Genomic DNA, 57671 nt, shown 5'->3' with positions numbered 1-57671 from the left:
ATGGCCCATACCCGCCATTGGTTCATCAAGTAAAAGTACTTGGGGGGCGGTCGCCAATACCATGGCAATTTCTAGCTGACGCTGCTCACCATAACTAATGGCGCTGGCTTTGATATTGGCTTGCTTCAATAGCCCTACCTGTTCAAGGGCATCTTGGGCAATCGCAGTTACATGCTTACTTGAATGCTTCGACTTAAACATATTAAAGCTGCTACCCACTCGTTGCTGGGCGGCAATGCAACAGTTTTCCAAGCATGTGGCATCTTTGAAAATATTGGTTTTCTGAAAACTTCGCCCTATTCCTTTGCGGCAGAACTGATAACTTTTCAGGCCCGTAATATTTTCACCTCGATACAAAATCACACCCTTAGTTGCCGGATACGTACCGCACAATATATTCAGCAGGGTGCTTTTTCCCGCGCCATTAGGACCCACAATACTATGCAGCGATTTGTCGTAAAACTTAATATTAAATTCGTTGAGCGCTTTTAATCCGCCCCAGTGCTTTGAAAGGTTTTCAGCTTGTAAGATACATTCACTCATTTGCGTTTCCCTCCGACTAACTGCTCAATTAGCCCGGCAATACCACTTTTTAGTAGCAGTACCATTAAGATGATGAGCGAGCCCATCCAAAACATCCAATACTGGGTCATGTGTTCAATGCCGTAGTGCAAGCTCTCATAAACGAATACACCTAGAATTGCCCCAAAAATAGTGCCTAGACCACCTAAAATAGCCATTACTAATGCAGAAGCAGAGACTTCCCAACCCATCATGGTTGGATTAACAAAACCGTATTGAAGCGAGAACAAGTAGCCTGCGTAAGCGGCAAGTGATGAAGACAATACATACGACACTAAACGGAAGTGAAAGATGTTGTAGCCAAGTGCAGTGGCACGCTCAGGGTTTTCTTTTATTGCGTCAATCACACGCCCAAACCGAGAATGCAAACTAACTTTACAAAACACGTAGCAGTTAAATAGCGATAGCAAGCACAGGTAATAGAAGTGGTTCTCGTTATCTAAATCTAAGAAATTTAAACCAAAAATGCTGGTTTCGGGTTTTAGATAAATAAATAACCCGTCTAAGCCGCCGTATTCCGTTGAGTCGGCAAAGAAATAGAATGTCATTTGCGCCAATGCCAGCGTTATCATGATCATATAAATACCGCTAGTTCTTAGCACAATTAAGCCAACAATAAGTGCAATAGCACCACTAGCGGCCATGACATAAAAGGTATACAACCAAAAGTTAACCACTTCGTATTCGGGGAGCATAATGGCAAATAAGTATCCGCCTAATCCGTAGAACATGGCGTGACCAAGGGTGATAAGGCCAGTTCTTCCTACCAAGTAGTCCAAAGACATAACAAAAATAGACAAAATCAGCATGGTGGAGATTTTGTTTACGTAAAACGTGTTCTCATTGAAAAATAAGGGAATACCCAAGGCAATAAAGAAAAACGCAAAAATAAATACTTTTTCAGCTTTGCTAGAAAATACAGACATCGTACAACCTTAACTTTTGAAAAGCCCTTGTGGTTTAAAAATAAGGATAAGTGCCATTAGCAAGTAAATTGTCATACTCGACATGCCGGGCAACAGCACAGATGCGAACGTATCAACAATGCCTACTAGCAAGGCCGCCACAAAAGCCCCTTTTATTGAGCCCATTCCCCCAATCACCACCACAACAAAGCATGAAATGAGTACGCGTTCGCCCATACCAGGTACTAAACTCACCACAGGCGCAGAAACAATACCGGCCAAGGCAGATAAGGTAACGCCAACGGCGAAAACGACGGTAAATAATGTGCCGATATTCACGCCCAAGTTCTCAACCATTTCTCGGTTAGACTCACCGGCGCGGATCATCATGCCAAGCTTAGTATTGTTGATGACGTAATACATGCCTATGGCAATACCCACACACAATACCGACAGGAACAAGCGATAAACCGGATATTCAACGATATCGGTAATTTGAATAGACGATGACAGCAGCTCAGGTACATCAACCCCCAGAGGGTCGTTACCCCAAATGAAGCTTTGTGCCGCGTTAAAAATAAAGATTAAACCAACCGTTAGCAGTACCTGATCAAGGTGGTCGCGCTTGTATAAATGCACTATTAGAAAGCGCTCAATAATTACGCCTATGACCATAGCAATACTGCAAGCAATGACCACAGCTAACCAAAAGCTGTCTGTCATGGCGGCAAAGTAATACACCAAATAAGCGCCAATCATATACATAGAGCCATGAGCAAGGTTCAAGATACCCATAACGCCAAAAACTAATGTGAGACCTGATGCAACCAAAAACAGTAACAGCCCATACTGAATACCGTTTAGTAATTGCACGAGGAAAAGCGACATTTCCATTTTTATACCTCTATGGGGAAGCCCGTGGGCTTCCCTACTTGCAATAACTTATAAACGACAACCACGTGCTGGGTCATTCAGGTTCGCTGCAGCGGTTTTCACCACCACGTTTTCTCCGTTCTCAACCTTTCTTAAATAGATGTTTTGAATTGGATTGTGCGCCTTAGAGAAATGGAAGCTGCCGCGCGGGCTATCAATTTCAATACCTTCCATTGCCTTTATCAGAGCTTTTTTGTCAGCGGTATTACCCTTGGTTGCTTCCACGGCTTGAATAATCAATTGACCGGCGTCATACCCTTGAACGGCGTATAAGTCAGCAGGCTTGTTGTACAATGACAAATACTCGGCTCTGAACGCTTTGTTCTTAGGGTTATCCAAGGTGTCGGCATAGTGTAGTGTGGTGAATAGGCCGTCAGCGGCTTCACCTTGCGCTTCAATGGTGCCTTCGGTTAGGAAACCAGAACCAATAAGTGGAATTTTGCCTTTAAGCCCCATGGCATCGTAGTCTTTAACAAACTTAACCGAGCCACCACCGGCAAAGAACACAAATACAGCATCAGGCTTTATTGAGGCAATTTCAGTTAGGTAAGACTGAAACTCTGTTTTTGGAAACGGTACGAAAATTTCCTTAACCACTTCGCCACCAGCTGCTTCAAATGATTCTGAAAACGCGGCAAGCGACTCTTTACCAAACCCGTAGTTCCAGCTTAGTGTCACCACCTTTTTATAGCCCATTTCAATGGCTTGGTTACCCATTGGATAAGCAGTTTGCCAAGACGAAAACGACGTGCGGAACACATTCGGCTGACAGAATGCTCCTGTTGCAGCGTTAGCACCTGCATTGGGAATGATCATGATAGAGTCTTTGTTTCTAACCGATTTGATCATGCCCATTGCTACCCCTGAGTGAACTGGGCCAATAATGAAATCGGCATCGTCTTTATCGGTCATTGCAGAGGTTAACTCTGGAGCGCGTGCTGGCTTTGCTTCAGTGTCGCTAATGATGAATTCAACAGGGCGACCGGCAATAGTATTGCCCTTTTCTTTTAGGGCTTGTTTCAGGCCGTTAGTAGCAGCCTCACCCAACCCAGCATAAACACCACTGTATGGCAGCATTACGCCAATTTTTATGGGCGATTCGTCGGCATGTGCAGACATACCTGACAACACACTTGTCGCCATCACACTACTGGCCAAGACGACTTTTCTGAGCGTTTTATTTTTAAATATCATGGTAAGTTACTCGTATTGTGGTAGGTGAATGTTAAAAAGCGTATTTCGCCATTGCTTGAACGCGGCTCATATCGCCGTCGAAACCGTCAACAGTTTCACGCTTTGCGTAGGTATATTCCAAGCCAACCGATAGCGGCTTAGTAATGTTGTAGATGTAGTTAATGCGCGTGCTGTAAACGTCATGTGTGCGCGAGCCCACCATGCCTTCGACGGTGTCTACATCTAATGAAGAGAAGATAAGATTGGTACGAGCGCTTTCGCTCCACAAGTGGCGATAAGCTACAGTAACCGCGGTTGCATCAATGGCATCAAAGTTACCTTCATCGTCTAGGAAGGCACCATTGGCAGCATTTACGCCAACATAACGACCTAAGCCCGAACCACTAGCTACTTGAATGCGAATATCATCGCCATTGCTCAAGTTAATGCGCGATGAAAGCGATAGTGCAATACCCGTGTCTGAGTAATCTTCGCCTTGTGTTTCATAAGCAAGCTGACGCAAGATACCGCCCACTTTCACATGACCCCAGCTGGCTTTCATCGTATAAGTACCAATGAGATCAGGTACAGAATTGTCATCTGTCGAAATTTGCGCGGTAGTGGTAGTGCCAACGGTTGTCTCAGGGTTTTCCAGCGCCACTTCAAAACCGTTATTTGAATAACGAATTTGTGGTTGACGAGTAAAAGCCACACCGTCTGTTGTACCAATAAAATCTACTGATTCAACCAAAGCGCCTAGGTCCATGATAGTTGACCAAGTTTGACCAATTAGCCAGTTGTTGTATTTCAAGTAAGCATGTCGCATACGTGGCGTATAGGAGTTGCTCACTCGCTCATCACCACCAGATGTCAATAGAAAGTCAAATTCAAACACACCGGTAATGACGTCTTCACCGTCTACTGGCGTATTGGTAGTAAATCTGAAACGAGACTGTTTCGCGTGCGCATCAAATCGGCCACCTAGCCCATCGTCTGTGGCGCCCGTTTGTACCAAAGACGGTACGTAAATATCACGTCCAGGGCCAACACCTTCACCGTTTGAGTAGTCGCTATACATTGCGTCAACTTTGATATAACCAGAGAATTTCACCTCGGTGTCAGCTAGGTTCGCTGCCTCTGCGCCAGTAGCAAGCGCTAAACCAACCGATAGTGACGAGGCAAGTAGGGGCTTGATGAGTGTTTTTTGTTTTAAAGTATTCATTCAGTTCTCCGTTGTAAATGTGCCAAGCATGTGTGTGATAAACAGAAACAACTGACGTTAAGGCACTTCATCTTTGTGAATTTTGTGCTATGCAATTGTTTCTAAACAGGGAACTTACTGTGAAGATAAATCACAAACCAATACCAAATGAGTGGCTCGCAATACTTAACGGGTATGGCTTTGCGGTATATAGGTTGAACAACAATGCATTGAAAAACATATAAACCATTGTTATTAATTGATAATTACAAGCAGATTTGGAAGAGCATTGATAGCTCTTATAGACAAAAATTACACGCCACAACTTGTTCATTATTTATAAATTAATTCACCAATAATTAAAAATGAGCAAACATAAAGGAAAAAAAATAAATAAAAAACCCGCCATTAGGCGGGTCCAAATTGCTTGGGAGCGGTGTTACTTTTGTTGCTGGTGTTACTTTTTAAGATAGCGCTGAACAACAATGATAGTGCCGCCAATGACTAGCCCCCAAAACGCGGAGGAAAGCCCTAATAACGACAAATCCGATGCGGTAATAAGAAAGGTACACAACGCCGCTTCTCGATCTGCAGGTTGGTTTAATGCTGTAGAAAGTGACCCTTCCAGCGCCCCCAAAAGTGCAATACCGGCCACCATTGCGATAAACGCAGCAGGAAACGCTTGAATCACACTCACTAGCGCGGCACTAAATAGCCCAAACATAATGTACCACAGCATGGCGACAGCAGGGCCAAAATAGCGTTTTTTAGGGTCGGGGTTGGCATCTGGGCCGGTGCAAATGGCAGCGGTTATTGCAGATAAATTCACCCCATGACATGCCGTTGGCGCAAACAAGATACTCATAAGCCCACTACCTGCAACAATCTGATTTGACGGTGGTGAATACTTGTCTTGCTTTAGTATGGCGATACCAGTAATAAATTGGCCGCTCACAGCAACTAGCATAAGCGGTATTGAAATACTAAATAATGCAGTGAGTGAGAAGCTAGGCATGTACCAATTGGGTGTTGATATTTGCCAGTCAACTTGTTGAAATGACAAATCATAGTTTAAGGCCAGTACCCCTACCCCAATAGCAACGGTAAGCATGATGGCGTAACGCGGCAGCAAGTGACGCAATAAAATATAGCCTGCGAACATCACTAGCCCCAGTAAAGGCGCTTGTGTCATTTTAGAGAAGAGATCCAGAGAGAAGTTAACCAGTATTCCTGCCAACAATGCCGCAGCTAAGGCCAAAGGCAATCGGTTCACTAGTCGCTCAAATGCACCTGTTACTCCCAATAACAACAAAATGCCACCAGACATAATGTACGCGCCTATCACATCGCTCCACGGCATACCCGGCACTAAGGTGACGAGCAAGGCAGAACCCGGTGCATTCCATGCAAAAAGCAAGGGCATGCGATAGCGCAAGCTAAACCAACCACATAGTAAACCGCTAGCAATAGACATCCCCCAAATCCAAGAAGTCAGTACCTCACTGCTCAAATTCGCCGATTCGGCAACTTGAAACAAGATAACCAGTGGACCTGCATAGCCCATTGTCGAAGCAAGGATCCCCGCTACTGCGGCAGACAACGACCAGTCTTTTAACGGTGGAAAAGAAATGAAAGTAGGCTGATTTTGCATAAGTCACTCCATTGGTTGCCGTGCTACCCGCAAGAATTTGCCTGCGAATAGCACAGCTTGGGAACGCGGTTTACTTAAACTACATATTTCCGTTTGAGATGCGTGTAGTAGGTATAACAGAACGAGTAAACAGTGATGTTACACGCTCTGTAAATTAAGCGTTTTCAACAACGTTAGGTTGTACATCGCTTATATGTTTTGCGCTACTGGCGCGATGTTGGTGAAAATAAAATATCCCCATGGCAAGCGCACAAATAATGCCTGGAATAGCAAACACCATGAAATTAAGGTGTAGTTCAAGCTGTTCTGACAATAAATAGCCACCCAGTAAGGGTCCTACGATAGCGCCGTTTCTGCCAATCCCCGATGCCCAACCAAGGCCGGTAGAACGAATGTGTAGAGGATAGTACTGCGCTGCACAGGCATATAAGAGTATTTGACTACCTATTGTTGCAGCACCCGCCACAGCAATAGCCAAATAGCGCACAAAGCCTGGTATATCTAAGCCCATAAGGGTGATTGATACCGCAGCAGCAATAAAGAAGAAGGTGAGTACTTTAGGCAAATTAGAACGATCGCCAAGCCACCCGCCATAAATAGCACCAGCAATAGCACCAACGTTAAGCACTAGTAAGAATTGTAAACTAGACCCCAACGAGAACCCTGCATTATTCATCAGTTTAGGTAACCAAGACGTTAATGCGTATACCATCAGTAAGCAGCAAAAGAACGCACACCACAACAAAATAGAAGGCAACGCATTTTGACCGTTAAAGAGTTGCTTAACGCCAAAATGGCTTGGTGCTACTACACTATCGTCTTCCTCGCCCTTAAGAGGCACATCTGTATTTGAAGGTGCAATTCGCGAGATTATTTTCTTGGCGGTGTCTCTTTTTCCCTGACGAATGAGAAACGCCAGTGATTCAGGTAAAAAGGCAAGAATTAAAGGAAGTAACACGAGGGGTAAAATAGCCACATAGAAAACCGATTGCCACCCCCACTGTGGAATCATTTGCATGCCTAACCAAGCCGCCATCATACCACCGACAGAATAGCCACTAAACATAATGGCCACCAGAGTTCCGCGCATTTTTTTAGGCGAATACTCGTTCATAAGCGCAACTACATTAGGCATAACTCCACCAATGCCTAGCCCGGCAATAAAGCGGCATATACCAAACTCGGTAACATTGGACGCAAAACCATTGATGAAGGTAAAACCACTAAACAGTGCAATACAGATAGCAATAGACAAGCGACGCCCGATGCGATCTGCCAATTGTCCAAAAACAATTGCCCCAATCATCATTCCAAATAACGCATAGCTACCCAACGCGCCTGCCTGTACAGGTGTTAATGACCACTGTTCCATTAATACAGGTAGCACTACGCCGTACACAACTAAGTCGTAGCCGTCGAATATAATAATCAGTGCGCACAGCAGTAACGTGCGCAAATGAAAGCGGTTAAATTTTGCATTGTTTATTAATGCGGTTAATGCATTACTCATAACTCTTTTCTCATAAAGAAAGCCGCTTAAAAGCGGCTTTTTATTCTTGTTTTTTACCCACAATCTCCACCAGCAACAGGCAAAATAGTTCCTGTAATATAGCTGGCTTCATCTGAAGCTAAATACAAAATGGCAGATGCTTGTTCATCTAGGGTGCCGTAACGAGACATAAAACTGGTATCAATGGTCTGATCGACAATTTGCTGATACCAAATTTTTTCCTGCTCACTTTGTGTAGACTCGTTGCGCGGAATAATGCGCTGAGGCGCGTCGGTTCCACCTGGTGCCGTGGCATTCACACGAATATTGTGCTGCGCGTACTCAAAGGCAAGTGACACTGTCAGTGCATTCACGCCCCCTTTTGCCGCGGCATAAGGCGCGCGGTTTACACCACGAGTAGCAACCGAAGACACGTTCACTATGGCGCCTTTTCCGTTGTCTAACATGGCCGGTAATACTGCGCGACAACACCACAACGTGGGGAACAACGAGCGACGAACTTCTTTTTCAATTTCGTCAGCATGATAATGCTCGTAGGGTTTGGCCCAAATGGTCCCCCCCACATTATTGATAAGCTTATCGATTCGCCCAAAATGCGCCGATGCCGTATTCATAGCATTAAGCGCACCTTCATAGGTTTCTAAATCAGCCTCTACAGCAATAACATCCGCACCGTTTTCATTGAGTGACTGGGCAATCTGTTGAACATGCGCTGAGCGGTCAACCAATACCAACTTAGCTCCCTCAATAGAGGCTCGTTGTGCAACGCGAAGGCCAATGCCTTGCGCTGCGCCAGTAACTACGATGACCTGCTCATCGAAGCGCAAACTCATGCGGCTTCCTCTTTAGGCTGGCTGGGGTTAAATTTTTCGTAGTGGAACGAATATGGATTTGTGCCCGCATCTTTAAAGTATTGACGCACGGCATCAACCATCGGCGGAGGTCCACATAAATATGCATCGGCATCAGCAAGTGCAAATGGAACACTTTCCATATGATCAGTAACAAAACCCAACTTCTCATGTGCGCTATCTGGGTTAACGACGACAGTGGCGTAGCTAAAGTTGTCTAATGCCTCGGCATATTCTTGTAAGGCTTCAAGCTTCACCAAGTCATCCACATTAGTCACACCGTAGAGTAAATACACAGGTTGACTGGTCGGGTTCTGCGCAAGCGACGCCAGCATAGAAAGAATAGGTGCAAGCCCTGTTCCGCCTGCTAGCATAAGTACTGGGCGCTCTACTGCGCGCAAGTAAAAACTACCGAGTGGACCTGTTACCGGAAGCACGTCGCCAGCATTGGCGTTTTTGCTTAAGTAAGTACTCATCAGGCCATTAGGCACATTGCGAATAAGGAAGCTTGCATCTTTGCTTCCCGGACAAGAGCTAAATGAATACGCACGGGTCTCATCAGAGTTTGGCAGCCCCAAATTAATGTACTGACCAGGCAAGAAATTAAGTGGCTCAGACAAAGCGACATTTAATTCAATAGTGGTGTCCGACAACGCATTTACACTGGTAATAGTGCTTGTAATACTTTGCGGGCCTGATGCGCATAGCGAAGAGGCTGCAGGAATAGAAACCACCACGTCTGATTGAGGCAGCATCTGACAGGTAAGAATCACCCCATCAGCAGCTTCATCATCGGTTAACGCTTCATCGATATATTCATCACCTAAGTCGTAAGTACCTTGCTTGCAGCTACCTTTACAGGTTCCACAAACACCATCAGAGCAGTCCATTGGCAGTTTCACTTGATGGCGATAGGCAGCGTCGAGCACTGTTTCACCATCATTACATTCGATAACGCGCGTTACGCCGTCTTCGAAATTAAGAGCTACTTTGAAAGACATAATAATTCTCCGTCTTTACAGGTGATATACATCAATCACCTGATTGATGTAATCATTATTCAAAATCACTTTTTTACGCGTAATAACTGGCGTTTCGCCACTGATATCCAACGAACAAAACACAGTTCCAAAAAAGTTTGTTGTCTCGCGATAGCGATGGCTAAGCGTATTGAAGTTGTAGCGGATTTCCGCTGTTGTCTCGTCTTGGTTCAGTACTTCTAAATTACTACACTGATGCGTGGTTCTCGGCTCTGGCATACTCGCGCCAGAACGCTCAGTCTTGATGCGGTATACTCTGTCTTCCAAACCATTGCGATTGGGGTAATAAATGAGTGAAATTTCTTTATGAGGATCGTTGGTTAATTGATCATCATCATCCCATGCTGGCATCCAATATTCGCATTTTGGGTGATAACACATTAGCCAGTCATCCCATTGACGGTCGTCAAGTAACCGCGCCTCGCGAAATACAAACGCCTGAATTTCCTGATAAATCATCACGGCCACCTCTTAATCTTTTTGCACAACAGGAATATGACTGGCTCTTTCTAGCTCAATCGCATTTAGCATTTCTTCAACCCAATGCTTGTGGTGATGAACGTATAGGCCTTCATCTTCTGGTTTGATACCTGACGCAACTGTGTCCATACCAACACCTTTGGCATAATCGTCTGGGCCTTCCATCCAGTGCGCTGCACCTCGGCTCATATCGTTCCAACGCATATCACGCGCTTCGTAGCCTTGCTGACAACCTCTGAATTCTTCTAGGTCGTCCGGTGTTCCCATGCCAGATACGTTAAAGAAATCTTCGTACTGACGAAGGCGCTTTTGACGATTTTCAGCAGACTCGCTCTTAGGTGCAAAGCAGTAAATAGACACTTCCGTCTTATTCACAGAAATAGGGCGAAGTACGCGAATTTGCGTTGAGAATTGGTCCATCACGTAAACGTTAGGGTACAAACACAAGTTACGCGTTTGATTTACAATGGTGTCGGCTCGCGCTTCACCTACTTCCTGCTGAAGACGTTCTAGTTGACTATAAATAGGGCGTGCAGCTGGGTTTGTTAAACGCGTCCACAACATCATGTGACCGTTTTCAAATGAATAGAAACCACCCTCGCCCGACCAGCTTTTCGCATCAACCGCTTCTGTACCGCCTTCTTCGTAGTTGCGGTGACTCATCGTTGATAAGTAGTTCCAGTGAACAGTTCCAACGTGATAGCCATCAGCACCGTTTTCAGCAGTTAGCTTCCAGTTACCTTCGTAGGTGTAGGTTGAAGTACCACGAATAACTTCGATACCTTCTGGATCTTGATCCACAATATTGTCGATAACCTTGGTGGTTTCACCTAAATATTGCTCTAGCGGTAATACATCGGCATTCAAACTACCGAACAAAAAGCCGCGATACGATTCGAAACGTGCAATGTGCTTAAGATCATGAGAGCCATCAGTGTTGAACGACTCAGGGTAACCACCTTTCTTCTGATCACGCGCTTTTAAAAGTTTGCCCGAGTTGTTAAATGTCCAACCGTGGAAGGGGCAAGTAAAAGACGTTTTGTTTCCGCGCTTACGACGACATAATGTTGCACCGCGGTGCGAGCACGTATTTAAAATGGCATTTAGGTCGCCATCTTTGTTACGCGTAATAACAACCGGCTGGCGTCCAATTGTAATAGTGTAATAGTCACCGATTTCGGGAATTTGGCTTTCATGTGCCAAAAATACCCAGTTACCTTCAAAAATGTGTTTAATTTCTAGATCAAACAAGTCTTTGTCGGTAAAGATCCCACGGTCACAGCGATAATGCCCCGTCTCTTCGTCGGCCTCAACGGCACCACGGATCTTTTGTTCTAGTTGATTCAATGTTGCTGACATAATTTATCTCCCGAAGGTAGCAGGCTTACGCCTGCTCCACAGTTGCACGGGCACGAGCATGCTTGTCTTGCTTCTCGTCGTTCTTCGTTGCCATTAATGTGATGTTGAATTCCACATCAAGGTAGTTGTCTTTGAAGCCCATGGCTTCAATTTGCTCTGGCTCAGATACACTTTTTGCTTCAACAACCAATTCGTCACGCGTTGCGAAAGCAAAATCGTCATAGGTGTATTCATCACCGGCTAAGTTAATTTGCGTAGTAAGGTGCTTAAAGCCGTCTTTGGCTACAAAGTAGTGAATATGTGCTGGGCGATTACCATGACGGCCAAGGCTTTCTAGCACTTTCATCGTTGAACCACCTGGAGGGCAACCGTAGCCGCTAGGTACAATACTGCGTGCGCGATAGCAGCCTTGCTCATCAGCAATGATGCGGCGACGTAAATTAAACGGAGTTTGAGAAGGGTCAAAATGCGAGTAAGCACCTTTCACGTCTGCATGCCAGATATCAACAACTGCGCCTGCAATTGGGTTGCCTTCTTCATCAACAACCTGACCGTGTAGCCACATTTCTTGGCCAGGTGACTGACCATCATCCATTCTTGCTTCGCCTTCACTTGTCGGCGCGCCTTCAACATACAACGGACCTTCAATAGTACGTGGTGTACCGCCTAGCTCACCAATGGCAGCGTCTTTGGCGTCTTCACGAACATCAAGAAAATGATCAAAACCTAAACCTGGAGCAAGCAGCACGGCTTCGCCATTAGCACCTAATTCATTTAGGTAGTTAACGCCTTGCCAAAACTCTTCTTGTGTAATGTCGAGGTCTTCAATCATCTTGAACACGTCAGTTAGCAAGCGGTGCATAATTTCTTTAGTGCGAGGATTGCCTTTGTCGTTGTCTAGGCCAGCGGCACGCTTAAGTAACGTTTGAACATGTTCAGTTTGTAAAGTATTGATAGTAGTCATAGTCTTAGTCTCCGCGCTGCAATGCAGCGAGTTTTTGCCTGTTAGTTTTTTATTTGATTGATGAAGGGTGCTGACACAAAGGCGTCACACTCATCGTCATAAAGGGGTACAGCGGTAAGCCCATTAGTACGTCGTGTAAATGCTGGTTATCCTTCACCTCAAATATGCTCACATTGGCGTATTGACCAGCCACTCGCCAAAGGTGTACCCAAATGCCTTCTTCCTGCAGTCCTTCGGCATAGTTTTTTTCTTTCAACTTAATTGCATTAAATTCTTCTTCGCTCAGATGTGCTGGCGGTATCACAGTCATTTCAACTTTGAATAACATATTTGCTCCTTACTTCGCCTTGCGGGTGTATTGACGTAGTTTGTCCTCATCGATTTCGAGCCCTAGCCCGGCTGTCGTAGGAACTTCAACGCCAAAGTTGTGATAATTTAGAGGGGATTTAACGATGTCATCGCACTGCAGAAGTGGGCCAAACATCTCTGTGCCAAATTCAATAACAGGTAGAGTCGACCATGCATGTAACGCGGCAGTGGTACCCACAGTGCCTTCGAGCAGCGTACCGCCATATAGCCCAATACCTGCCGCGTTACACACAGCAGCCACATCAAGTGAACCAAACAGTCCGCCTGCTTTGCCTATCTTAAGGGCCACTGAGCCTGTGAAGCCTTGCTGAGCCAACAAAAGGGTATCTGTGCTATCAGCAATAGATTCATCAGCCAAAATGCCGATGTTAAATTTCTTAGACAGACGCACAAGGCTGGCAAAATCTTTTGCAGGAGTCGGTTGCTCTACTAAATCAATACCGGCTTCTTGTAGTGCAGCCATACCATAAGTAGCTTGAGACTCGCTCCACGCTTGATTAACATCAACGCGAATACTTACGTCATCGCCTAACGCTGCTTTGATCTTGCCCACATGCGCTACATCGTCACGTACCGAACGAGAGCCAATTTTCAGTTTGAAAATGTTATGGCGCTTTTCGGCTACCAGGCCTTTCGCTTCTTCAATGTCTTTTTCGGTATTGCCTGAGGCCAATACCCAAAGACAAGACAAATGATTATTGCAAGAACCACCGAGTAAGGTTGAAACTGGCACTCCAAGTTGTTTACCAAGTAAATCAAGCAGGGCCGTTTGCACCGCAGACTTGGCAATAGGGTTGCCTCTAAAAGCAAGTTGTAACTTGTTAATTAATGCTTTAGGGCTGGCAACTGACTGTCCAATTAAATAAGGTGCTAAATAAGCATCAATGTTGGTTTTGATACTTTCTGGGCTCTCAGCGCCGTACGCAAGACCACCTATTGTTGTACCTTCGCCAATACCTTCAAGGCCGTTGTCGTCGGTAATTCTTACGATAACCATCGACTGAACCGCCATAGATGTCATGGACAATTTGTGTGGTCGTATCGTAGGAATATCGACAATGTAAGTTTTAATTTGTGATATCATGTATATGTTAATTTTGTGTTGCTAATAAATGTCTGCGTGTAACCTACAAATATTTTTTGTTAACAACCAATATTGATTTAGTTAGTATCGATACCTAGGAGGTATGGTGGAGTTAAGGCATTTACGCTACTTTTGTGCGGTAGCGGAAGAAAAGAACATGACCAGAGCGGCCGAAAAGATATTCATGGCACAGCCACCTTTAACAAGACAAATCAAACAGTTAGAGGAAGAAGTTGGCGTTCAACTCATTCAGCGAGAAGCCCGTGGCATTACCCTAACCCCCGCTGGCGAATACTTCTGGAAACAGGCTCAACTCATACTTGAAAAGTTAGCTTCATGTGTTGAAGAAAGTCGGCGAATTGATGCAGGAAAAAAGCGAATTTTCAGAATTGGCTTTGTTCCATCCATTTTTTACGGGCAACTTCCTCAGCTTGTTAGGCGCTTAAGACAGCAGCACAAAGTGGATGTTGAACTGCACGAAATGAAAACTGGTGAACAAATAGAAGCCCTCAAGTCAGGTAAAATTGATATGGGTTTTGGTCGGGTTGTGATGCCATCACTAGAAGCCGATGTGACTCAGAAGTTGTTGTTCAGCGAGCCTATCCTTGCCGCTCTACCTATCCATCATCCACTTGCTAATGACGATGTTGATATGGCAGAGCTCGCAACACTGCCATTAATTACTTACCCAGGTGGTAAGCCTCCAACGTTCGCTAACATCTGTTTGGATCTGTTTGCCAGTCGCGGGTTGAGAGTCAGAGTTGCCCAACAAGTTAATGATATAGGTACTGCACTGGGTCTTGTTGCCTCAGATATGGGCTTCACCCTTGTGCCTGAACAAGTGATGCGCACGAATAGAGATGGTGTAGCGTTTGTTCGGCTTAAAGACGACGGCATAAACAGCCCGGTGTTTCTCAGTAAACGTGAGGAAGCCGAAGATGGCATTATGGCTGCGGCCATGTTGATATTAGATGAGTTGGTGCAAAACCGAATAGAAGGTCGCTACCCCTAAAAGGGGTTAGCGCAGATCTTGTTTTATTTGTTCAGCAGCATGCTTAAGTACTGGAATACAATGCTCGGTGATGATCTCTAAGCTCACCCTTAATGCATTGGTACTTAAGTTCATCGCCCCCAGCAATTCACCTTTGCCATTAAATACAGGTACAGCAACCGAGCGCAACCCCGCTTCAAGCTCTTGATCAACAATACTAAAACCTTGTTGCTTAACCTTAATCAGTTCCTGTTCTAACGCCTGTGCAGTGGTAATACTCTTCTCAGTGTGTGGGTGTAACTGTGCTTCATTCGCCCATGCTGTTAATTCTGAAGCGTCAAGATGTGCTGCAAGTACTCTTCCCATTGACGTATACGGTGCAGGCAGTCGAGTGCCCGTTGTTATGTTAATCGACATAAGACGATGTGATGCCGGAGAACGCGCCACGTACACCACTGACTGTCCATCTAACTTCCCAAGAGACGCCGACTCCCCTAATTCTGCGGTAATCGATTTAAGATAATGCTCAACCACTGCTATATAACCATTGCTGCTGGTATAAGCTTGCCCTAACGACAGCACTTTAGGTGCCAAGGCGAAGAGTCGCCCCTCGCGACGGATATAGCCAAGAGAATGCAATGTAAGTAAAAACCGACGGGCTTTAGCCCTATCAATTCCCATTTTTTCAGCTACTTGCGATAAGGTCATCTCTTTATTTTGACCATCAAACGCCCCTAACACCTCTAGTCCGGTAGCAAGCGCGCTTATGTAATCGCGATGGGTTGACGGTATTTTTTCTTCACTCATGCACTTTGTCTCTTGTTGGTTCTTGCGAATTATTTCTTATTGTTTAACGAAGTGCCAGTTCTCTTATGAATTCAGCAACATAAATTGGTTTGACTGATCGTCCTAGCAATTTTTTAACATTTATTACTTGACCTAAACAATCAAAATTATTAATTTGTTCGCATTATGAATCAACATTCGTATTGCGAACTTTTATTATGACACTATTTACAACACTTTCAAAAGCTATTGAAGATGGCGTTAAGGACGGCGACATCGTTGCATTAGAGGGATTTACTCACCTTATTCCTTTCGCCGCAGGGCATGAAATTATTCGCCAAGGACGCCGCAATCTCACATTGGTAAGAATGACCCCTGATCTTATCTACGATCAGCTAGTCGGTGCTGGGTGTGTGAGCAAACTTGTGTTTTCATGGGGAGGAAACCCAGGTGTAGGTTCCTTACACCGCGTACGTGACGCCATTGAGCACGGCTATCCGGCTCCGCTTGAAATTGAAGAGCACAGTCACGCAGCAATGGCGAATGCTTATGAAGCGGGCGCATCGGGCTTACCCATGGCGGTATTAAGAGGTTATGTAGGTAGTGATCTGCAGCACGTGAACCCCAACATCAAAACCGTTACTTGCCCATTTACTGGCGAAGCACTTGCAGCGGTGCCATCTATTAAACCCGATGTGGGCATAGTCCATGCGCAAAAAGCAGACCGCGCAGGAAACGTACTCATTGAAGGTATTTTGGGGGTTCAAAAGGAAGTTGTGCTCTCTTCTCGCTACAGCATCGTCACCGTCGAAGAAATTGTGGACGACTTGGAAGCAGGTCCAAATAGCTGTGTACTTCCCGCTTGGACTATCAACGCCATTGCCACCGTACCGTTTGGCGCTAAACCGTCTTATACACATGGTTACTACCCGCGCGACAACAGTTACTACAAGAGGTGGGACAGCATAAGCCGAGAACGCGAGCCATTTTTAAAGTGGCTAGATGAAGAAGTATTTCAAGCAGGAGAATAATCATGACCGAACAATATACTTCAGACGAAATGATGACGATTACCGCTGCCCGAGCCCTGAATAACAATTCGACTTGTTTTGTGGGCATTGGCTTACCAAGTGCTGCAGCGAACCTAGCACGCCTTACTCATGCCCCTGACATAACACTTATTTACGAGTCAGGTACCATAGAAACCAAACCGCATGTTCTGCCCTTATCTATTGGTGATGGCGAACTTTGCGAGTCGGCACTTACCACCGTTTCGGTTCCCGAAATGTTCCGTTATTGGCTGCAAGGTGGTCATATTGATGTGGGCTTCCTTGGCACCGCACAAGTAGACCGATACGGCAACATTAACACCACAGTTATCGCTGCATCGCACAAAGACAGTGGCCCTGATGGCGCCCATAGTTATGCCAACCCTAAAGTTCGCCTTCCTGGCGGTGGCGGTGCACCAGAAATTTCAACCAATGCCAAAGAAGTGATCATCACCGTAAGGCATTCAAAGCGCACTTTTGTTAAAGATGTCGACTTCATTACCACATTGGGTTTTGGTCGAGACGGTCAAGGCCGCAAAGACAAATCTACGCTGGGTAAAGGCCCAACTTTGGTGATTTCTGACCTTTGTATATTAAAGCCAGAAGATGAAACCAACGAACTTATTGTAGTGAGTTTGCACCCAGGCGTTACAAAGCAACAGGTAATTGATGCCACTGGCTGGGACATTCGCTTTGCTGACACGCTTCAAACCACTGACGAACCCACCAGCAGCGAAATCGAAGTATTAAGAGAACTAAAGCGCGTTACTGAAGCGGCGCACAGCCAAACGGAGACTGCGTAATGAACGTTTATTTATGTAACCCCAACCGCTCTGCCATTGGACGTTATGCTGGTGGGCTAGCCAACATTCGCCCTGATGATTTGCTTGCACAAGTTATTCGTACAGTACTGGCGCAGTGCCCTCAACTACCAGCAGAAAGCATTGACGATGCGTTTTTCGGCTGTGCCAACCAAGCCGGTGAAGACAACCGAAACGTTGCTAGAATGGCCACGTTACTTGCAGGCGTGCCATTTTCGGTACCAGCCACCACAATTAATCGTTTATGTGGCTCTGGTATGGATGCCATTGGCCTTGCTTACCGTTCAATTGCAGCAGGTGAAGCAGACCTTATTCTTGCTGGCGGCGTTGAGTCTATGTCGCGGGCTCCATTTGTGATGGGCAAAGCCCAAAGCGGATTTGACCGCTCACAAATACTTGAAGATACCACCATGGGTTGGCGCTTCATTAACCCTGCGTTAAAGCAGCAGTACGGCACTGAAACCATGCCTGAGACTGCAGAAAATGTAGCAGCGAAATTCTCGATTAGCCGAGAAGCACAAGACAACTTTGCGTATCAATCTCAGCAAAAAGCGGCTGCAGCCCAAGCGTCTGGCCGTTTTGCTAAAGAAATAACTCCTGTGACCTTTCAGCCTAGAAGAGGCGATGCCATCGTCATCGACAAAGATGAACACATACGCCCTCAAACTACATTAGTGGCATTGGCAAAACTAAAAGCTCCGTTTCGTGAAAATGGCTCGGTTACCGCAGGTAATGCATCGGGCATTAACGATGGCGCATCTGCCATGCTTGTAGCAAGTGAAGCAGCCGTTGAACGCTATAACTTAACGCCTGTTGCTCAAATTAAAGGGATGGCTACCGCTGGCGTTGAACCCACTATCATGGGTATAGGCCCAGTACCTGCAATTAATAAATTGCTTGCAAAACAAAAGTTGACCCTAGACGATATTGGCACAATTGAACTTAATGAAGCATTTGCAGCGCAAGCATTAGCCTGTATGCAGGAACTTGGACTTAGTGTAGATGATCCAAGAGTGAACCCCAATGGCGGCGCCATTGCACTTGGCCATCCACTCGGTATGTCGGGGGCACGCCTGCTGCATACCGCCGCATTACAATTTGAACAAACCTCGGCCGATTATGCACTATGCAGTATGTGTATTGGTGTTGGCCAAGGTATAGCGACACTGCTAAAACGCATTTAGGAACTCAACATGGCGACAATATCAGAGCAAGGTATTCACTACCAGTTCATTGAGACTAAGCACAAACCTGTTGTAGTGCTCGCTCACCCGTTGGGTATGAATATGCGTGTTTGGGACTACTTGGTACCAGACTTAATGGTGAACTTCAGCATTTTGCGTTATGACCTACCTGGACACGGTGACAGTGTAGCGTTCCCCGCATACACGAAAAACCTTGGTGAATCACAGTTAGTTGACGACTTATTAACCCTGTGTAACTCGTTAGGTATCGATAAGTTTCATTTCGTGGGTACATCAATTGGCGGAATGTTGGGGCAACAGCTATTAATTTCCCATCCAGAACGCTTGTTAAGCACCGTGTTAACTAATACTGGTATGAAAATAGGTTCCTCTGAAGCATGGCTGGAGCGCCAGAAAAATGTGACTCAGCAAGGGCTTGAAACCCTCGCAGCCAGCTTAGTCCCAAGATGGTTTAGCCCGGTTAGTACTAAACGTTTCCCCACGTTACTGTCTCAATGGGAAGGATTACTCGCGAACGTTGACGATCACTCTTATGGTTTATTGTGTGCGTGGTTAGGCGAAAGAGACACACATACACAGCTTAAACCTAATAGTGCACCTATTTTGCTTATTGCAGGTGAAGATGATGTCGCTACACCCACTTCATCATTACAAGCATTGGGAGAAACCCTTAGTGCACCTGTGACTGAATTAAAACAAACTGGACATGTACCTTCTGTTGAAGCTTGTCGCGAGTTTACTTCTTTGATAAAGGAGCACTTAGGAACGAATTAATAACATATTATTTACACCGAAAGTCACCCTAGTAATAGTCAACATAAGAGCGTGTCTTCTAAAAAAGATAAGTGAAGGTTCAAGTTGAAAACATGTTACTTGGCTAAGGAAGATGCATCCTCGCAAGAACAAAACTGCCATTAACATCGAATACTTAAAAGCCTGCATCCGGGCGAAAGTGGAGCATCCGTTTCCGATCATCAAATGTCAGTTTGGCTTTATCAAAGCACGCTATAAAGGACTGATGAAAAATGACTTACAGTTAGCCATGTTATTCACCTTGGCAAACCTGTTTAAAGTAGACCAGATGCTAAGGCGACAGCCAAGATCTATCTGAGATCTGGAAATAACCCGGAATAAGGCCGAGATCAGGCCTAAAAAGGTAGTATATTGGCCTGAATTGAGAATTTAGCGTTCAAAAATTAGACGGCGAATGCAAAGGCTGGTTCAAGAACTAAATTGCAGGACTTATTCGCAGTTTCCCTAGCTAGCGGTGGGTTTACTTTTAATTGCCTTTCCACAGGCGCATAGTGCAATCTTACAAACTTTATATCTGCCCGCCACTTTTATGCTAATGGGGCTTATTTTAAGGGGAGTGTCTTTCGACTTCCGCGCGAAAGTTGCTCAAACGGAAAAGAAAAAGTGGGACACCTGTTTTAAATACGGTTCGCTGTTGACGACGCTCTCTCAGAGATACATGTTAGGAATATGGGTAACCGGCCTGCGTACCGATCTGTATGCGCAGGGTTTTGCTTTGCTATCCGATTTCGGCGTTACCGCAGCTTTTGCGTTTATCGGTGCTGGCTGGCTTATTCTCAAAACAGAGGGTGACTTACAACGAAAAGCCTTCTACTGGGCAAAGCGATGCCTGATGATCCTGGCTGGGGGCATTATTGCCGTAAATTTTTTAAATTTAACGCTGCACGCAGAAGTGAGGGCACTCTGGTTAGAAAGCCCCCTGGGCTTTTTGTTGATGGCTATACCTGTAACGTGTTTTGGTTTACTGGCTTTAAGTAGTGTCGTGCTACAAGGGCTGCCGTAGGCGGACAGGAAAGGTGAACAGCTGCCTTTTGCGTTAGCTCTGCTTGTATTTCTGCTATGTTTTGCTGCGTTTGGGATAAGTTACTATCCCTATATTGTACCGGGTCAGCTCACCATCATGGATGCGCTGGCAGACGCGAATTCTCTTCGCTTTTTGTTGGTAGGTACCGTGATTGTTGTCCCTTGTATTCTCGCTTACACTGTCATGGTATACCGAATATTAGCCGGTAAATCGGAAAAACTTTCTTATTATTAAGAACAGTAAACAGGCTGTAGATTTGCCTCATCTGTATTTAATAGTAATTAAAGTGATGTTTATAAAAGTCAGCTACAGTCCCGTCACCGTGACTAGATGATGATGAGGTTCTGATATTTATTTGTTTCTTGCATTCAGACTAGATTTGACATGAATTTCGAGGCGATCTGAATTCACTTTATGCGTTTTTTAAACTACACCTTGCTCAATCATTGCGTCTGCAACCCGACGAAAGGCAGCAATATTAGCTCCTAATACAAGGTTACCGGGCGCACCGAATTCTCTTGCAGTCTCACTGGCTCGTAGATAAATATCCTTCGTTATTTGTAGTAATTGACAATCGACTTGTTCGAAAGTCCATTTTTGCATACTGGCGTTTTGCGCCATTTCTAACTGACTTGTCGCTACTCCCCCGGCATTAGCGGCCTTACCCGGACCATAAGATATACCGGCTTTAAGAAAGTACTCTACCGCTCCTTGTGAAGAAGCCATATTTGCACCTTCACTAACCAATTTGCATCCATTAGAAACCAGTGCTTCGGCATCACGAGTTGTTAACTCATTTTGTGTCGCACATGGAAACGCTAAGTCTGCCTTGTATCGCCAAATAGTATGCCCTCCTGAAGGATATTCACTGATCGGAATGAACTGTGCCCTGGGGTGAGACTTTAAGTAACGTAAAAGCGAAGTACGTTCTTTTTCTTTGAGTTCCTTAATAAGAGACAGATCCAACCCTTGCGCATGATATAGCGTACCGGTTGAGTCACTACAGGCAATAGGAGTAGCACCAAGTTGATAAAGCTTCTCCATTGCATAAATAGCGACATTTCCAGCACCGGACACGAGGCAACGTTGTCCTTGTAAGTTTTCTCCTCGTGCATTAAGCATGTGATCTGCGAAATATACTGTTCCATATCCTGTTGCCTCCTTTCGCGCGTACGAACCACCCCAAAGCAAACCTTTTCCGGTAAGCACGCCCTCATATTTCCCGGTCAGTCTTTTGTATTGACCGAACATGTAGCCTATTTCTCTGGCGCCTACACCAATATCACCGGCAGGCACATCAGTATTGGGTCCAATATGACGATAGAGTTCGTTCATGAATGACTGACAAAAACGCATTATTTCGGCATCGCTTCGTCCTTTTGGATCGAAATTTGCACCTCCTTTGCCCCCCCCAATTGGCAGGCCAGTTAACGCATTTTTAAATATTTGTTCAAATCCTAAGAATTTTATAATACTGGCATTGACCGAAGGATGAAAACGAAGTCCTCCTTTGTACGGACCAAGTGCCGAATTAAATTCAATGCGGTATCCCTTATTAATCTGTATATTTCCGCTGTCATCTTGCCAGGGCACCCGAAACATAATTTGTCTTTCGGGTTCAACTAATCGCTGTATAATTGAATGCTTCGCATAATAGTTGTTTTTTTCCAGAACAGGTTCCAGAGTTCGCAGGACTTCCTCTACAGCCTGATAAAATTCAGTTTGTGCCGGACTGCTTTGTTTTAGCTGAGAAATAGTAGTACTTAAATAATTCATAAATCAACCTGTTAATGATTACCTTCTAATCACAGGCGAGATAACGGACTTTTCTTTTTACTTCTAATATATCAATTTGTTGTTCGCCACTTTTAGTATTCCAGCTAATTTTTTGACCAGCTCTTAAACCTAGTAATGCCGAGCCAATTGGTGCGAAAATTGAAATGCCGTCTTCGTATTTATGCATATCCAATGGAAAGCAGAGTGTTTTAGTCAAGTATTTATCAAACTTACTTATTTTAAATGTAACCTGAGAACCTATTGCCACCACGTCTGGAGCAAGATCTTTAATGTTAACGACTTTGGCGCGAACTAATTCTTTTTCTAATTCGTCAAACCTTTCAGCCGGTAATTTAATTTTCTTAGATGTTCCTCAATATCACTCAAGTCTTCATATGAAATTGTGATGTTAGGTTTTCTTGACATGATAGTCCTTCCTCTTTGAATTAAAAATTACCCGCAGGAGAGCCTTCCCTGTGAGGAAATAGAAATTTAATCTATAGCTTTAATTTATTCCGGTACGGAATTTCTGGTTTTAGATAAATAAGAGGCGGCCGAATGCAGAACTGCATTCGGCTTAATTGGGTAAGGTGAGTAAAATGCTCTTGTTAAGATTACAGTGCTTAGTCATGATTTCCTCATTGCTGTCACTGATATTAATAATTAATAAAAAAATAACAAGAACTTTTAAGATTATATCGCTCCGTATTTATGGAATTAGCAGTGAAAAGTTCTGATTTTTTCGCCATGAGCAATATTTTATTCTTTAAGGTGTTTTTTTGGCTGATTTATCAAAGAGTTTATTGGCGTCAATTATCGTTGAAACTTGATTAAACTTCTTGATGCGGTCCGAATAACTCATAATTGATTCGCGATTGACTGACGCCCAAGGCTAATAATTCTTGCTTGATAGTAAGCATAAATTGCAAAGGTCCACAGAGATAAAACTCGCCCTCTTTCAATGGTAAAGAACCTTTAACGTCTTCTATTTTCATTCTTCCGGTAGTTTCATTTTGACTACTGCTAACGTCATTTTCATACCACGTGTGCGACTGCAGGTTCAGAGTATTCTTAACACTCTCAACATGTCCTTTGAAAGAATGCTGCTTTCGATTTTTACATGCGTGAAGATAGGTCACCGGATGTGCGAAGTTCTCTTTTACTAAAGAATCTAACATCGCTTGCATGGGCGTCAGACCCACACCTGCAGAAATCAATATAACCGGAGTATCAAGTTGTTTTAGATAAAAGTCCCCGGCAGGAGGCATGACCAAGACTTCATCGCCAACATTTATTTTTAAATGAAGATAATTAGACATTACACCACACATTTCACCCAGGCCTTCCCGTTTAACACTAATGCGATAGGTTTTTCCATTCGCGGCAGTTGATAGTGAATACTGCCTTATTTCATCATGCTCACTACCATGAGGATGCACCTTTATTCCTAAATACTGGCCCGGTTTATAATCGATAACACTACCGCCATCGACGGGCATTAAGGTAAAACTGGTTACGAGTTCGGATTCGGTCTCTTTTGAGACGACAGAAAAGGCTCTGAAGCCAGACCAGCCTCCTTTTACAGCAGCTCTTTGTTGATACAATTCACTTTCAACTTTAATGAAAATGTCTGCTAATTGACCATATGCAGCTGTCCATGCCTCTTCAACATCAGGAGTAAACGCGTCCGGAGCCAATTCTCTCAATGTCTCAATCAGATGATGGCCCACTATTGCGTACTGTTCAGGCTGGATATTAAAACTGGTATGCTTGTGTGCAATACGCATAACGGAATCTGTCAGTAGCTCCAACTGATCTATGTTGGCAGCGTATGCAGCTATCGCATTAAATAAAGCCGCTGGCTGACGACCTGTTTTTTGATGCGTCATGTTAAATATATTTTTAAGCTCAGGATTATGTAAAAACATTCGGGCGTAAAAATGTTCGGTAATTGCGGTTCCTCCCGAAGCAAGTAGTGGAATGGTCGCTTTGACAGTATCTATATGAGTTTGAGTAAGCATCAACATACCTTTAATGACGTTAAGTATTTGGTAGCTATGAGTAATGCGACTCGTGTGCCAAATTTTATTTCACCTAGTATCAATGTGTTACGAATAACTCTTTAAGCTATGTGTCAAAATGACTCATTACTTAATCGGATAATTAGGAACGTTTGTGTCATAATGACCTATAGTTCCTGTTAATACAAAATGGTCTCATGAGTAAAATATCTCAATTTAGTTTGGTTAACTTTGCCCTTGATCTGTCCGCCGCAGTTTCGATGAATTGTTTTTATGAAAGTTTGATTTCTGCCGTTTGTGCAACTATTAAAGCAGATGCTGTAGCACTATTGATTTTTCGACACGAGACACTTGTTCCCGTTGCGCAGAGAGGGTTGTCCGATGACGTCATGGGGCGACGGTTTATTCCAGAGCAACATCCACGGTTAAAAGCAATCTGTAGCACGAGGGCGGTCACTCGCTTTTCAGCTGATTCGCCGTTACCAGACCCCTATGATGGAATGATTGCAAGTCATAACCATAATATGAACGTACATTCCTGTATGGGAATTCCTTTGTATAAAGATGAAACGTTGCTAGGTGTACTTACTCTCGATAGCCTGGAGCCTAATGAGTATGATGCGCTTGATGCCGCTTCAGTTGACACACTGTCCAGGCTGGCAGCCCGGCTTTTATATGCTGCGCTATATATCAGAGAGTTAAATAAACAGAAGACTCATACTCAGCATGTATTACGGACAATGAATGAGAATAGCTCTGAGCATCATCAGGGTGAAGAAATAATAGGAAATAGTGTTACGACAAAAAAATTAAAGCAGACCATTCGACTGGCAGCTTCGTCCGACCTCACAATTTTGGTGCATGGTGAAACTGGTGTGGGCAAAGAACTTGTGGTCCGTGAGTTACATTATCAATCAAACCGGCGGAATAAACCGCTCGTATATGTAAATTGCGCTGCTATTCCTGTTCATCTGATAGAAAGTGAACTCTTCGGCCACGTGAAAGGTGCGTTTACCAGTGCCGCAAACGACCGCGATGGTAAGTTCTTACTTGCTGATGGCGGAACATTATTTCTGGACGAAATTGGAGAGCTTCCGCTTGAAATTCAGGGTACATTGTTGAGAGTAATACAGAATCAGGAAATCCAGGTGGTCGGTCAGGATAAGAGTCGAAAAGTGGACGTTAGAATTATTGCTGCTACGAATAGAGAGTTAGGGCATGAAGTTAAAAATAAACGCTTCCGGGCCGATCTTTATCATCGTCTCATAGTGTTTCCGATATATGTCCCGCCTCTTAGAGACAGACAATGCGATGTTCCGCTTCTGGCTGGCTATTTTGCAGAGAAAATGCGGCGAAGTCTGGGACTGCAAAAGTTGATACTGGCTAAAGAAGCAATTTATAAACTGACAGTTTATCACTGGCCGGGAAATGTAAGAGAGTTAGAGCACGTCATATCACGCGCAGCACTTTATGCTCGAGAGAAGAATCCAACCGGAAATACAATAATTGAGCCATCTGACATTACCGGTTTAACCGTGTCTTCAGACTCTTTAACAAGTAAAGACACAGATTCGTCCACCGTATATTTCGAGACCGATAGCCATACCGACTTACGGGAAGCAACAGATAAATTTCAACGTCAACTCATTATCAAGGCATTGCATCACGCAGAAAACAACTGGTCTAAGGCAGCCAGATCTCTGTCAATGGACCGTGCAAATCTTGTCCGACTGGCGAAGCGCCTTAATATCACCCTAGTGAAAAAGATAAGAACGTAGCTTTTCGTTCATAGAAATTATAGATATTGTCTATACGTTTCCTATATCTGACCTTACAAAGGAATATATGTTAAATAAGCTAAAACGGTTTTGGGGTTTTCAAAACAACGTAGTTGTATCAGAAAAAGTCGTTGCCACTATCGGTGGAATGCTAGCTATATTTTTATGCTTTTTTCTTACAACATGGTTGCTAGGCACGGAGGGAGCAGCGGCAATTTTACCATCCATGGGAGCGTCAACGGTCCTTCTTTTTGCTGTTCCTCATGGCCAGCTATCGACGCCATGGGCATTCTTCGCTGGCAATGTTCTTTCTGCTATTGTCGGCGTTACAAGTGCACAATACATTGAAAATCTCTTTATTGCCGCTCCGGTAGCAGTGTCGCTTTCGATATTTATTATGCACCTATCTCGCTCATTACATCCTCCAGGTGGTGCTACCGCTTTGGCAGCTGTAATTGGTGGGTCTGCGATAACGGATTTAAGTTATTGGTACGTGCTCACTCCAACTATTATCAACTGCATGATTCTGTTTGCTGTTGCGATACTGTTCAACAATCTTTTTCACTGGCGGCGTTACCCGCAAAGTCTTATGCGATATAAGGGGATAGGCTATAACCCTGACACGAGACGTATAAAAATGCGACATATCCATGAGGCAATCAACCGGTCAGAATTGGTTATTGATGCCAGTGACGAGCAAATTAAACATATCATTGACTTAGCTGATACGATTTTACACGAAGAATTAATAGCCGGTTTTGAGCTCGAAATGGGCGCATTCTACACAAATAACCAACCTGGGCGTTTATGGTCTGTTCGTCAGGTTGTAGACGAAAGAAAACATAATTGCAAGCATAAGTACTTGCTTATATATAGGGTGGTTGAAGGTGATGGGAAGGGATTCTCCGATTGCTGTACCTATCAAGAATTTGCCGAATGGGCAAAAATGAAAATGACGCCATCGCAAGTTTAGCATGCTGGTTAATAGTCAAACTGATATTTAGCTTGTAGTGGTCAAGTCATTTTGGCCACATCGTTGTAGCTATTCCAATAACGTTTCTCCGATTCATTCGGTGTTAGACCACCGTTGTATGAATGCGGTCTCAGTCGGCTGTAATAGCCATAAATGTAATCACCAATCTTCTGCTTTGCTTCAGCAAAATTCCGGTAACCAGTAGTTGGAACCCATTCGGTTTTGAGACTTCTGAAAAAGCGTTCCATCGGGCTATATCCCAACAATTTCCCCTGCGACTCATACTTTGTGTTAAGCGATACCGCCAAATTAGCTGACGGAATTTTCGGCTCATGTGATGACATCCCTGGTCGCTATGGAACATCACGTTTTTAGGCTTTCCCCGATACCCCCTGTGTCAGGATAGTTGTCGCCTCAGTTTTTCATAAAAATATAACAGGAGCGGTAAGTTATTAGTGAAGCATTATCCTGAAGACCATAAGAAAACCGTCATTAGAAAGCTGGTTGAAAGTGGCTTATCATTAAGCCAATTCGCAAAGCTAGAGAGTATCAACTTATCTATTTTGTATTCATGGCGAGATAAGTATTTACAAGCAGGTTCTAGTTTGGCAGGTAGCAATAGTTCAGAAGGTTAGGCACCAGAGCAAAAGTTCGCAATTGTTTTAGAAACAGCAGCATTGAGCGAAATTGAGTTAAGTGAGTATTGCCGTGAAAAGGGGCTTTACTCTGAGCAAGTTAAAGAAAAATGACGCGCCCCGTCATAACACTGAAATAAACTCCCTGTAGCGTGAAGTATTCAGTGAAAGAGTCTTCAACGGCTCAGCTTCAAAAACGCTAAATGCTCCAATACGAGTTTTCATGAAGAAATTGAAACGCTATCAATATGAAAGATATGCCATTCTCTGCCAACTCGCCTACCCTGATGCCGACGAGCAATACCAAAAAATCTTAGATCCTTTTTATGAACGCCAGCTAGTCGATAAGTACGGAAGAATGAGCGTAAGAATCTTGTGGGTCGAGAATAAAAAAGAGGTCATTATCGTTTTTCGCGGATCATTGGGGGTAAGAGATTGGCTAGCGAATTTATTCTTCATCCCAAACAAACTCAATCAGTTAAACAGAAAATTCTGGGTCCACTGGGGGTTTGCGCGGCTATTGGCTCAACCTATGTATTCCAGCACTAAGACATCCAATGAAGCATTACCACTGAGAGAGCTACTTGTAAAAGTGCTTGAACCACTTAGGCAGCAAGGCAAGCGCTTTACATTCATTGGCCATTCGTCCGGCGGCGCAGTAGCGGTATTAATGGCTGATTACTTTGAGCGTTTATACGCAAAGTCAGTAAAAAGGGTAGTGACTTTCGGACAGCCCGCTGTGGGTACGCGCTCTTGGTATAAGCACTACACGCTACACCATAGAACGTATCGCATTTGCTGCGATTTAGATGTAATAACCTTTATGCCGCCCTTCCCTTTTTACTTCTGGCACGTTGGCAAGATGCTGTGGCTGCACGATGATAAAATTTACGAAAACACGCCTACCCATAAACGCTTTTTGATGTCGCTTCACAGCTGGTTGTTACGCCCAATTACCTATCACTACATGCGAAAATATATCCGCAACAAGTCGCTTTTCGATGAGCATTAGAACAATCATTTTCGACCTAAAGTGCGTAATTTAAAGGTACTTGATTATTCAATCCCGCCCAGTACTGCGTAAGAGGTAGGCTTAAAGAAATGTCTTCACTGTCAATCAAACGAGCAAAAGCGGCGCTTAAGAACGCGTTTATCGGCGACGCGTTGGCTATGCCGGTACATTGGTATTACAACCCGGCAGATATATATAAGGCGTTTCCGTTAGGGGTAGAGCAATTTGAGGATGCGCCATCATTTCATCCGTCTTCAATAATGTCGCTACATTCCACGCAGCAAGGTGGGCGCGCGAATAAGGCATCTGCAAATCAAAAAGAGATAGTGGGCGACGTTATTCTCAAAGGTAAAAGGCAGTATTGGGGCAAGGACAACATTCATTACCATCATGGTATGAAAGCGGGAGAAAATACACTCAATGCACATTGCGCGCGTATCGTTTTATCATGCGCACTTAAAGGGTATGACGAAAACGAGTTTTTAACTCAATATATTAGCTTTATGCGCGCTGATGAACCTAAACATCCTGACACATACGCTGAGTCTTATCACAGAGGTTTTTTTGCGAACTTGGAACAAGGTACACCAGTACACAAATGTGGGGCGGTTACACATGATACGGCTTCAATAGGCGCTTTTGTGTCGGTAACACCTTTGGCGGTAGTAGAAGCAAGCAAAAGCACAGCCCTTGAGGACATCAAACGCCTGTGTCGTAGTCACCTTTATTTAACTCACCCGGATGAGTCTTTAGCATCGGTGTGCGATTTCTATGTTGAGTTAATCTACAAATTAGTGCATCGCGAAGGTGAATCACCCAAGGCCATTTTAGAAGATATTGCCCGTAAATCTGCGCACATGAATTTGGCTGCGATAGCGGCAAAAAACAAAAGCGATATCGAGATTGTTGGGCGTATGTATTCGCCAGCGTGTTATATCTCAGACGCGTGGCCCGCCGTTTTGTACTTCGCTTACCGTTATGCTGATACGCCTAAGAAGGCGTTGATTGCGAACACCAACGTGGGGGGCGACAACGTGCACCGCGGTTTTGTATTGGGGGCAATAATGGGGCTAATTCAGGCGACAGAAATATCCCAATGGTTTAGTGAATTAGCTGACAAAAAGGACTTGGGAGCGCTAATTAACCTTCTTGATGAACGGTAACTAAGACACAAAAGTCTGGTAGACCCAGTCGCAAAATGAGCAAATGGCATTCACTGTCCGGTAGCGTATTCGCGCAAAAGCGCCTTACAACGCAACCGTTTCCCCTGTTCTCGCCGCCTTAAATATAGCGTTCACAATGCGGATATCGGCCAGACCTTCATTGCCAGTCACCATAGGCTGTTGTCCAGTTAATATGGCCAGTGCATCGTTATCCATTTGCAGCGTTTGCTGCATACCGTTTATGGGAGCCAGCGTTTTTCCATCAGACGTGGTGCCCGTTACCCCGCTGTAGCTCTGCATGGGTTTAAGTTGATACCAGCCCTTTTCACAATCAGCTTTAAAATGGTTAAACCCTTTTACTACACTGGTACCGCAATCGGCCACTAGTCCGTCGCCAAAATCCATCGTAAACAAGGTCGTTTCATCAACCTCAGTAAACGTCTCTGGAAAGCGCTGTGGTGGATGACTTCCCGTTACCGCTAATGGCTCACGGCCCGTCAAAAAGCGCGCGCCGTTTATCGCGTAAACGCCCATATCATAGAGTGCACCGCCGCCCATGTGCTTTTTCATTCGCCAGTTGTCAGGCGCTCTTCCTTGTCCTGCATAACCAGCGAAGCTCGATACCGCGGTCAAGTTTCCATACGGCTTAGTTTCAAGATACTGATGAAAAGTGCGGGTATTGGGTTCGTGCTGCATGCGATAGCCTATCGACAACTGCACGCCATTTTTGTCACACGCATCTATGATAGCTTGGCATTCCTCGCTATCCATGGCCATGGGCTTTTCACACCACACATGCTTTCCGGTATTTGCGGCTTGTACCGCAAAGTCCTTGTGTGTGCTAGTAGGCGTTACAACGTAAATAACGTCAATATCGTCATTATTCGCAATATCTGCCATGGTGCTGTACGTGTACACATTACTGTCTTTAATGCCGTACTTTTGCTGCCACTGCGGGCTCTTACTCTCGCTCCCCGTGATTATCCCCCGTAATTCACAGTGTTTAGTGTCCTGTAAGGCAGGGGCGAGTAAATTTGTGCTGTAGTTGCCCAACCCTAATAGCGCCACGCCTATTTTCTTTTTCGAAGGCTTTGCCATTAAATACGGACTGTGCGCAACCAGCAAACCTGAACCGGCTAGTTGAAGAAAGTGACGACGAGTAATGCGGGGCATTAGTACTCTCCATTAAGAAATTAATCCGTGCATGGTTTTAGTAGTACCTTTCTTACTCAGAAAGATCACAATACCGTTGCGATATTATCGAATGTGTTACCAGTAACACCATTGAAGGTTTATAGCTGACAACCAATAAGCTTTGAAGCTCTATGGCACATCGTACCGTTTGGTAACGCGAAACGATTTACAACAAAATCAGACGAAAAGCAGCCCACTTTTATCGACAGCATAATTTACTGTTTGCGCTTTGCCCGCCAAGCTTCTGCCACGATAGGTTCAAGGTCGCTCAAATCCAAAGGTTTAACAAGGTGATGGTCAAATCCAGCTTCTTTCGAACGCTGGATGTGCGATGGTTGTCCCCACCCCGTTTGCGCGACAAATACTGCGTCAGCTAACGCGCGATTTTGACGAAGTGCCGTACATAATTCGTAACCATTCATACCCGGCATGCCGATATCCAGCAACACTAAATCGGGCGTGAAAGACGCGACAGCCTTTAATGCAGATGGCCCATCTTCCACTACTTGAACCTGACACCCTTTTGCCTCCAAAATCCATCCCATGGTAATAGCGGCATCTTGATTATCATCGGCAATTAAAACGTTGAGCTTTTCAGCGGTAGCGCCTACCACGTCATGGGCCTTTTCCGGTTTACTGGCTAATTTGGGTACTTTACTTAAAACAGGTAAGGTAACGAAAAACGTTGTGCCTTTATCAACGCCATCGCTTTGCACATTTACCGTTCCATCGTGCAATTCAGTGAGTTTCTTCACTAGAGTAAGGCCAATCCCCAACCCGCCTTGAGAACGTTCAAGGGCACCATCTACCTGAGTAAACATATCGAAAACCGATTTTAGCTTGTCTGCTGGAATGCCCTCTCCATTGTCTTTAACTGCAATGGTTACTTTACCGTCGCAAGTACTAATACAGACCTCGATATTGCCACCCGGTGGAGTGTACTTTGCAGCATTGTTGATAATATTCGAGAAAATCTGCGACAACCGGATAAGGTCTCCGTTTACCCAAACCGGCTCTGCTACTTTTTCCACCAGCAGCGTATGCTGTTTTTCATCAATCAGGGGCTGAATAGTCTCAATCGCCGTATCCAGAATCTCACACAAGTTCACAGGTTTTCGATGAATTCGAATTTTCCCTCGGGTAATTCGTGACACATCCATAAGGTCATCAACAAGCCGTATCATTTGCGTTACTTGTCGTTCGACTCGACCGAATGCCTCACTCTTCTGATTTTGGCTGTAGTCGTCTGACTGCAGAATTTCCAACGCATTGCGAATTGGTGCAAGCGGATTACGTAATTCATGTGCCAACGTAGCAAGGAACTCATCTTTACGGCGATCGGCCTCTTGAAGCGCGTCTATCGCATTTCGTTCTCTCGTGGTGTCTACACCCACTCCCGGAAAACGTTCCGGCTCACCAGAGCTGTTATAAATGACTCGTCCTCTAAATGAAGCCCAGCGGACAGTGCCGTCTTTTTGTAAGATACGGTATTCTTCATCAAATGGGGTACGGTTATTAATACTTTCACAAATAGCAGCCTCACACGCTGCTAAATCGTCTGGATGGATATATTGTTTGGGCACCTCAATGACTACACCGTTTTCAGCCTCATCGCTACTGAGGTTAAAGAGTTCTCCCAAACGCTCATCTGCCGTGAACAAGTTTTGCTTAATATCCCAATCCCAAATACCGAAGCTGTGTGATGCTTCCAGTGCTAAGCGTCTGCGAGACTCTGCTCGCTTAGCCATTTCTTCAGCGTGTTTACGCTCAGTAACATCTCGCGTCGAACCAGCAATGGCTTCAACATTTCCGTCTTCACCAATAACAGGAACAAATATGTAGTCATATATACGGCGACCGTGAGTACCGGTAAAAGGAACATCACTACGAATTGGTTGCTTTGTTTCAATTACCTGACGAATCTCCTTCATGTGCATATCTGCATGCCAAGGTTCGTACCCAAGCTCTAAACATGTTTTGCCAATCGCTTCGTCCCAACTCAGCCCCCACATTTGCAGTAACGCGTCGTTGGCATACGTAAAATGCCCCTCAAGGTCGAAGATATAAAGCAAATCGGGCGTATTCGACAGAGCCGTTTCGTAAAGCCTGCGCTGTTTATTAAAAGACTCAATGTTCTCCAGTAACGCCGACTCGGCAACCCGTCGAGCGCGATTTTCGTTGTTGCGCTCAATAATGATTGCAGCGGTTTTAGACAGTGCATTAATGACGTCAATGTCATCGGGTAATGGGGTAAGTCGCTCGCGATGAAATAAACAGAAAGTGCCCAGTACCGTACGACTTTCTGCAGATAAAATGGGACGACACCAAAATGATTGAAGTCCTAATGCCTGAGTGGAGAGACTAAAATCACTCGAATCAGTTTGGGCGTTGAAATGAACATTTACTACATCACGAGTTTGACAACACTGTCCTAACGGCGTTAGTTCATCGATTGTAATATTCTTGAAGTACCGCCTAGCTTCTTCTGGCATCGACGGTGCAGCCGCGCTAATGAGTGATAATCCATCTTCAGATACCAAGGATATTCCACTTACAGCTTGAAAATCTGTCACCTTTTCTACTGCATTGACTAAAACGGTCAACACATCTTCTAGTGTAGCGCCAGATAACGCGAGTCTCATGGCATCTCTTTGAGACTGAGAAATGATCTGTAGCCTGCGCTTCATAGAGAAGTCATGAAACGAAAACCCCACTACACCTGCCGCAACGGGGAAAATGGTGAGTTTGAACCAGGCGTGGTCAATACCAAACCGAATTTCCGTTGTTTTACCGGGTTCCTGTTTTACTGCCAGTTCGAACTGTTGAGTAATATTCGGTACTTGCGACTGAGGAAACAAACTAAACACCGAGCTGTCGAAAAGATCAGATTTGTCTAATCCACAGATGGAACGGGCCTGATGGTTAGCGTAAATAACGTTGCCTTTAATATCGGCAAATATCACCGCATCAGTTATATTTTCTATAAGAGCTTGAAAGGGGATGTCGTCGGTAAAAGAAGATGAAGCCTTACTTATTAGCTCAGACATAATTCGCTCAAATAATGTAGAAAAAATTATACTAAAGTAGAAATCACTATTTAGCTAACGATTTACGGTAAGCAGTACAAAGCGACTTCTCTAGCGGTGCGGTAAGTGAACTTAAATGATTAAATTTTCGTAACACTTACGCTGTTACAAGTAAAAGCTCTACCAAGATCACTTTCTACCAAGGCTAAGACATGGACAACGCTGGCTCGAATCAAGATAAAGGGAACGGGAAGTATGCTGGGAAGTTCCCCAAAATCGCCCAACAAACCAGACTGCTAAATATTCTTGTGATTTTTGCTGTCATTTATACGTTGTACCTTGCCAAGTCTTTACTTGTTCCCCTTTTCTTTTCCGCCTTTGTTGCTTTGCTTTTAAGCCCTCTTGTTGCATTCGCACGCAAGTTATTCATACCTCGTACCCTGTCAGCAGGAGCCCTGATTGTTTTGCTGGTCGCGCCGTTTACATTTTTAGGTATAGAGCTTGCTGAGCCGGCAGAACGCTGGATGCAATCTCTCCCCAAAATTGCTGCCGAGATATCCAAAGAAATTGAAGAGATAAGCAGCAACATCGACGCTTATGCAACGCCTCCAGCCGAACCCGTTGAAAAAGAACGTTCATTCTTTAGCTGGTTTGGTGACGATGAAAAGTCACCTGAACTTTCTCCACCGCAAGACAACACAAACTCTGTGACGGACAAAATTAAACAAAGCGGAATAGATATTGGGCTCACACTCTTCGGTAACGCGCCATTTTTACTGGCACAGGTGCTCGCCTGTATCGTTTTAATTTTCTTCTTGTTGGTTTTTGGCCCCAACCTATTCAATGTTTTTGTAAGAGACTTCCCCATTGTTACCAACAAGCGACGAACGCTGGTGTTGGTAGATCAAATTCAACGGGAGCTATCTTCGTATATCGTCACCATCAGCATCATAAACTCTTGCTTAGGGTTAGCTACAGCAGGCGTGTTTTACTATTTAGGAATAGATGATGCGTTACTTTGGGGAGCGCTGGTTGCGCTGATGAACTTTGTCCCCTACTTGGGTGGTGTGGCGAGCTGCGTGGTATTGCTGGTAGTTGGGCTTGTGCAGTTTGGGCTTACCAGCAGTGCGTTTCTGCCTGCGGGTCTATTTTTAGTATTGAATATCATTGAATCACAACTCATCACGCCTGCGGTGCTAGGAAGAAGTATGCAGCTTAACCCGTTAATAATCATAATTTGGATAGCAATAACGGGTTGGCTATGGGGTGTGGTAGGCGTTTTACTCGCCGTGCCTATTCTAATGTGTTTTAAGATCATACTCGAGAATCTGGGCGTATTTGATCACTGGATAAGACTTCTCGAGTCAAAATAATTTCACTCTCTTCGCCCCATCAACCACGTTGCATGGATAGCAGCGTGTGCGGACTTTTACCTAAAATCTAGGCACAAAGCACGATAGTCCTCTTCAAATAAAAGACGAAATGCATATTTTAAAGGAACATATCCTGCCTTTTTAAAATGAAAATAGTTATCATATTCGTTGTCTTTTGATTTTTGGAGCTCCCATGAATTTGCTTAAAAGTGCCTTGGCCGTGATGATCGGCCTGTCGTGTGCAGGCGCGCCTGTATATGCACAGACAGAAAAAAATAATAATAATGATGACATTGAGCATATTACTGTTGATGCATCTCAGGTTGAATTACGAGATAGCTTTGCAGGAGGCCAAGTATCTCGCGGTGGTCGTGCGGGTATTTTAGGTAATCTCGACATGATGGACTCTCCATTTGCAAGCACCAACTTTACCGCAGACATCATAAGGGAACAGCAAGCAAGAAGTATCGCCGATGTGTTGCAAAACGATCCGGTGGTTCGTGTGGCAAAAGGCTTCGGTAATTTTCAAGAGCTATACGTAATGCGCGGGTTTCCCGTTTATTCTGACGATATGACTTACAACGGATTGTACGGTGTTTTACCTCGCCAATATGTTGCTGCAGAGTTGTCAGAACGCGTTGAGGTTTTCCGTGGTGCCAGTGCATTTCTAAACGGCGCAGCACCGGGCGGGAGCGGCTTAGGTGGTTCGGTAAATATAGTGCCTAAGCGCGCGGGCGATGACCCATTAAACCGTGTAACGCTTGGATATGAGTCTCAAGGACATTGGTATGGCGCAGCAGATGTAAGCCGCAGATTTGGCGACGACAGTCAAAGTACCGGCGTAAGAGCAAACTTTGTACAACGAGGCGGCGAAACAAGTATCGATAACCAAGATCGTGAATTGAGCGTTGCTGCTATTGGCATTGATCACGATAGCGATAACTTCCGTCTTTCTTTGGATTTGGGCTACCAAGACCATCAGGTTGACTCACCACGCCCTGCAGTCACTCCTGGTAGTGCAATTCCAGAAGCGCCTGACAGTGACACCAATTTTGCCCAAGAGTGGACTTACACTAACGAGCGTCAATTTTTCGGTGCGGTTCGTGGAGAATACGATTTTACCGACAACATCACTGCATGGGCGGCGTATGGTTTCAGATCGGGTGAAGAAGATAATGTGTTTGCTAACCCTAGACAGGCAGAAGCAAATGGCGACTTTTCCGCTTACCGTTTTGATAACGTTCGAAATGATGAAATTCGCTCAGGTGAAGTGGGCCTAAATATCGAATTCAAAACCGCAAGCGTGGGACACACGATCATTACGTCTGCATCAACGTTTTCTCTAGAATCTGAAAATGCCTATGCGTTTTCTGATTTTAGCGGCTTTGCTGGAAATATTTATAACCCGGTAACGGCAACCATGCCCGATGCTGACTTCTTTATTGGTGGCGACCTTAGCAACCCACTAATCACAGAAAAAACAGACCTTTCAAGTTTTGCTCTTGCAGACATGATTTCGTTTAACGATGGAAAAGTTCTATTAACCCTTGGTGGCCGTGTACAAAACATTGAAACCCGCACCTTTGATTACAATACAGGTGATGAGTTGTCAGGCTACGACGAATCTCAATTCACGCCGGTTGTGGGCATTGTTTATAAATCGTCAGAACAGGTGTCTTATTACGCCAACTATATCGAGGGACTGCTTCCTGGTGAGGTAGCGCCTGCATCAAGCGGTGGTGAGCCAATTGAAAACGCGGGTGAAGTTTTTGACCCATACAGCGCCGAGCAAATAGAAGTAGGTGTGAAATATGATGCTGGCCAATACGGTGGTTCATTGAGTGTTTTCAACACCTCAAAGCAAAGCTCAATTGTTGAAGACAATGTTTTCAGTACCGATGGTGAACAGCAAAACCAAGGGCTTGAGTTAAGCGTATTTGGCATGCCAACTTCAAATTTACGTGTTTTGGGCGGATTCACTTGGCTCGATGCGGAAATGACGAAAACTCAAGACGGTACACTAGATGGCAAAACGGCCATTGGTGTTCCTGATTTACAAGCAAACATTAATCTTGAGTGGGATGTTGATGCCCTTCCAGGGCTTACTGTCGATGCACGTGCGGCCTATACGTCGAAACAATATGCCAGTGCCGACAATAGCCTTGAAGTCGATGCATCTAATCGTTTCGATTTAGGCGTTCGTTACAGCTTCCTTGCAGGAATGACCGACATCACACTTCGCGCTCGTGTAGATAACGTCTTTGACAATAATTACTGGGCGTCGGTAGGCGGCTTCCCTGGCTCAAACTACCTTGTATTAAGTGAACCTCGGACATTCAGACTATCTGCTTCATTCAATTTTTAACGGATTAAGTTATGCTGCTGTCAATCGCTGCCTTTTTAGGCAGCGCATTGGCGATAGGTTTGTTTTACCGCGCTTGGCAAAGCACACAGATCGCCTTTAAACGTATAGCTAAACTCTCGGCATTGTTGTTAATGCTGGCGAGTTTAAGCCTTTGGGTTACAGAGTACGGCCCTGAATTAGGTACCTGCTACGCCGTGGTCGCTTTCTCGTTACAAGCATGGAGTTGGATTTATCTCGCCCGACAACGAATAAGTAAAGATGTAAAGCGCGTCGATTTACCGTTCGCATCTGGATTGACAACCCCGTCTACCGCTATTGCTTTTAACGCCCTCGTAAAACTACTTGGCAGTGTGTTTTTAAGTGCTATTTGCGCCATGTTAGTTACCGTAGTGTGGACAACAGCGCTTAGCATGAGCAAAGTAAACCAGATTGCACTGGGAATTTACACCATGCCTCTATTATGGGGATGTGGCGCATACTGGCTTTGTGCAGACAGTAAACTATGGCGCCCGGTTGGGGTGTTGAGTGTACTTAGCGCGTTAAGTTACTTCTACTTGTATAGTATATAAAATGAGTATTTCTATTTCTCCCAGCGCAAATAAAAGCGCCTTAAAAAGTCACGCTTGGTTAGGACTAGCCGTTAGTGTGTTGATGTATTGGGTGTGCTTTTCAGGCACTTTATCTGTTTTCTCTCAAGAACTTCTGCGGTGGGAACAACCCCATATTGCAGATAATCTAGATTACACCCCTGGCAGCATTCAAAATGCTTATGAACGCTTTCTCACAATGAAAGAGGGTCAAACACAGGGAAACATTGTCATTCGCTTGCCTACGCACGATTTGCCACGCGCACGCATTAGTGCAGACGGTGAGTATTGGAATATTTCTCCAACCGGTGAATTAAGTGAACCATCCACAACCCCTATTACTGATTTAATCGTTGATTTACACACCGCCCTGCATCTACCTGAAGACATCGGAATGATGGCTGTCAGTGTTTTGGGTGCTATTTTGAGTGCATTGATTATCTCTGGCATTGTTGCTCACAGACGTATTTTTAAAGATGCCTTTCGCTTGCGAACAGGCAACAACGAGCAGCTTACACAAGGCGACTTACACAATAGAATGAGCGTGTGGGGCTTGCCTTTTCACTTGATGATTGCGCTAACCGGCGTTTATTTTGGTTTAGCGTCGTTTTTAACGTCCATTTATGCCGATACCTTATATGAAGGAAACAAGCTTGATCTGTTTGCCGACATCTATGGTTCATCAATTCAGCTTGAACATCAGCCAGCCATTGCGAATATAGAAAAAGCGCTGACCGGCATAATGAAAATGGAGCCCAATACCCAGCCCATTTTTGTTACTTTGGAAAATGCGACCAAAGAAAATCAGTATATTCTGCTCGGCTCGCAGCACTTAGATAAGCTCATTTATTCAGAACAATACCGCTTTGATGCCAGTGGACAATACATCGATAAAGTCGGCTATTCAGATGGTGATGCAGGCCAACAAGCGATATTTTCTGTATATCGCATACACTTCGGCCACTTTGGTCCAGAAGCGATGAAGATATTCTTCGGATTAATGGGGTTCGCGTTAACCATTATTTCTGTCACCGGCATAAACTTGTGGCTGGCAAAACGCGCTAAACAAGATGCCTTAAACCAGCTTTGGCTGGGGTTTGTGTGGGGCACGCCTATCGCATTTATTTGGGCTGCATTGTTAGAGTTAACGCTGGCGCTGCCCACAAAACCTGTTTTCTGGGTAACATTGACAGCTATTCTTATCGCTTCACTAATGCAAAAAGTGCTTATGAAAACTCACTTGGTGCTGTTGAATTGTCTCGCCGCCTTGTTAGTTGTATTGGCCATTACTCACTTTGCTGTTCACTACCCTAGTTCGTTAGTCATGAACTCGCTCATTATAGACAGCGCGTTTATCGTTTTTGCCCTGTGCGTATGGCGATACCTGTACTCGCGATTAAAGAAAGGCTGGAATGTATAGGCACATTGGTTCTAATGGGAACTGATGGAATTGAGGTAAAGTGAACATGCTTACTTATACCAATCCGCATAGATCATTACCCACTCAGAAGGCGCTCAAAGAACATGATGAACCTTTAAAAAAATGAAAAGAGAAGAGTAGCAATGAAAAAGGACTAGATAATCTTGCTCTGCAGGAGCTTAACGAGACATACAAACGCTAGAAATGTTCACGATTTTCGTAGTAGTCGTTACCGTTGAGATCTTCAAATAAAACGGTGATGTCCTTATCCTCTCCTACGAAGGGGCGAAGCGTAGTATCGATAACGTGAGCCACTGCAGTTTTGACATCCTGCCCGCGATCAAACCACAAAACTTCTACAAACGGATAAGCCGAAGAGGCTCCACCGGCCACAATGAACTGGCTCGCAATGTGCTCTACTGTGAAATGATCGTTAGGGGTGTCGGTCAGTTTGGCAAACTGTTCAACGATAGAACCTGCAACCTCTTCTAACACTGATTGCTCGATACCTCTTGCGCGAATGTGCGGCATTTTTTGTCCTTTAATAGCTCTTTAGTTTGTGTACCGGAATTTTCTAAACGGCATCATACCACGCTTTAAAAGCGTCTAGACTGAGGACTCGCCTTTAGTACGCGATGAATACCATACTATTCGGTAAAAGGGTAAAACGTTCTCACGGCAAATTAAGAATTATACCGAAACAGAATCTCGCACCACCACTTCACGCCATAAATGAGAACACTCTTCCACAAACTTTTTGTGGATAGGATGAAGCTGGTACTCATCTTGCGCTTCAACACTTTCAAATAGCATAAGTTCAGACACGTCAAACGAGTTATCTATCACGTCACGCTTTAGTGTATTGGCAGGCACACCAATGTGAAGCGAGTGAACTTGTGGGATAGCGCGCAACGATTGCAAACCAGCAATGAGCTTTTGCTTATCTTCTGTTGACGTTGGATCTTTCAGCCAGAAGTAAACCATATGAAGGATAGGTGGTAACTCAGCGTTTGTGGTGCGGGACGAATGCGCCATAGCGGGCAATGCAGATAGCGAAGCAAACGCTCCTGCGGTTGCTAAAAATTGTCGTCTTTTTGTATCTGCCATAATAGAGCCTGCTTACCTTAGCTGTAGATTTCTGTCATAAACATTGAACATGCTGATGTTTCTACAATGACATTGGATCTCAATTGAAGCAATAAGAACCCGTTCATCTTCGCGTAAACACACACTTGTGAGCTCTGTCTTTCACTGCGAAATAGATCTGAACTCATTTAGCAAGGTAAGAAAGCGCCAGGAATTTAATATTCTGCATGTTGGCAAGCAACTTGAAAGATACCTAAAGAAACTGAATTTTAAACATGTAAACAACGAGATTTTGACGCTATGCGCTTACCTACCAAACAGCTTATCAATAAAATTGAAAACTTATCTAATGGTCTAACGCCAGAGCAGCTAGCAAACTTCCTCGATATTATTGACGCTATGACGGCACTGGTTGAAGAAGCTGGAGAGTTAAAAGACGATAGCGACAACAAAAATGCTAGCCTCAGTACTGAGCTATCCGTACTCCACTAAGACTGGCCTTTTTAGGATTACCGCTCTGAGGTAACAGCGGTGCTGCTATACCAAGCTGAATACCAATATCAACACCAAGAACGATAAATATTCGTTTTTGCTCATTTGTAGTTCGTTTATGTTCGTTTTATGATGCATTCCTATTAAATGTACATGGGAAGCTGCGTCAGAATTAGCACCTAACGGCCTGTTAGTTGAATGAACGGTTAATGCACTATTGCGCCAACATAAAACGGTTTCAGCTTTCATTCTTCATAACATAGCTCTGTCGCTTCTTTTTCTGATCAATGCGTTGTACTGGTTAAAGATTAAAAGGAAGATTTATGTTACCTCTCACGGAACCAACGCTTTTCCGCCAGTGTGTTGCTGAATTCGTAGGCACGGCAATTCTGATATTCTTCGGTGTTGGTGCCGTTGCAGCATTAGTATTAACAGGCACCTCGTTCGGTCAATGGGAAATCAGTATTGTCTGGGGGTTTGGCGTCGCTGTTGCCATTTATTGTACTGCTGGCGTTTCCGGTGCACATATCAACCCAGCGGTAACTATTGCGCTTGCGCTTTTTCACGGTTTTGAAAAGCACAAAGTTGCCCCCTTCATTCTTTCCCAGTTTTTGGGGGCATTCGCTGCTGCTGCACTTATTTACGGGTTGTATTATCAACTTTTTATAGATTATGAACTCACTCATAACCTCTCGCGCGATAGTGTAGACGCTCTCACAACAGCAAGCATTTTCTCTACTTTTCCCCACAAAGCCCTTTCATTTTGGGGAGCCTTTGGCGTTGAGTTCGTTATCACTGCCGTTTTGATGTTCGCAATACTGGCATTGGGAGATGAAAATAACGGCGCATCCCGTGGAGCCATGAATCCGCTACTAATTGGTATTGTCATTGCTGTCATTGGCTCTTCTTTAGGGCCGTTGACCGGTTTTGCCATGAACCCAGCTCGTGATTTTGGTCCTAAGCTCTTTTCCTATATTGCGGGATGGGAGTATGCGCTTGATGGGGCGAAAGACATCCCCTACTTTATTGTGCCTATTGTAGCGCCTATATGTGGAGCATGCTTTGGCGCTTGGCTGTACCCTGTATTAATAGGTCATTCCCTTTCGCCAGAAAGTCGCGCCTGCACTATTCCAAACGATTGCGAAACTTCCGCTGTTACACAAACTTCTGAAGCGAGTGTTGATAGAGGGTAAGCTAACTATTGATATACGAGCGGCGATGGCCTATTTTACGCCGCGGTTGAACTTACAAAGAAGCATAGCGTGTGTTTTATTTAATAGCAGTTACTGTCCTGTGGGCATTTTCCTTTTCGCTCATAGGCGAGTTTTTGGCTGGCTCAGTAGACAGTTATTTTGCTGTTTTGACACGCATTTTGCTCGCCACACTGGTCTTCCTTCCTTTCCTTAGGCCGGCATTATTGAACCTTAAACAAAAGGTGATTCTGGCCAGTTTAGGTGCTGTGCAATTAGGGCTGATGTACATCTTCTTCTATCACGCATTTTTGTTTTTAAGCGTGCCAGAAGTGTTGCTTTTCACCATTTTTACGCCGCTTTATGTCGCCATTTTGAACGACGCCCTGTTTAAGCGGTTTACCCCGTTTTATTTATTGTGCGCACTTATTGCCACCGCAGGTGCAGGCATAATTCGCTTTGATGGCGTGACTGATAACTACTGGTTTGGTTTTGCCATTGTTCAGGGTGCTAATCTTTCCTTTGCACTAGGACAAGTGGGTTATAAAAAGCTGACCTCGACTTTTACAGCCCAAGTACCCTATCACAACGTATTCGCGTGGTTTTATTTAGGCGCGTTAGTTGTAGCCTTGCCCGCTTTTTTCCTTTTCGGCAACCCAAGTCAACTACCGCAAAATACCGAGCAATGGGGAGTGCTACTGTGGTTGGGTATTGTGGCATCAGGGCTTGGATACTACTTTTGGAACCAGGGGGCACTAGCCGTTTCTGGTGGTACGTTAGCTATTATGAATAACGCACTTATTCCAGCGGGGCTTGTGGTTAATTTACTGCTTTGGCAAAAAGACACCGACTTTTCTCGCCTGCTTCTTGGCGGTGCCATCATTGCTATTGCACTTTGGATGTCTCATCAACACACTAAGAAGCAGAAACAGTTATAAGCCTCAAAAAGGCCAAAGCTACGCAGGACTATACTCACTCACCATGGTGTAGTCTTTGCGCGGCCCAATGACCTGCCACGTAGAGCGCCACACAGGCCACGTTGTGAAGTCATAGCGCACCACGTAATTATCATCGCCGCACAAGTGCTCAGCGTTTGGGTTGGTCGCACTGAAAGAATGAAAATAGCGCTTATCGTCAAATAACACTTCAAATAAACCGGTTTGAGGCTGCTGCCAGAAATACCGACGTTCTGCGAGCATTACGCTTTCGTTAGGCGCAGTTACTTCGCCTTTTTCGTAATACGCCAAGCCGCTTTTTTCTTTTTGTACACTGCCTTCCAGCCAGCTGAATTCAGCCTCGCCAGAAAAGGTAAATACATCGCCATTTCGCTGGATGATTTTGCGCGTTAGCGTCCATCGTCCAGCAAAATCGTCCAAGGTATGAGGAGAATTAACTGTCATTGCGCCGTCCTTACCAAAAATAGGTAACAGTGGCAGAATATTGGTCGCCGCGACCCGGCGTTCCTGGGATTTCTTCAAAGCGCTCATCCCACAAGTTATCGACTGCCAATACCAGACTTAACCCTTCAACCTGAGCAGGTGAATATGTGAAAGTGACATGTGAGAAAAACGCAGAGTCACCGCCGTTTCTAAGCGCATTGGTTTCTTGTTTCCGCCACTCGTTGTCAATGCGCACTTCAACCGTATCGGTTGCAAACCACACCAACCCAAGGGTGGAGCGATGCGGCGGATAGTTAAGCGCGTAAAAGCTCGCGTCTACCTCATCAATTCGATAGTCTTCAGACTTATCTAAATAGGTGTAGCTGGCCACCACATCTGCGCTCTCAAAGCGTTTAATGGCAATCACCTCAACACCTAAGGTTTCGATATCGACTGGGTTTGCACTGCGTGCTGAAGTAGCGTCGAAGCTATACGTCCAATCTGTCAGCTCGTTATCCCAGCGATAAAATACGGCGGTATCAACTTTGAAAGACGTTTTATCAAATGACGCCCCAAACTCTAAGTTTTTACTGACTTCTCGCTGTAACTGGTTGTTACTTCTAAACAGACCGCTTGTGGTGCTGCCGCCTACAGCAGTGTAGCCAGCCACCTGCGTCGCCTCTGCATACGAAAGATAGAGTGTACGCGAAGCATTGCTCCTTGCTTGGGTAAGCCAACTAATATCGCCCACAAAAGACAGCCGGTCGTCGTCGCGATTTGTATCGTCAAACGCCCCACCTAAACGAACGGTAAGCGATTCATTGCTGTTCAACTGAGTTCGATACTCGGGCACTACGCTTATTTTGTAGTAGTCGCGAGAGGTGAAATTGTTCTCTAGCGTGGTTGATGTGATGTCGTCTGCAGTAAGCTGTGCTGCGTAGTTAATACCGAATTCTTGCGAAACATTATGAGTACCGGAAAATGCCAATGACTTCACTTGGGTTTCATGAAACGCCTGAAACGCTTCAGGATTTTCACGTGAGAACACGTAATGGTCGTCATTCTCTCTGTAGTAAGCAGAAACCTCAAAGGTATTTTTCATGCTCTCTTCGCCGTAGCGCTGTTTGTGATTTAGCATGACCAAACGGGTTTGAATGTCTTCTGTTTCGTTTACGTTAAAAGGCGTGTACAAGTTAGGCCAGCCAAAAAACTTTTGCTGAAAGCCATAAAACACGTCGGTTTGTGAGTCTTTACTTGCCAGCTGAATACGTCCAGACGCGCGTTCGAAATTGTGATCGCCATTAGCGATAGAGCCATCACTTTCAGAGCGAGAATACTCCCCTTCAACCCCAACAGACCAACCGGGTAAATCACTAAGCGCGTGCTTTATTGCACCGTGTACACGCTGCAAATTGAAGTTGTTATTACCTACTCCCACTGACACACTGCCTGCTGTTTGGATGGGACGCCAGCCGTAAGACACGGTACCTACAGAGCTATTTACACCGTAAAGCGCGTTATCGACCCCTGTGAAAATACTCGGCTTCGTCAACATTTCTGGCGCAATAGGAATCTCGGCGAAATAGTGCCCCGTTTGCGGGTCGATCAGCGTTGCGCTTCCTATGCGAAAACCCGTGTTTTCGAATATACCGCCGCGAATAGTCACGTCAGCCTGCGCTTCTGCCATGTTCCTTGATTGCAAATCGACTCGCGGATCGTACTCTAAGTTAGATATAGGTGAATTAAACGTCCCTACCGGCTTGTTGTTCGCCGTCGCCGCCCCTTCAATCGTAATTTTTTCTACGCCTTTTTCGCTGCGGTTCACGCCAGAGTTAACGTTTGATGAATCAACACTTTCAGCGGCCATGGCGGTAAAAGGTAAAGTACAAAAGAGCAAAGATAGGATTGTGTGACGCATTCAGTGTCCTAGTTAAAAATTAAGGTTCAGCCTGCAGGCAAGAGTAATAAAAACGCGAAGTGTATAGCATTAGTAGACCGAGGAAAACGCTGCGCAGGTGAGTTTAGACCAGTAAGTTTATTTTTACTCACAGCTCTGCACATTTCTATTTATCAATATAAACAGCCTGTATGAATCTGTAGCAGCCAGCAATAATTATCAATCTCACCTTATTGTCTGCTTACCTTCCTTGCTAAAAGAAACGAGATAACATAACATTCGTGACCTCTACAAAACCTGCCAAAGACACGTAATACCTTGCTTATGCTTGATCTTAAAAGAAGGGATCTCGCGCTTCATCGATGCACTAGATTTTGCGCCCACCATTGTTAGACAAAACAACTCTGGCGGCATGTTCGATAGCTTTGCGATCCGAGGTTTTTCTGGCGATGAAAATAACCCATCGGGTTATCTAATAAACGGTTTCAACGTGCGTGGCTATAGCGGTAATAGAAGCACGGTTAACGTTCAAACCACAAAGATCAACACGCTCTAGAGTGTGTGACTCACAAAGATCCAAGTACCAACCGAAACAAGCACAATGCCACCAAATGTCTCTGCTCGCTTACCTATCAGTGTTCCCATAACACTGCCCAACATAATGCCAATAGTTACCATAGAAAAAGTGGCTATCCCAATTAACGTCGCAGCAATAGCAATGTTCACGTCAATTAGCGCGAGACTTGCACCCACTGCCATTGCGTCGATGCTTGTGCCTAACGCAGTAATACACAACAAAATAAAGGATTGTTTTTGAAACGTCGACTCTTCTTCGGCGGGTTTCAGGCTCTCGAGTACCATATGAATACCTAAACCAGAAAGAATGATTAGCGCAATCCAATGATCCCATGCTTCAACGTATGAAGACGCCGCGCGACCAATGAACCAGCCTATAAATGGAGTTGTTGCCTCTATAAGTCCGAACAAAAGGCCAATTTTGAGGGCAAAACTTAAACGAGGGCGATTGATTTTGACACCTTTGCCTATCGCGGCGGCAAACGCATCTGTTGACATAGCAAAGGCTAGCAAGATAAGAGCGAAGATACTCATAGTTTTAGAACTCCGGTCAGGCTAATTGAGTCCACGACAAATCCGCACGCCTGACCTTTAAGCGTGGACTTATCGATGGTCTCGCCAACCAAGAGGTGTTTGTACCATGGTAATGTGACCAATTATGTTGATACAAACTTTTCCATTCGAAACGGAAACAGGCTACTCCCCAACCGAGGGGCCTACGGTAATACAGCCGCTATAAACTAATCAAGTTGATTGCGACAAACTGTCCAACTTGAGATATAAATGACGGCATGTTCACGCTCTTTCGATTGCACATATTCCACCAGTGGTCATACACTCAATTTTATTAAGTGTCGGCAACCAAGTATTTTTTTCCAGCGTTACGCTTTGCGCCTCTCTCCTACTCATGGACTCCCTGAATAAGCCGTTGTCTTAGCGAGTTAACGATTTCATTGTTCATCCCTTTCCTCTGCCCGTACAATAGAGGCACTTCTTTGTTGCAGCGCCAGTATTTCCGGCTCGCACGGTGTAATTCGACAACTCATTGCTAAAAGAGACTTTTTTATGAGAATTCTACTTTCCATTGCCTTCGCTACCATTCTTGCAGGCTGCGCTACTCTCTCTCAACTGGCAGTTTACACTGTATCTAATGCCGAGTTAGAACAAGTGCTTGATAGCCAAGTGAGTAAGTTGCAGAAGCAAACCTCACTCGCTGGTATTCCTCTTTATTTAGATGTGGAAGATATGACAGCAACTATAGGCCCAGATGGCAGAGACGTGGTTCAGCTAGGCGCTATCGCCACTGCGCGTATTAGTGCATTTGGGTTGAACTACCCTGCAAAAGTAAGTCTAGCTTTGGAAGGCACGCCTTATTACGACAGTGAAGAAAAAGCGATTTTTGTGCGCTCATTGTCTCTACTTGATAGCACAATTGATGCTGGCGGCTTTAAGGGTAATTTAGCCCCTGTAAGTGGCGAATTCATGCAGCTCATCAATGGCTATTTGGCCTCAAATCCAGTGTATCGGCTAGACGCCACCAATAAAGCTGTGAACTTACTATCAACGGTGCCAATGCAGCTCACCGTTGAAGAAGGTAAATTAAGGTTAAGCGCTAAGCCTTAACGCTATTGCCAATGTAATATATCTCTTTAGCTTGCTCCGCGGCGTTAAGCATTTTTTTGCCCCACGCATAGTATTTATCCCCTTCTCAGAAAGGCTTATCCTGCAAGTTGAGCGATGCAAGAGCATTGTTTTCAGTTCTATTTTTAGCTGATTCATTGACTGGCTCACTGCGGCCAGACTCCCCCAAAGTGTACAGCCGCTTCTTGCATAGAGCCCAAATCGACGACGTGACAAAAAACGCCACTCAGCTCTATACGATTAAGATATTGTTGGAACATGGTAATTAAATTCAAGCAGCTCCACTTGAACAATAACACTATTAAGACTTATTATCATTTACTTATATGGTTATCTACTTATAATACGCCCAAGCAGTTAGAGCCATATCAATAATTCCAATCGAGCTTTTTCACTCACTGCTTTTTTTATTACACCGAACATGGCAACCGCTCAGTCTCTGTGAGTACAGGGGCGCTTTGCTATTTTTAAATTGTAGGAAAACACGCTTTATGAAGTTATTAAAATTATCACCAATTGCCTTGGCGATAATGTCGTTAAACGCTGTTGCAGCCAATGAGAGCGACGAGAACAAAGTTGAGCGCATTAGCGTTTATGGTCAGCAGAATCAGCTTATTTTAAATTCTGGTACGGCAACCAAGTCAGACATGGAATTAATTGAAATTCCTGCGGCTATTGTGGTGATAGGTAAAGATCTTGTTGATCAACAAGGCAAAACTGACTTGCAAGAAATCATCAATAATATAAGTGGTTTAAACCAAGCTGGCAACAATTACGGCGTTGGCGACAACTTAGTTATTCGTGGTCTAGGTGTAAGCTATACGCTAGACGGGATGTACGCAGGTGGTGACTTAGGTAATAGTTTTAATCCTACTCGCTCTATGATCAACGTAGAAAGCGTGGAGGTGTTGAAAGGCCCTGCAACGGGGCTTTACGGCATTGGTGCCGCTGGTGGTGTCCTAAACCTAGTTGAGAAAAAACCGCAGTTTGAAGACGCCTTTCACGTCCGCGCTCGCGCGGGAAGCTGGGACGCTCAACAAATTATGTTGGATGCAACAGGGCCACTGTCTGAACACTTAGCCTATCGACTTGTTGCAAACCACGAGTCGAGTGATGGCTACCGAGGTCTGGGCCAAGAAAGAAACGAAGTCTACTCGACCCTTCGTTTTGAGCACACCAAATCGCATACTCTTACTCTTTTTGGTGCCTACATCGACGATAGTGTCCAAATAGACTCAGTGGGCCACCCTGTTCGCATTGTAAATGAAGATAGCATTAATGGTTCACAAACCGATTGGACCGCACTTGTTAACGACAGCGATGCGGACGGCGACGGTGTATTTGGCATTCAGCTAACTGATACGCAGCGCCAAGAACTCGCTAACACCATAACCAATACTGATGGCTTACGCCCTTATGATTTAGGAAGTGGCTCGGTAATCTCGCCACTGTCAAAACCTAATGAAGGTGAAGAAACACGCATCAAAATAAAGTCAGATTGGCAGCTATCTAGCGACACGTTGCTAATACAGCAATTGCAGTATCGCGATTACGAGTCTGAATTTGTTCGTCAAACAGGTGCATACAACTATGTATATTGGAACCGAAATGGAGAGATTAACGCAAACCCTCGCGCACCGCTTGTTATTGACGATGTGCTTTATCCATTTGCAGCGCGGCGCCAAGAATACCGTCGCCAATATGCCGATGAACAGTCTATTCAGTACTTTGCCGATTTGAAATCAAACTGGTCTTACGGCGGTGTGCGCGGTGAACATTTGGTTAGTGCTAACCTTGAATCTCGTGATATTCACTTAAAATCTTGGTCTATTTACGACGCCGACGGTACCAGTGCCGACAATGCCATACCGTATATTTTAGATATTACGAATCCTAACTGGCCAACCGGTGACTTTGACGACTACGCACCATCACTTCGCAGTAACTACGATAAAAAAGTGACCTCAATGGGCATAAGCCTGCAAGAGGTTGTGTATTTCACAGAAAGCCTAACTGGCCGTTTTGGCGCCGCCTTTACTGGCATTGAGCAAGAATACCAACACTTGGGTACTGATCGCTCACCACTTCGCACAGAAGAAGCCGACACCGACGATAAAGGTGTTACTTATAACCTTGGCCTTAACTACCGCATCACACCGCAATTTGCCGTGTTTGCAAATGTTGCTAAAGGACGCACGGCTTATAGCATATTAGGGAGCGTTTCTAGTTCAGAAGAAGACAATCGTCCCGATTCAGAGTCTGAGTCGTTTGACATTGGTGTGCGTTTTACCGCACTGAATGAAGAATTGATTGGGTCAGTCGTTTTCTTTGATACCAGTAGAACTAACCTTCGCTACAGTAACCCATTGTTTAACGATAACCCTGACGATCCAGAGTTCAATATTGATGTGCCGCAGTTCTTCTATGATGACGAAGACAAAACACGTGGTGTAGAGATTGACGTGAACTTTGACATCAACGAAATGTTCTCGATGAATGCTAACGGCACCTATCAAGACGCTGAAACCATTAGAAACAGTAACCGTGGAACTGACACGCCGGTATCAGGCCCAGTTAAAGGTATTCCTGAAAAGTTTGCCAGCGTATGGGGTGAATATCGCGACACCGTATTCGACTTGCCAGGGCAAATTAATGCAAGCCTAGGCCTAACCTACGAAGATGAGCGAACCATTAACTCAACATCGTTTGGCCTGCCCGTTTCTGTGGTAGGAAGCTATAGCGTGTGGAATGCGGCTGCTGGCTATACCGCAGACGACTGGCAGGTGCGCGTAAACGTAAACAACCTGTTTGATAAAACCTATTACTCAAAGGCAATGTTCTTGGGTGGTTTACCCGGCGAAGGCAGAAACGTGACAGTGACTTTCGACTATCACTTCTAAGTTGACCAAACCTAAATTAAAAGCAGATAAAACCAACACGTACTACTTTTAAAGTTGTATCAAAGCGCCGTCATTTTTTGAGGGCGCTTTTTATTTTTTACGTCTAGTCTCTAGAATCTTATTGTTTCTTCGAAATGCGGAATAAACGCATTCCATCCTTTTTCTTTAATGACACGTTGCAATGTATGTTTAGCACCTTCCTCTCCGTGGATTAAGTAAATCTTGGGCAGCGTATTGAAGTGCGACAACCAGTCAATTAGCTGTTCTTGACTAGCGTGTGCTGAAAACCCACCTAACGTGTGGATTTGTGCGCGAACGGCAATATCCTCCCCCGCCATTTTTACATGTGTGGCTCCATCGATTATCTTACGTCCCGGCGTCCCCATCGCCTGAAAGCCGACAAAAACTACATGGGACTGTTTACGCCATAAATTTTGTTTTAAATGGTGTCGAATACGCCCACCGTTGCACATACCGCTGCCCGCAATGATTATGGCACCGCTAACCACTTTGTTAAGCGCAATCGACTCTTCTGTTGATGTGGTATAGCTTAATATGGGCAACAATGAATGTAAGCTCTGATTTTGGCTATGAACGCGCTCGGCACTATCGGAAATAGCATCGAGATCTTCTTCGTTATAAACATCTTGGTAGCGGTGATAAATTTCAGTGACCGCAATCGCCATTGGACTGTCTAAAAACACCCGCTGCTGCGCTAATTTGCCTTGTTGATATAGCTCACCTAATCGAAATATGATCTCTTGGGTGCGCCCTACCGCAAATGATGGAATAAGAATGTTTCCGCCATTTTCACTGGCTTGTAAAATAACCTGTTCAAACTCATCTAGGGTGGCTTCCATTGAACGATGGTTGCGATCGCCATAGGTAGACTCTAAAAGTACGATATCCGCTTCTTTTATTATATCCGGATCGCGAAGTAACGCGGCTTGCGAATTACCGAGATCGCCAGAAAAGACTAACTTTTTAACGTTACCGTTTTCAGTGATACATATCTCTACTATCGCCGAGCCAAGAATATGCCCGGCGTCAGCAAAATTAAGCTCAACGTCTTGGGTTATTTTACGTTTGGTGTAATAGCGAATGGGTATGCACTGCTTTAACACGCCATCAACTTCTTCTTTGCGATATAATGGTTCGATAAGGGGTTTACCCGAACGCTGACGACGTTTATTTTCCCATTCTGCGTCTCGTTCTTGTAAAGACGCAGCATCTTTTAACAAGACTTCAATGAGATCCGCAGTCGGCCGAGTCATATAGATTGGGCCGCTATAGCCCTCTCTTAGTAAAATAGGCAAACGGCCAGAATGATCAAGGTGTGCATGAGACAATATCACCGCATCAAGCTGACTGACATCCACTGGCAAGGGTTTATGGTTTTTCGCCTCTTCATCACGCCTACCTTGATATAGGCCGCAATCTAACAACAAGGTGCTATGTTCAGTTTTGAGTAGATGCATAGACCCTGTCACACCTTCCACTGCGCCTAAAAAAGTAAGTGATGCCATATCAGGCTCCTTCCATTGTTTTCGAGTTATTCTGACTGTCGCCGTGTATTAAGTTTGCTGTTGTTATACTGTCTTCAACTTGTTGAATACGCACAAAGACTTTGACCCACATTTGTACTATCTGCAGCAGGTACTCCATGCACTCAGTGGCATCTGTCATTTGGGTAACAGCAATGTCACCTTGTGTTGCCCCCATCACAAGTGCTGATTTAACTTTGTGGTGTTCTTTGTCGAGTAAGTCAAACTGAAGACTTAGCGCATCACTACTTTCAAATTGTCTCCAGCGCACCATACGCATGAACTCGTTAGTTACCGATAGATAGTTAAGCAGTTGACCTTCCAGCTCAGCCTTGGTGAGGACATCCCGACGCCTGCTCACTGCAGAAATAGCGAGTGCCTTTTGCGCGCTAGATAGCATGTAGTGCTCTACTCGCATGAGCGAGGCCAGTGCTTTTGTGGTTTCTTCACTTAAAGCTGCACGCTCTACGTCTACAATAAATTGCGATATGTGTTGGCATAGCGCCTCAACGCCATGTATGTCGTTTTCAACGGCAGTTATTTCACTACTTTGTTGAGAAAACAGTTTGGGGTAAACATGTAAAAAGCGGTCAGATACTGACAACAATTCTAAGATGAGCGCGTTTACTGCCAGGTCAGGGGTTTGAGCAATATTTTTGTCCAAATGCTTAGGTTTTGAGGCCTCTTCTTCAAGAGATACAAACCGCTGCTCAAGAAAGCTTGCAAGCTTGTCGTTCAGAGGAAAGATAAGTGCTACACCCAGTAAATTAAACAGTGTATGGAAAATGGCTAAGGTGATTCCTGGGTCAGCGTCTATTTCTGCAACCGCCGTTATCCAATGGATTAGCCCAAACAACAGCGGTAAAATAAGCGCAGCCACAACAGCGGTCGCTACGTTAAACACAACTTGTGCAGCGGCAACGCGCTTCGCGCTAGAGGTAGCGCCAATTGACGCGAACATAGCCGTAGAGGTTGTGCCTATATTTGCACCAATAACCATTGCGCCGGCGGCATAAATACCCACCATGCCTGAAGTTGCCGCGGTGATGGTAAGCGCGATAGATGCACTAGATGACTGGGTTAGCACGGTCATTACAAAGCCAATCACTAGGTACATAAGAAAACCTTCAACGCCTTCAGCTTTAAACTGACTAAGATCAAAGGTACTTACTATTCCTTCAAAGGCTGTTTTTAAACTGTCTATCCCTACAAAGAAAAGACCAAAGCCGGCGATGGCGATACCGACTGACGCTAAACGGCTATTGGGCTTTAATAATTTCAGGATCATGCCTACGCCTATCATAGGCAAAGCAACGGCCTGAATATTTAATTTAAAGCCTACCATTGCGACAAGCCAGCCTGTCATGGTGGTGCCGATGTTGGCGCCGTACACTATACCTAAGGCATGGCGCATACTCAGTAAACCGGCGTTAACAAAGCCTAAAGATGCCACGGTGACTGCACTTGAAGATTGCACCAAAGCTGTCATTGCCGCACCCGACACCACGCCTCTAAATGGCGTTTTGCTCCATTTAGCGAGCAAGGTACGCAGCGCATTACCTGCTGCCAACTTAAGCCCTTCAGTCATCATTCCGATGGCCAGTAAGAACAGACCTAACCCACCAATTATACTACCCAGCAGTACGACACTTTCCATCTACCAGCCTCTTTGCTTTATTCATCGCCGACCATTCGCTATTTATGATCATTTCTTCTGAGCACTTCGCCAATAAGTAAAAGTCGCGGTTGGCGCTTCATGTCTTCATAAAAGTATAGATAAGAGTACAATGCGCGTAAGTCTCATTGTTTGTTCTTGGTCAAACAATGAAGAAATACAGCAACGCAATGCACAGCCGTTCAGGGGTTCAACTTAATGATTGAGCACTAGGCAAATGAGTAATAAACCACGGCTACGCAACAAAAGGTGATGGAAGTGACAGAACGTATCAAAACGCTAGATGAATTCGCAAAGCATGTAGATTACTCTTTGCTCGACACGCTCAGTCCAGATCCACAAGCAACCCTTGATGGTAACGACCATGACCCGCGCCAAGTGTTTTCAGGTCACTATGTGCCAGTTACTCCGACCCCATTAACTGCACCGACGTACGTTGCTCATAGCGAAACGCTGTTTGCCGAATTAGGCTTAGACGATAGCTTGGCAACATCTAAAGATTTCACTCAGCTGTTCTCAGGGGACATGTCGGATGTACCTGCTCCAATGAAGCCCTTCGGCTGGGCAACCGGCTACGCACTTTCTATTTACGGTACGGAATACACACAGCAGTGCCCGTTTAGAACAGGTAACGGCTACGGTGACGGCAGAGCAATTTCTATCGTTGAAGCAGTATTAAACGGCAAGCGTTGGGAAATGCAGTTAAAAGGTGCTGGTCGCACGCCTTATTGTCGCGGCGCAGACGGGCGCGCCGTATTGCGCTCAAGCGTGCGCGAATTTTTAGTGCAAGAACACATGCATGCGCTTGGCGTTCCTACCTCACGCTCTCTGAGCTTGTTTATGTCTGAATCAGACACGGTAGACAGGCCGTGGTATCGCGAAGGGTCTCATTCCTATGAACCTGAAGTGATGGTAGAAAATATAACGGCTATTTCTACCCGCGTGGCGCCCTCCTTTTTGCGCGTAGGCCAAATAGAGCTTTTTGCTAGGCGAGCTCGCTGTAACGAACACAGCGAAGCGTTAAACGAACTAGAAGCCATTGTTAAGCACCTTATTGAGCGAGAGTACTCAAGTGAAATTGACACAACCACGTTGTTTGAAGAGCAAGTGGAAACGCTGGCTACACTATTTCGAGACCGGCTAACGCGTCTTGTTTCTGGTTGGGTTCGAGTCGGTTATTGCCAGGGCAATTTTAATAGCGATAACTGCGCCGCAGGAGGCTTTACGCTGGATTATGGGCCATTCGGCTTTTGTGAGTTTTTTGAAGCAGACTACCAACCTTGGACAGGCGGCGGTCGTCACTTCTCGTTTTTAAACCAGCCCATTGCTGCGCAAAAGAACTTCGATATGTTCTGCCGCTCACTGATGCCGCTACTTGAAGGCAACAGTGAACAGCTCTCAAAGCTTAACGAGCTCAACGACGGTTTTTCTGGCGTGATGGAACGCGCCATGGAGAGTATGTGGGCAACAAAGCTTGGCATTGCCAGCTACGACCACGACTTACTAATTAAGCTGCTGCAATTAATGCTGCGCACAGGCGTGGACTACAATCTGTTTTTCCGAGAGCTATCGTCAATGCCTGAAGATATGACGAGCTTGACGAAAAGCTTTTACTACCCGCCTAAAGCAGAGGTCATGACAGAATGGGAAGCATGGCTACAAACGTGGCGTGAGCGCATTGAAAAGGACGCCGAAACACAAGGTGATGTTACAAACGCTATTGCTGCTACCGCAGAGAATATGCGCAAAGCAAACCCTAAATTCACATGGCGCGAATGGTTAATTGTGCCTGCCTATAAAGCCGCAGAGAAAGGTGACTTTACGCCAATTCACGAACTTCAGAAGATACTTACTGCGCCTTATGATGAGCAATCAAAAGAGGTAGAGAATAAGTACTACCGGCTGCGCCCACTTGAATTCTTCAGTACTGGCGGAGTCGCGCACTACAGCTGCTCTTCGTAAGAAAGAGCAGCTTAATTTTAGTTTACTTATAAAGAGTCAATCGATTCGCTAGGCTCAGTAAACCACACCGGGCCATCTTCGGTCATATAAAAGTGATCTTCTAAGCGAATACCGAACTCGTTTGGTACTACGATCATAGGTTCGTTACTAAAACACATACCAGATGCTAGCGGGTGAGGATTGTCTTTTACCAAATACGGCCATTCGTGAATATCCATGCCTATGCCGTGCCCGGTTCGATGAGGCAAACCTGGTAAGTTATAGTCTGGTCCTAAGCCATCTTTAGCTAAGCTGTCTCGCGCAGATTTATCCACATCGCCACAGGGAACACCAACTTTTGCAGCGTTAAATGCGGCAAGCTGCGCGCGCTTTTCGCTTTCCCATAATGCTCGTTGCTTATCGGTTGGCTCACCAAAACAATAGGTTCTCGTGATATCAGAGAGGTAGCCATGCACCTTACAGCCAGTATCAATCAATACTAAGTCGTTCTTCTTTAGTACTTGAGGGTCTTTAACGCCGTGGGGAAACGAGGTGGCTTTTCCAAAAAGTACAATGCAAAAATAGTTACCAGCAGCCCCCACTTTCTTATGTGCATCGTTAATAAATGCTTCAACTTCTGTCGTGGTAATGCCTTCATAAAGCATACTGGCAGTCGCTTTGTGCACAGCTAGGGTCATGTCCATAGCGCGTTGAATAAGCGTGAGTTCACTTTCAGATTTGTGCATGCGACAGTGTGCTGTTACCTCTGCACCATTGATAATTTGCCAAGATTGGCCAAGCATCTTGTTCAAACCATCTACGATAAAAAACTGGGTCGACTCATCCACACCCAGTTTATCGCCTCCAGCGGTGTTCAGTTTATCTAGCATAGCTATGACAAGCGCATATGGGCTCTCGTGCTCTTGCCAGCCAATTATGTCGCCTTCCACTAATTTGCGTTCGTTTAAAGAGTCGATCTCAAAGGTAGGAGCTATATATACAACGTCACCTTTTGCAGGTAAAAGCGCACCGACTAAACGCTCACTGGCGTACCACTGCATACCTGTAAAATACGCTAAGTTAGTACCCGCGTTTAAGTAGAGCGCACCAATGCCATTTTCCTGCATATAATGCTGCGCCTTGGCAATTCGGGCTTTGTATTCAGAGAGCTCTATGGGGCGCAGATCGCCTGTCATGTTGACAAGGCTATCTAAAGCCTGCTGTGGTGTTTTTGTG

Annotated in this window: 48 protein-coding genes, 4 pseudogenes and 1 riboswitch (2 of these 53 cut by a window edge); of the genes and pseudogenes, 23 read left to right on the top strand and 29 right to left on the bottom strand. The window is 44.9% G+C overall.

Annotated features, from left to right (window positions below; translation table 11 throughout):
* The 14 genes from MHM87_RS13545 to MHM87_RS13480 form a co-directional block, all read right to left on the bottom strand.
* A protein-coding gene (locus tag MHM87_RS13545; protein ID WP_014977305.1) for an ABC transporter ATP-binding protein crosses the window boundary here: on the bottom strand, nt 1-543 show its 5' portion. It extends 216 nt beyond the left edge of the window; the window shows 543 of its 759 coding nt (coding positions 1-543); it begins with the start codon at nt 541-543; the stop codon falls past the left edge of the window.
* Nucleotides 540-1508 carry a branched-chain amino acid ABC transporter permease gene (locus tag MHM87_RS13540; RefSeq protein WP_014977306.1) on the bottom strand — a complete coding sequence of 323 codons (969 nt, stop codon included), beginning with the start codon at nt 1506-1508 and terminating at the stop codon, nt 540-542. The genes MHM87_RS13545 and MHM87_RS13540 overlap by 4 nt, the downstream gene beginning before the upstream one ends.
* 9 nt (nt 1509-1517) lie before the next feature.
* Nucleotides 1518-2381: a branched-chain amino acid ABC transporter permease gene (locus tag MHM87_RS13535; RefSeq protein ID WP_014977307.1), complete on the bottom strand. Its 864-nt coding sequence runs from the start codon at nt 2379-2381 to the stop codon at nt 1518-1520.
* A 48-nt stretch (nt 2382-2429) separates the two neighbouring features.
* Entirely contained in the window at nt 2430-3614 is a 1185-nt protein-coding gene (locus tag MHM87_RS13530; RefSeq protein ID WP_110288150.1) for an ABC transporter substrate-binding protein, read from the bottom strand.
* 31 nt (nt 3615-3645) lie between these two features.
* Nucleotides 3646-4815 carry a DcaP family trimeric outer membrane transporter gene (locus tag MHM87_RS13525; RefSeq protein ID WP_239259577.1) on the bottom strand — a complete coding sequence of 390 codons (1170 nt, stop codon included), beginning with the start codon at nt 4813-4815 and terminating at the stop codon, nt 3646-3648.
* Between the two features lie 436 nt (nt 4816-5251).
* Nucleotides 5252-6445: a benzoate/H(+) symporter BenE family transporter gene (locus MHM87_RS13520; protein ID WP_239259575.1), complete on the bottom strand. Its 1194-nt coding sequence runs from the start codon at nt 6443-6445 to the stop codon at nt 5252-5254.
* A gap of 154 nt (nt 6446-6599) precedes the next feature.
* Nucleotides 6600-7955 (bottom strand): MFS transporter, encoded by a 1356-nt coding sequence (locus tag MHM87_RS13515; RefSeq protein ID WP_239259573.1) that lies wholly within the window; start codon nt 7953-7955, stop codon nt 6600-6602.
* A 53-nt stretch (nt 7956-8008) separates the two neighbouring features.
* Nucleotides 8009-8788, bottom strand: a complete 780-nt coding sequence (locus MHM87_RS13510) for a 1,6-dihydroxycyclohexa-2,4-diene-1-carboxylate dehydrogenase (RefSeq protein ID WP_239259571.1) — start codon at nt 8786-8788, stop codon at nt 8009-8011.
* Entirely contained in the window at nt 8785-9807 is a 1023-nt protein-coding gene (gene benC / locus MHM87_RS13505) for a benzoate 1,2-dioxygenase electron transfer component BenC (RefSeq protein ID WP_239259569.1), read from the bottom strand. The genes MHM87_RS13510 and benC overlap by 4 nt, the downstream gene beginning before the upstream one ends.
* 15 nt (nt 9808-9822) lie before the next feature.
* Complete coding sequence (benB, locus tag MHM87_RS13500; RefSeq protein WP_239259620.1) at nt 9823-10305, bottom strand: benzoate 1,2-dioxygenase small subunit; 483 nt, start codon at nt 10303-10305, stop codon at nt 9823-9825.
* Between the two features lie 12 nt (nt 10306-10317).
* Nucleotides 10318-11685 carry a Rieske 2Fe-2S domain-containing protein gene (locus MHM87_RS13495; protein WP_239259567.1) on the bottom strand — a complete coding sequence of 456 codons (1368 nt, stop codon included), beginning with the start codon at nt 11683-11685 and terminating at the stop codon, nt 10318-10320.
* 25 nt (nt 11686-11710) lie between these two features.
* On the bottom strand, nt 11711-12649 hold the full coding sequence (catA, locus tag MHM87_RS13490; protein WP_014977316.1) for a catechol 1,2-dioxygenase: 939 nt from the start codon (nt 12647-12649) through the stop codon (nt 11711-11713).
* Nucleotides 12650-12698: 49 nt separating this feature from the next.
* Nucleotides 12699-12977: a muconolactone Delta-isomerase family protein gene (locus MHM87_RS13485; RefSeq protein ID WP_014977317.1), complete on the bottom strand. Its 279-nt coding sequence runs from the start codon at nt 12975-12977 to the stop codon at nt 12699-12701.
* A 9-nt stretch (nt 12978-12986) separates the two neighbouring features.
* Nucleotides 12987-14102 (bottom strand): muconate/chloromuconate family cycloisomerase, encoded by a 1116-nt coding sequence (locus MHM87_RS13480; RefSeq protein WP_239259566.1) that lies wholly within the window; start codon nt 14100-14102, stop codon nt 12987-12989.
* A gap of 103 nt (nt 14103-14205) precedes the next feature.
* Between MHM87_RS13480 and MHM87_RS13475 the strand changes: the two genes are divergently transcribed.
* Entirely contained in the window at nt 14206-15114 is a 909-nt protein-coding gene (locus MHM87_RS13475) for a LysR family transcriptional regulator (protein ID WP_275443669.1), read from the top strand.
* A 6-nt stretch (nt 15115-15120) separates the two neighbouring features.
* Here the strand turns inward: MHM87_RS13475 and MHM87_RS13470 are convergent, their stop codons facing one another.
* Nucleotides 15121-15900: an IclR family transcriptional regulator C-terminal domain-containing protein gene (locus MHM87_RS13470; protein ID WP_239259563.1), complete on the bottom strand. Its 780-nt coding sequence runs from the start codon at nt 15898-15900 to the stop codon at nt 15121-15123.
* Nucleotides 15901-16097: 197 nt separating this feature from the next.
* On the opposite strand from MHM87_RS13470, the gene MHM87_RS13465 reads away from it, so the two are divergent.
* The 6 genes and pseudogenes from MHM87_RS13465 to MHM87_RS13440 all read left to right on the top strand — a co-directional run bounded on the left by MHM87_RS13465 (nt 16098) and on the right by MHM87_RS13440 (nt 21025).
* On the top strand, nt 16098-16910 hold the full coding sequence (locus MHM87_RS13465; RefSeq protein WP_239259560.1) for a CoA-transferase: 813 nt from the start codon (nt 16098-16100) through the stop codon (nt 16908-16910).
* 2 nt (nt 16911-16912) lie between these two features.
* Nucleotides 16913-17731, top strand: a complete 819-nt coding sequence (locus MHM87_RS13460; protein WP_239259557.1) for a CoA-transferase subunit beta — start codon at nt 16913-16915, stop codon at nt 17729-17731.
* Complete coding sequence (pcaF, locus tag MHM87_RS13455; protein WP_239259554.1) at nt 17731-18933, top strand: 3-oxoadipyl-CoA thiolase; 1203 nt, start codon at nt 17731-17733, stop codon at nt 18931-18933. The genes MHM87_RS13460 and pcaF overlap by 1 nt, the downstream gene beginning before the upstream one ends.
* A 9-nt stretch (nt 18934-18942) precedes the next feature.
* Nucleotides 18943-19728 carry an alpha/beta fold hydrolase gene (locus MHM87_RS13450; RefSeq protein ID WP_239259551.1) on the top strand — a complete coding sequence of 262 codons (786 nt, stop codon included), beginning with the start codon at nt 18943-18945 and terminating at the stop codon, nt 19726-19728.
* A 115-nt stretch (nt 19729-19843) separates the two neighbouring features.
* A pseudogene (locus MHM87_RS13445) lies at nt 19844-20065 on the top strand (transposase); the annotation flags it as partial.
* Between the two features lie 156 nt (nt 20066-20221).
* A pseudogene (locus tag MHM87_RS13440) lies at nt 20222-21025 on the top strand (cytochrome d ubiquinol oxidase subunit II).
* Between the two features lie 189 nt (nt 21026-21214).
* On the opposite strand, the gene gdhA reads toward MHM87_RS13440, so the two are convergent.
* The 3 genes from gdhA to hmpA all read right to left on the bottom strand — a co-directional run bounded on the left by gdhA (nt 21215) and on the right by hmpA (nt 24588).
* The gene (gene gdhA / locus MHM87_RS13435; protein WP_049588184.1) at nt 21215-22567 is read right to left on the bottom strand and encodes an NADP-specific glutamate dehydrogenase; all 1353 of its coding nucleotides are present in this window, start codon (nt 22565-22567) and stop codon (nt 21215-21217) included.
* Between the two features lie 25 nt (nt 22568-22592).
* Entirely contained in the window at nt 22593-22838 is a 246-nt protein-coding gene (locus MHM87_RS19995; RefSeq protein ID WP_343213326.1) for a GreA/GreB family elongation factor, read from the bottom strand.
* Between the two features lie 559 nt (nt 22839-23397).
* Nucleotides 23398-24588 (bottom strand): NO-inducible flavohemoprotein, encoded by a 1191-nt coding sequence (hmpA, locus tag MHM87_RS13425; RefSeq protein ID WP_202942887.1) that lies wholly within the window; start codon nt 24586-24588, stop codon nt 23398-23400.
* 197 nt (nt 24589-24785) lie between these two features.
* On the opposite strand from hmpA, the gene norR reads away from it, so the two are divergent.
* Nucleotides 24786-26366 (top strand): nitric oxide reductase transcriptional regulator NorR, encoded by a 1581-nt coding sequence (gene norR, locus MHM87_RS13420; protein ID WP_202942888.1) that lies wholly within the window; start codon nt 24786-24788, stop codon nt 26364-26366.
* 67 nt (nt 26367-26433) lie between these two features.
* Complete coding sequence (locus MHM87_RS13415) at nt 26434-27339, top strand: HPP family protein (RefSeq protein ID WP_239259548.1); 906 nt, start codon at nt 26434-26436, stop codon at nt 27337-27339.
* A gap of 41 nt (nt 27340-27380) precedes the next feature.
* On the opposite strand, the pseudogene MHM87_RS13410 reads toward MHM87_RS13415, so the two are convergent.
* Nucleotides 27381-27724 (bottom strand): annotated as a pseudogene (locus tag MHM87_RS13410) (integrase core domain-containing protein); the annotation flags it as partial.
* 70 nt (nt 27725-27794) lie between these two features.
* Here MHM87_RS13410 and MHM87_RS13405 point away from each other — a divergent pair.
* From MHM87_RS13405 to MHM87_RS13395, 3 genes are all read left to right on the top strand, one after another.
* Nucleotides 27795-27974 carry a transposase gene (locus MHM87_RS13405; RefSeq protein WP_053103825.1) on the top strand — a complete coding sequence of 60 codons (180 nt, stop codon included), beginning with the start codon at nt 27795-27797 and terminating at the stop codon, nt 27972-27974.
* A gap of 223 nt (nt 27975-28197) precedes the next feature.
* The gene (locus MHM87_RS13400) at nt 28198-28986 is read left to right on the top strand and encodes a lipase (protein ID WP_014950619.1); all 789 of its coding nucleotides are present in this window, start codon (nt 28198-28200) and stop codon (nt 28984-28986) included.
* Nucleotides 28987-29075: 89 nt separating this feature from the next.
* On the top strand, nt 29076-30149 hold the full coding sequence (locus MHM87_RS13395) for an ADP-ribosylglycohydrolase family protein (protein ID WP_239259546.1): 1074 nt from the start codon (nt 29076-29078) through the stop codon (nt 30147-30149).
* 84 nt (nt 30150-30233) lie between these two features.
* Here the strand turns inward: MHM87_RS13395 and MHM87_RS13390 are convergent, their stop codons facing one another.
* Entirely contained in the window at nt 30234-31322 is a 1089-nt protein-coding gene (locus MHM87_RS13390) for a Gfo/Idh/MocA family oxidoreductase (protein ID WP_239259544.1), read from the bottom strand.
* A 236-nt stretch (nt 31323-31558) separates the two neighbouring features.
* Entirely contained in the window at nt 31559-34390 is a 2832-nt protein-coding gene (locus MHM87_RS13385; protein ID WP_239259542.1) for a PAS domain S-box protein, read from the bottom strand.
* A gap of 191 nt (nt 34391-34581) precedes the next feature.
* Between MHM87_RS13385 and MHM87_RS13380 the strand changes: the two genes are divergently transcribed.
* From MHM87_RS13380 to MHM87_RS13365, 4 genes are all read left to right on the top strand, one after another.
* On the top strand, nt 34582-35742 hold the full coding sequence (locus MHM87_RS13380; protein ID WP_014950623.1) for an AI-2E family transporter: 1161 nt from the start codon (nt 34582-34584) through the stop codon (nt 35740-35742).
* A 193-nt stretch (nt 35743-35935) separates the two neighbouring features.
* Nucleotides 35936-38107, top strand: a complete 2172-nt coding sequence (locus tag MHM87_RS13375) for a TonB-dependent siderophore receptor (protein ID WP_239259540.1) — start codon at nt 35936-35938, stop codon at nt 38105-38107.
* Between the two features lie 11 nt (nt 38108-38118).
* The gene (locus MHM87_RS13370; RefSeq protein ID WP_014950625.1) at nt 38119-38676 is read left to right on the top strand and encodes a hypothetical protein; all 558 of its coding nucleotides are present in this window, start codon (nt 38119-38121) and stop codon (nt 38674-38676) included.
* 1 nt (nt 38677) lies between these two features.
* Nucleotides 38678-40114 carry a PepSY-associated TM helix domain-containing protein gene (locus MHM87_RS13365; RefSeq protein ID WP_239259538.1) on the top strand — a complete coding sequence of 479 codons (1437 nt, stop codon included), beginning with the start codon at nt 38678-38680 and terminating at the stop codon, nt 40112-40114.
* A 198-nt stretch (nt 40115-40312) separates the two neighbouring features.
* Here MHM87_RS13365 and MHM87_RS13360 read toward each other — a convergent pair whose 3' ends face one another.
* Together MHM87_RS13360 and MHM87_RS13355 are read right to left on the bottom strand one after the other, a co-directional pair.
* Complete coding sequence (locus MHM87_RS13360; RefSeq protein ID WP_239259536.1) at nt 40313-40645, bottom strand: DUF1904 family protein; 333 nt, start codon at nt 40643-40645, stop codon at nt 40313-40315.
* A gap of 159 nt (nt 40646-40804) precedes the next feature.
* Complete coding sequence (locus MHM87_RS13355) at nt 40805-41221, bottom strand: Dabb family protein (protein ID WP_110288128.1); 417 nt, start codon at nt 41219-41221, stop codon at nt 40805-40807.
* 279 nt (nt 41222-41500) lie between these two features.
* Here MHM87_RS13355 and MHM87_RS13350 point away from each other — a divergent pair, with 279 nt between their 5' ends.
* From MHM87_RS13350 to MHM87_RS13340, 3 genes are all read left to right on the top strand, one after another.
* The gene (locus MHM87_RS13350; RefSeq protein ID WP_239259534.1) at nt 41501-41692 is read left to right on the top strand and encodes a hypothetical protein; all 192 of its coding nucleotides are present in this window, start codon (nt 41501-41503) and stop codon (nt 41690-41692) included.
* Nucleotides 41693-42015: 323 nt separating this feature from the next.
* On the top strand, nt 42016-42885 hold the full coding sequence (locus MHM87_RS13345) for an MIP/aquaporin family protein (protein ID WP_239259532.1): 870 nt from the start codon (nt 42016-42018) through the stop codon (nt 42883-42885).
* 71 nt (nt 42886-42956) lie between these two features.
* Entirely contained in the window at nt 42957-43820 is an 864-nt protein-coding gene (locus tag MHM87_RS13340) for a DMT family transporter (protein WP_239259530.1), read from the top strand.
* An 18-nt stretch (nt 43821-43838) separates the two neighbouring features.
* On the opposite strand, the gene MHM87_RS13335 is transcribed toward MHM87_RS13340, so the two are convergent.
* Nucleotides 43839-44282 (bottom strand): DUF6314 family protein, encoded by a 444-nt coding sequence (locus MHM87_RS13335; protein ID WP_110288126.1) that lies wholly within the window; start codon nt 44280-44282, stop codon nt 43839-43841.
* A 10-nt stretch (nt 44283-44292) separates the two neighbouring features.
* Nucleotides 44293-46179: a TonB-dependent receptor gene (locus MHM87_RS13330; RefSeq protein ID WP_239259528.1), complete on the bottom strand. Its 1887-nt coding sequence runs from the start codon at nt 46177-46179 to the stop codon at nt 44293-44295.
* Between the two features lie 322 nt (nt 46180-46501).
* Between MHM87_RS13330 and MHM87_RS13325 the strand changes: the two are divergent.
* Nucleotides 46502-46702, top strand: a pseudogene (locus MHM87_RS13325) (TonB-dependent receptor plug domain-containing protein); the annotation flags it as partial.
* Nucleotides 46703-46710: 8 nt separating this feature from the next.
* Here MHM87_RS13325 and MHM87_RS13320 read toward each other — a convergent pair.
* Entirely contained in the window at nt 46711-47268 is a 558-nt protein-coding gene (locus tag MHM87_RS13320; RefSeq protein ID WP_239259525.1) for a manganese efflux pump MntP family protein, read from the bottom strand.
* A gap of 53 nt (nt 47269-47321) precedes the next feature.
* Nucleotides 47322-47448: riboswitch (yybP-ykoY riboswitch) on the bottom strand.
* Nucleotides 47449-47799: 351 nt separating this feature from the next.
* Between MHM87_RS13320 and MHM87_RS13315 the strand changes: the two genes are divergently transcribed.
* Together MHM87_RS13315 and MHM87_RS13310 are read left to right on the top strand one after the other, a co-directional pair.
* A complete protein-coding gene (locus MHM87_RS13315; protein WP_239259523.1) occupies nt 47800-48357 on the top strand; it encodes a DUF1439 domain-containing protein in 558 nt (185 codons plus the stop codon).
* 509 nt (nt 48358-48866) lie between these two features.
* Nucleotides 48867-51275 carry a TonB-dependent receptor gene (locus tag MHM87_RS13310; RefSeq protein WP_239259521.1) on the top strand — a complete coding sequence of 803 codons (2409 nt, stop codon included), beginning with the start codon at nt 48867-48869 and terminating at the stop codon, nt 51273-51275.
* 110 nt (nt 51276-51385) lie between these two features.
* Here MHM87_RS13310 and MHM87_RS13305 read toward each other — a convergent pair whose 3' ends face one another.
* Together MHM87_RS13305 and MHM87_RS13300 are read right to left on the bottom strand one after the other, a co-directional pair.
* Nucleotides 51386-52801 carry an MBL fold metallo-hydrolase gene (locus MHM87_RS13305; RefSeq protein ID WP_239259518.1) on the bottom strand — a complete coding sequence of 472 codons (1416 nt, stop codon included), beginning with the start codon at nt 52799-52801 and terminating at the stop codon, nt 51386-51388.
* A 1-nt stretch (nt 52802) separates the two neighbouring features.
* The gene (locus MHM87_RS13300; RefSeq protein ID WP_239259516.1) at nt 52803-54476 is read right to left on the bottom strand and encodes a Na/Pi symporter; all 1674 of its coding nucleotides are present in this window, start codon (nt 54474-54476) and stop codon (nt 52803-52805) included.
* 276 nt (nt 54477-54752) lie between these two features.
* On the opposite strand from MHM87_RS13300, the gene MHM87_RS13295 reads away from it, so the two are divergent.
* Nucleotides 54753-56456: a protein adenylyltransferase SelO family protein gene (locus MHM87_RS13295; protein WP_239259514.1), complete on the top strand. Its 1704-nt coding sequence runs from the start codon at nt 54753-54755 to the stop codon at nt 56454-56456.
* Nucleotides 56457-56482: 26 nt separating this feature from the next.
* On the opposite strand, the gene MHM87_RS13290 is transcribed toward MHM87_RS13295, so the two are convergent.
* Nucleotides 56483-57671: the 3' portion of a Xaa-Pro peptidase family protein gene (locus MHM87_RS13290; protein WP_239259618.1), read on the bottom strand. It continues 17 nt past the right edge of the window; the window shows 1189 of its 1206 coding nt (coding positions 18-1206); its start codon lies beyond the right edge, outside the window; the stop codon is at nt 56483-56485.

The organism is Alteromonas sp. Cnat3-28, from assembly GCF_022348265.1.
Lineage (GTDB): Bacteria > Pseudomonadota > Gammaproteobacteria > Enterobacterales > Alteromonadaceae > Alteromonas > Alteromonas macleodii.
This window is presented reverse-complemented; position numbering and strand designations above follow the sequence as displayed.

Bases quoted from the DNA above. Each gene is read 5' to 3' on its own strand.
- MHM87_RS13460 (WP_239259557.1), top strand. From the start codon at position 16,913: ATGACCGAACAATATACTTCAGACGAAATGATGACGATTACCGCTGCC.
- MHM87_RS13475 (WP_275443669.1), top strand. From the start codon at position 14,206: ATGGTGGAGTTAAGGCATTTACGCTACTTTTGTGCGGTAGCGGAAGAA.
- MHM87_RS13385 (WP_239259542.1), bottom strand. From the start codon at position 34,390: ATGTCTGAGCTAATAAGTAAGGCTTCATCTTCTTTTACCGACGACATC.
- norR (WP_202942888.1), top strand. From the start codon at position 24,786: ATGAGTAAAATATCTCAATTTAGTTTGGTTAACTTTGCCCTTGATCTG.
- MHM87_RS13310 (WP_239259521.1), top strand. From the start codon at position 48,867: ATGAAGTTATTAAAATTATCACCAATTGCCTTGGCGATAATGTCGTTA.
- hmpA (WP_202942887.1), bottom strand. From the start codon at position 24,588: ATGCTTACTCAAACTCATATAGATACTGTCAAAGCGACCATTCCACTA.
- MHM87_RS13515 (WP_239259573.1), bottom strand. From the start codon at position 7,955: ATGAGTAATGCATTAACCGCATTAATAAACAATGCAAAATTTAACCGC.
- MHM87_RS13395 (WP_239259546.1), top strand. From the start codon at position 29,076: ATGTCTTCACTGTCAATCAAACGAGCAAAAGCGGCGCTTAAGAACGCG.
- MHM87_RS13470 (WP_239259563.1), bottom strand. From the start codon at position 15,900: ATGAGTGAAGAAAAAATACCGTCAACCCATCGCGATTACATAAGCGCG.
- MHM87_RS13360 (WP_239259536.1), bottom strand. From the start codon at position 40,645: ATGCCGCACATTCGCGCAAGAGGTATCGAGCAATCAGTGTTAGAAGAG.
- MHM87_RS13365 (WP_239259538.1), top strand. From the start codon at position 38,678: ATGAGTATTTCTATTTCTCCCAGCGCAAATAAAAGCGCCTTAAAAAGT.
- MHM87_RS13540 (WP_014977306.1), bottom strand. From the start codon at position 1,508: ATGTCTGTATTTTCTAGCAAAGCTGAAAAAGTATTTATTTTTGCGTTT.
- MHM87_RS13320 (WP_239259525.1), bottom strand. From the start codon at position 47,268: ATGAGTATCTTCGCTCTTATCTTGCTAGCCTTTGCTATGTCAACAGAT.
- MHM87_RS13380 (WP_014950623.1), top strand. From the start codon at position 34,582: ATGGACAACGCTGGCTCGAATCAAGATAAAGGGAACGGGAAGTATGCT.
- MHM87_RS13350 (WP_239259534.1), top strand. From the start codon at position 41,501: ATGCGCTTACCTACCAAACAGCTTATCAATAAAATTGAAAACTTATCT.
- catA (WP_014977316.1), bottom strand. From the start codon at position 12,649: ATGACTACTATCAATACTTTACAAACTGAACATGTTCAAACGTTACTT.
- MHM87_RS13400 (WP_014950619.1), top strand. From the start codon at position 28,198: ATGAAGAAATTGAAACGCTATCAATATGAAAGATATGCCATTCTCTGC.
- MHM87_RS13525 (WP_239259577.1), bottom strand. From the start codon at position 4,815: ATGAATACTTTAAAACAAAAAACACTCATCAAGCCCCTACTTGCCTCG.
- MHM87_RS13370 (WP_014950625.1), top strand. From the start codon at position 38,119: ATGCTGCTGTCAATCGCTGCCTTTTTAGGCAGCGCATTGGCGATAGGT.
- MHM87_RS13335 (WP_110288126.1), bottom strand. From the start codon at position 44,282: ATGACAGTTAATTCTCCTCATACCTTGGACGATTTTGCTGGACGATGG.
- MHM87_RS13330 (WP_239259528.1), bottom strand. From the start codon at position 46,179: ATGCGTCACACAATCCTATCTTTGCTCTTTTGTACTTTACCTTTTACC.
- MHM87_RS13510 (WP_239259571.1), bottom strand. From the start codon at position 8,788: ATGAGTTTGCGCTTCGATGAGCAGGTCATCGTAGTTACTGGCGCAGCG.
- pcaF (WP_239259554.1), top strand. From the start codon at position 17,731: ATGAACGTTTATTTATGTAACCCCAACCGCTCTGCCATTGGACGTTAT.
- MHM87_RS13315 (WP_239259523.1), top strand. From the start codon at position 47,800: ATGAGAATTCTACTTTCCATTGCCTTCGCTACCATTCTTGCAGGCTGC.
- MHM87_RS13480 (WP_239259566.1), bottom strand. From the start codon at position 14,102: ATGATATCACAAATTAAAACTTACATTGTCGATATTCCTACGATACGA.
- MHM87_RS13495 (WP_239259567.1), bottom strand. From the start codon at position 11,685: ATGTCAGCAACATTGAATCAACTAGAACAAAAGATCCGTGGTGCCGTT.
- MHM87_RS13450 (WP_239259551.1), top strand. From the start codon at position 18,943: ATGGCGACAATATCAGAGCAAGGTATTCACTACCAGTTCATTGAGACT.
- MHM87_RS13305 (WP_239259518.1), bottom strand. From the start codon at position 52,801: ATGGCATCACTTACTTTTTTAGGCGCAGTGGAAGGTGTGACAGGGTCT.
- MHM87_RS13355 (WP_110288128.1), bottom strand. From the start codon at position 41,221: ATGGCAGATACAAAAAGACGACAATTTTTAGCAACCGCAGGAGCGTTT.
- MHM87_RS13375 (WP_239259540.1), top strand. From the start codon at position 35,936: ATGAATTTGCTTAAAAGTGCCTTGGCCGTGATGATCGGCCTGTCGTGT.
- MHM87_RS13345 (WP_239259532.1), top strand. From the start codon at position 42,016: ATGTTACCTCTCACGGAACCAACGCTTTTCCGCCAGTGTGTTGCTGAA.
- MHM87_RS13520 (WP_239259575.1), bottom strand. From the start codon at position 6,445: ATGCAAAATCAGCCTACTTTCATTTCTTTTCCACCGTTAAAAGACTGG.
- MHM87_RS13535 (WP_014977307.1), bottom strand. From the start codon at position 2,381: ATGGAAATGTCGCTTTTCCTCGTGCAATTACTAAACGGTATTCAGTAT.
- gdhA (WP_049588184.1), bottom strand. From the start codon at position 22,567: ATGAATTATTTAAGTACTACTATTTCTCAGCTAAAACAAAGCAGTCCG.
- MHM87_RS13300 (WP_239259516.1), bottom strand. From the start codon at position 54,476: ATGGAAAGTGTCGTACTGCTGGGTAGTATAATTGGTGGGTTAGGTCTG.
- benC (WP_239259569.1), bottom strand. From the start codon at position 9,807: ATGTCTTTCAAAGTAGCTCTTAATTTCGAAGACGGCGTAACGCGCGTT.
- benB (WP_239259620.1), bottom strand. From the start codon at position 10,305: ATGATTTATCAGGAAATTCAGGCGTTTGTATTTCGCGAGGCGCGGTTA.
- MHM87_RS13485 (WP_014977317.1), bottom strand. From the start codon at position 12,977: ATGTTATTCAAAGTTGAAATGACTGTGATACCGCCAGCACATCTGAGC.
- MHM87_RS13415 (WP_239259548.1), top strand. From the start codon at position 26,434: ATGTTAAATAAGCTAAAACGGTTTTGGGGTTTTCAAAACAACGTAGTT.
- MHM87_RS13530 (WP_110288150.1), bottom strand. From the start codon at position 3,614: ATGATATTTAAAAATAAAACGCTCAGAAAAGTCGTCTTGGCCAGTAGT.
- MHM87_RS13390 (WP_239259544.1), bottom strand. From the start codon at position 31,322: ATGCCCCGCATTACTCGTCGTCACTTTCTTCAACTAGCCGGTTCAGGT.
- MHM87_RS13465 (WP_239259560.1), top strand. From the start codon at position 16,098: ATGACACTATTTACAACACTTTCAAAAGCTATTGAAGATGGCGTTAAG.